General features: G+C 69.5%; 51 protein-coding genes and 5 pseudogenes (1 of these 56 running past the window's edge). 34 read left to right on the top strand and 22 right to left on the bottom strand.

The window, feature by feature from the left end; genetic code table 11:
* Positions 1-51, top strand: the end of a protein-coding gene (locus ACFU8W_RS41210) for an IS5 family transposase (RefSeq protein ID WP_384049154.1). The gene continues 792 nt to the left of window position 1, outside the view; only the last 51 of its 843 coding nucleotides appear in the window; its start codon lies beyond the left edge, outside the window; it ends in the stop codon at positions 49-51.
* 25 nt (positions 52-76) lie between these two features.
* Here ACFU8W_RS41210 and ACFU8W_RS41205 read toward each other — a convergent pair.
* The 3 genes and pseudogenes from ACFU8W_RS41205 to ACFU8W_RS41195 form a co-directional block, all read right to left on the bottom strand.
* Positions 77-208, bottom strand: a pseudogene (locus ACFU8W_RS41205) (IS6 family transposase); the annotation flags it as partial.
* A gap of 618 nt (positions 209-826) precedes the next feature.
* Positions 827-1627 carry an SAM-dependent methyltransferase gene (locus ACFU8W_RS41200; RefSeq protein ID WP_366138715.1) on the bottom strand — a complete coding sequence of 267 codons (801 nt, stop codon included), beginning with the start codon at positions 1625-1627 and terminating at the stop codon, positions 827-829.
* 677 nt (positions 1628-2304) lie between these two features.
* A complete protein-coding gene (locus ACFU8W_RS41195; protein WP_384049151.1) occupies positions 2305-2676 on the bottom strand; it encodes a hypothetical protein in 372 nt (123 codons plus the stop codon).
* A 540-nt stretch (positions 2677-3216) separates the two neighbouring features.
* Between ACFU8W_RS41195 and ACFU8W_RS41190 the strand changes: the two genes are divergently transcribed.
* Both ACFU8W_RS41190 and ACFU8W_RS41185 read left to right on the top strand, forming a co-directional pair.
* Positions 3217-3402, top strand: coding sequence for an AlpA family transcriptional regulator (locus tag ACFU8W_RS41190; RefSeq protein ID WP_158711215.1), 186 nt, complete (start codon positions 3217-3219; stop codon positions 3400-3402).
* Between the two features lie 254 nt (positions 3403-3656).
* Positions 3657-5168, top strand: coding sequence for an FUSC family protein (locus ACFU8W_RS41185; protein ID WP_384049176.1), 1512 nt, complete (start codon positions 3657-3659; stop codon positions 5166-5168).
* A gap of 222 nt (positions 5169-5390) precedes the next feature.
* Here ACFU8W_RS41185 and ACFU8W_RS41180 read toward each other — a convergent pair whose 3' ends face one another.
* Entirely contained in the window at positions 5391-6548 is a 1158-nt protein-coding gene (locus ACFU8W_RS41180; RefSeq protein ID WP_384049148.1) for a tyrosine-type recombinase/integrase, read from the bottom strand.
* Positions 6549-6632: 84 nt separating this feature from the next.
* Here ACFU8W_RS41180 and ACFU8W_RS41175 point away from each other — a divergent pair.
* Both ACFU8W_RS41175 and ACFU8W_RS41170 read left to right on the top strand, forming a co-directional pair.
* A pseudogene (locus ACFU8W_RS41175) lies at positions 6633-7787 on the top strand (FUSC family protein); the annotation flags it as partial.
* Positions 7788-7917: 130 nt separating this feature from the next.
* Complete coding sequence (locus ACFU8W_RS41170; RefSeq protein ID WP_384049145.1) at positions 7918-8973, top strand: lactonase family protein; 1056 nt, start codon at positions 7918-7920, stop codon at positions 8971-8973.
* A gap of 101 nt (positions 8974-9074) precedes the next feature.
* On the opposite strand, the gene ACFU8W_RS41165 is transcribed toward ACFU8W_RS41170, so the two are convergent.
* From ACFU8W_RS41165 to ACFU8W_RS41150, 4 genes are all read right to left on the bottom strand, one after another.
* Entirely contained in the window at positions 9075-9998 is a 924-nt protein-coding gene (locus ACFU8W_RS41165; RefSeq protein ID WP_384049142.1) for a sirohydrochlorin chelatase, read from the bottom strand.
* A gap of 119 nt (positions 9999-10117) precedes the next feature.
* Positions 10118-11149 (bottom strand): N-acetylglucosamine kinase, encoded by a 1032-nt coding sequence (locus ACFU8W_RS41160; RefSeq protein ID WP_384049139.1) that lies wholly within the window; start codon positions 11147-11149, stop codon positions 10118-10120.
* Positions 11146-11823: a uracil-DNA glycosylase gene (locus ACFU8W_RS41155; RefSeq protein ID WP_266988694.1), complete on the bottom strand. Its 678-nt coding sequence runs from the start codon at positions 11821-11823 to the stop codon at positions 11146-11148. Before ACFU8W_RS41155 ends, ACFU8W_RS41160 begins: the two co-directional genes overlap by 4 nt.
* 34 nt (positions 11824-11857) lie before the next feature.
* Positions 11858-12946 carry a WD40/YVTN/BNR-like repeat-containing protein gene (locus tag ACFU8W_RS41150; RefSeq protein WP_384049135.1) on the bottom strand — a complete coding sequence of 363 codons (1089 nt, stop codon included), beginning with the start codon at positions 12944-12946 and terminating at the stop codon, positions 11858-11860.
* Positions 12947-13218: 272 nt separating this feature from the next.
* Here ACFU8W_RS41150 and ACFU8W_RS41145 point away from each other — a divergent pair, with 272 nt between their 5' ends.
* On the top strand, positions 13219-13935 hold the full coding sequence (locus ACFU8W_RS41145; protein WP_384049132.1) for a cupin domain-containing protein: 717 nt from the start codon (positions 13219-13221) through the stop codon (positions 13933-13935).
* A gap of 283 nt (positions 13936-14218) precedes the next feature.
* Here ACFU8W_RS41145 and ACFU8W_RS41140 read toward each other — a convergent pair whose 3' ends face one another.
* Positions 14219-16894: a SpoIIE family protein phosphatase gene (locus ACFU8W_RS41140; protein WP_384049173.1), complete on the bottom strand. Its 2676-nt coding sequence runs from the start codon at positions 16892-16894 to the stop codon at positions 14219-14221.
* Between the two features lie 599 nt (positions 16895-17493).
* Complete coding sequence (locus tag ACFU8W_RS41135) at positions 17494-18552, bottom strand: LacI family DNA-binding transcriptional regulator (RefSeq protein WP_345511555.1); 1059 nt, start codon at positions 18550-18552, stop codon at positions 17494-17496.
* A gap of 213 nt (positions 18553-18765) precedes the next feature.
* On the opposite strand from ACFU8W_RS41135, the gene ACFU8W_RS41130 reads away from it, so the two are divergent.
* The 18 genes and pseudogenes from ACFU8W_RS41130 (at position 18766) to ACFU8W_RS41045 (ending at position 40229) form a co-directional block, all read left to right on the top strand.
* Positions 18766-20013 carry an extracellular solute-binding protein gene (locus tag ACFU8W_RS41130; protein WP_384049169.1) on the top strand — a complete coding sequence of 416 codons (1248 nt, stop codon included), beginning with the start codon at positions 18766-18768 and terminating at the stop codon, positions 20011-20013.
* 2 nt (positions 20014-20015) lie between these two features.
* Entirely contained in the window at positions 20016-20945 is a 930-nt protein-coding gene (locus ACFU8W_RS41125; RefSeq protein WP_384049128.1) for a carbohydrate ABC transporter permease, read from the top strand.
* A gap of 4 nt (positions 20946-20949) precedes the next feature.
* Positions 20950-21843, top strand: coding sequence for a carbohydrate ABC transporter permease (locus ACFU8W_RS41120; protein WP_327247824.1), 894 nt, complete (start codon positions 20950-20952; stop codon positions 21841-21843).
* Positions 21844-21895: 52 nt separating this feature from the next.
* Positions 21896-24286: a glycoside hydrolase family 3 N-terminal domain-containing protein gene (locus tag ACFU8W_RS41115; protein ID WP_384049125.1), complete on the top strand. Its 2391-nt coding sequence runs from the start codon at positions 21896-21898 to the stop codon at positions 24284-24286.
* 94 nt (positions 24287-24380) lie between these two features.
* On the top strand, positions 24381-25481 hold the full coding sequence (locus tag ACFU8W_RS41110; RefSeq protein ID WP_384049123.1) for an endo-1,4-beta-xylanase: 1101 nt from the start codon (positions 24381-24383) through the stop codon (positions 25479-25481).
* A gap of 210 nt (positions 25482-25691) precedes the next feature.
* The gene (locus ACFU8W_RS41105) at positions 25692-25871 is read left to right on the top strand and encodes a hypothetical protein (RefSeq protein WP_384049120.1); all 180 of its coding nucleotides are present in this window, start codon (positions 25692-25694) and stop codon (positions 25869-25871) included.
* A 78-nt stretch (positions 25872-25949) separates the two neighbouring features.
* Complete coding sequence (locus ACFU8W_RS41100; RefSeq protein WP_384049117.1) at positions 25950-29132, top strand: glycosyl hydrolase 115 family protein; 3183 nt, start codon at positions 25950-25952, stop codon at positions 29130-29132.
* A 31-nt stretch (positions 29133-29163) separates the two neighbouring features.
* Positions 29164-29544, top strand: a complete 381-nt coding sequence (locus tag ACFU8W_RS41095) for a hypothetical protein (RefSeq protein WP_384049114.1) — start codon at positions 29164-29166, stop codon at positions 29542-29544.
* 165 nt (positions 29545-29709) lie between these two features.
* Positions 29710-30807, top strand: coding sequence for an NADH:flavin oxidoreductase/NADH oxidase (locus ACFU8W_RS41090; RefSeq protein ID WP_384049112.1), 1098 nt, complete (start codon positions 29710-29712; stop codon positions 30805-30807).
* A 64-nt stretch (positions 30808-30871) separates the two neighbouring features.
* A pseudogene (locus tag ACFU8W_RS41085) lies at positions 30872-31256 on the top strand (glycoside hydrolase family 2); the annotation flags it as partial.
* 718 nt (positions 31257-31974) lie between these two features.
* Entirely contained in the window at positions 31975-33060 is a 1086-nt protein-coding gene (locus ACFU8W_RS41080; protein WP_384049109.1) for an ABC transporter substrate-binding protein, read from the top strand.
* A 108-nt stretch (positions 33061-33168) separates the two neighbouring features.
* On the top strand, positions 33169-34779 hold the full coding sequence (locus ACFU8W_RS41075) for a sugar ABC transporter ATP-binding protein (protein ID WP_384049106.1): 1611 nt from the start codon (positions 33169-33171) through the stop codon (positions 34777-34779).
* Positions 34776-35750 carry an ABC transporter permease gene (locus ACFU8W_RS41070; RefSeq protein WP_384049103.1) on the top strand — a complete coding sequence of 325 codons (975 nt, stop codon included), beginning with the start codon at positions 34776-34778 and terminating at the stop codon, positions 35748-35750. The genes ACFU8W_RS41075 and ACFU8W_RS41070 overlap by 4 nt, the downstream gene beginning before the upstream one ends.
* Positions 35747-36808, top strand: a complete 1062-nt coding sequence (locus tag ACFU8W_RS41065; RefSeq protein WP_384049101.1) for an ABC transporter permease — start codon at positions 35747-35749, stop codon at positions 36806-36808. Before ACFU8W_RS41070 ends, ACFU8W_RS41065 begins: the two co-directional genes overlap by 4 nt.
* A gap of 88 nt (positions 36809-36896) precedes the next feature.
* Entirely contained in the window at positions 36897-37934 is a 1038-nt protein-coding gene (locus tag ACFU8W_RS41060; protein WP_345511540.1) for a LacI family DNA-binding transcriptional regulator, read from the top strand.
* A gap of 64 nt (positions 37935-37998) precedes the next feature.
* On the top strand, positions 37999-39081 hold the full coding sequence (locus tag ACFU8W_RS41055; protein WP_384049097.1) for an aldose epimerase family protein: 1083 nt from the start codon (positions 37999-38001) through the stop codon (positions 39079-39081).
* A 171-nt stretch (positions 39082-39252) separates the two neighbouring features.
* Positions 39253-39669, top strand: coding sequence for an acyl-CoA thioesterase (locus tag ACFU8W_RS41050; RefSeq protein WP_384049094.1), 417 nt, complete (start codon positions 39253-39255; stop codon positions 39667-39669).
* 173 nt (positions 39670-39842) lie between these two features.
* Complete coding sequence (locus ACFU8W_RS41045; protein ID WP_384049091.1) at positions 39843-40229, top strand: ArsR/SmtB family transcription factor; 387 nt, start codon at positions 39843-39845, stop codon at positions 40227-40229.
* Between the two features lie 16 nt (positions 40230-40245).
* Here ACFU8W_RS41045 and ACFU8W_RS41040 read toward each other — a convergent pair whose 3' ends face one another.
* Positions 40246-41622: an FAD-dependent oxidoreductase gene (locus ACFU8W_RS41040; protein ID WP_384049088.1), complete on the bottom strand. Its 1377-nt coding sequence runs from the start codon at positions 41620-41622 to the stop codon at positions 40246-40248.
* Positions 41623-41700: 78 nt separating this feature from the next.
* Entirely contained in the window at positions 41701-42369 is a 669-nt protein-coding gene (locus tag ACFU8W_RS41035) for a DUF305 domain-containing protein (protein ID WP_384049086.1), read from the bottom strand.
* A 176-nt stretch (positions 42370-42545) separates the two neighbouring features.
* On the opposite strand from ACFU8W_RS41035, the gene ACFU8W_RS41030 reads away from it, so the two are divergent.
* Positions 42546-44036 carry an LVIVD repeat-containing protein gene (locus ACFU8W_RS41030; RefSeq protein WP_384049084.1) on the top strand — a complete coding sequence of 497 codons (1491 nt, stop codon included), beginning with the start codon at positions 42546-42548 and terminating at the stop codon, positions 44034-44036.
* A gap of 246 nt (positions 44037-44282) precedes the next feature.
* Here ACFU8W_RS41030 and ACFU8W_RS41025 read toward each other — a convergent pair whose 3' ends face one another.
* From ACFU8W_RS41025 to ACFU8W_RS40995, 7 genes are all read right to left on the bottom strand, one after another.
* Positions 44283-44492 carry a hypothetical protein gene (locus ACFU8W_RS41025; protein WP_384049166.1) on the bottom strand — a complete coding sequence of 70 codons (210 nt, stop codon included), beginning with the start codon at positions 44490-44492 and terminating at the stop codon, positions 44283-44285.
* A gap of 74 nt (positions 44493-44566) precedes the next feature.
* Positions 44567-44746, bottom strand: a complete 180-nt coding sequence (locus ACFU8W_RS41020) for a hypothetical protein (RefSeq protein WP_384049081.1) — start codon at positions 44744-44746, stop codon at positions 44567-44569.
* Positions 44747-44851: 105 nt separating this feature from the next.
* Positions 44852-45544, bottom strand: a complete 693-nt coding sequence (locus ACFU8W_RS41015; protein WP_384049078.1) for an HAD family hydrolase — start codon at positions 45542-45544, stop codon at positions 44852-44854.
* A gap of 19 nt (positions 45545-45563) precedes the next feature.
* A complete protein-coding gene (locus ACFU8W_RS41010) occupies positions 45564-46262 on the bottom strand; it encodes a phosphatase PAP2 family protein (RefSeq protein ID WP_384049075.1) in 699 nt (232 codons plus the stop codon).
* A gap of 33 nt (positions 46263-46295) precedes the next feature.
* Entirely contained in the window at positions 46296-47231 is a 936-nt protein-coding gene (locus tag ACFU8W_RS41005) for a M56 family metallopeptidase (RefSeq protein ID WP_345511525.1), read from the bottom strand.
* 86 nt (positions 47232-47317) lie between these two features.
* The gene (locus tag ACFU8W_RS41000) at positions 47318-47917 is read right to left on the bottom strand and encodes a DUF5134 domain-containing protein (RefSeq protein ID WP_384049072.1); all 600 of its coding nucleotides are present in this window, start codon (positions 47915-47917) and stop codon (positions 47318-47320) included.
* Positions 47918-48069: 152 nt separating this feature from the next.
* The gene (locus ACFU8W_RS40995) at positions 48070-48456 is read right to left on the bottom strand and encodes a VOC family protein (protein WP_384049069.1); all 387 of its coding nucleotides are present in this window, start codon (positions 48454-48456) and stop codon (positions 48070-48072) included.
* A 75-nt stretch (positions 48457-48531) separates the two neighbouring features.
* Here ACFU8W_RS40995 and ACFU8W_RS40990 point away from each other — a divergent pair, with 75 nt between their 5' ends.
* Entirely contained in the window at positions 48532-49089 is a 558-nt protein-coding gene (locus tag ACFU8W_RS40990) for a GNAT family N-acetyltransferase (protein WP_384049066.1), read from the top strand.
* Between the two features lie 12 nt (positions 49090-49101).
* On the opposite strand, the gene ACFU8W_RS40985 is transcribed toward ACFU8W_RS40990, so the two are convergent.
* Positions 49102-49752, bottom strand: coding sequence for a glycerophosphodiester phosphodiesterase (locus tag ACFU8W_RS40985; RefSeq protein WP_384049163.1), 651 nt, complete (start codon positions 49750-49752; stop codon positions 49102-49104).
* Positions 49753-49874: 122 nt separating this feature from the next.
* Complete coding sequence (locus ACFU8W_RS40980) at positions 49875-50000, bottom strand: hypothetical protein (RefSeq protein ID WP_384049063.1); 126 nt, start codon at positions 49998-50000, stop codon at positions 49875-49877.
* Between the two features lie 301 nt (positions 50001-50301).
* Here ACFU8W_RS40980 and ACFU8W_RS40975 point away from each other — a divergent pair, with 301 nt between their 5' ends.
* The 5 genes and pseudogenes from ACFU8W_RS40975 to ACFU8W_RS40955 all read left to right on the top strand — a co-directional run.
* Positions 50302-51699: a DUF6421 family protein gene (locus ACFU8W_RS40975; RefSeq protein ID WP_384049060.1), complete on the top strand. Its 1398-nt coding sequence runs from the start codon at positions 50302-50304 to the stop codon at positions 51697-51699.
* Positions 51700-51725: 26 nt separating this feature from the next.
* Positions 51726-52493, top strand: coding sequence for an SDR family NAD(P)-dependent oxidoreductase (locus tag ACFU8W_RS40970; protein WP_384049058.1), 768 nt, complete (start codon positions 51726-51728; stop codon positions 52491-52493).
* On the top strand, positions 52490-53551 hold the full coding sequence (locus tag ACFU8W_RS40965) for a threonine aldolase family protein (protein WP_384049160.1): 1062 nt from the start codon (positions 52490-52492) through the stop codon (positions 53549-53551). The genes ACFU8W_RS40970 and ACFU8W_RS40965 overlap by 4 nt, the downstream gene beginning before the upstream one ends.
* Before the next feature lie 78 nt (positions 53552-53629).
* Positions 53630-54229 carry a transglutaminase domain-containing protein gene (locus tag ACFU8W_RS40960; protein WP_384049054.1) on the top strand — a complete coding sequence of 200 codons (600 nt, stop codon included), beginning with the start codon at positions 53630-53632 and terminating at the stop codon, positions 54227-54229.
* A gap of 23 nt (positions 54230-54252) precedes the next feature.
* Positions 54253-54607 (top strand): annotated as a pseudogene (locus ACFU8W_RS40955) (cytoplasmic protein); the annotation flags it as partial.
* Between the two features lie 131 nt (positions 54608-54738).
* On the opposite strand, the gene ACFU8W_RS40950 reads toward ACFU8W_RS40955, so the two are convergent.
* A complete protein-coding gene (locus ACFU8W_RS40950; RefSeq protein ID WP_384049157.1) occupies positions 54739-55461 on the bottom strand; it encodes a lysophospholipid acyltransferase family protein in 723 nt (240 codons plus the stop codon).
* Positions 55462-55679: 218 nt separating this feature from the next.
* Between ACFU8W_RS40950 and ACFU8W_RS40945 the strand changes: the two genes are divergently transcribed.
* The 3 genes and pseudogenes from ACFU8W_RS40945 to ACFU8W_RS40935 form a co-directional block, all read left to right on the top strand.
* Entirely contained in the window at positions 55680-56006 is a 327-nt protein-coding gene (locus ACFU8W_RS40945) for a thioredoxin family protein (RefSeq protein WP_266988723.1), read from the top strand.
* Positions 56007-56202: 196 nt separating this feature from the next.
* Complete coding sequence (locus ACFU8W_RS40940) at positions 56203-56709, top strand: flavin reductase family protein (protein ID WP_384049050.1); 507 nt, start codon at positions 56203-56205, stop codon at positions 56707-56709.
* A 201-nt stretch (positions 56710-56910) separates the two neighbouring features.
* Positions 56911-56990, top strand: a pseudogene (locus ACFU8W_RS40935) (electron transfer flavoprotein subunit beta); the annotation flags it as partial.

Raw genomic sequence — 56990 nt, 5'->3', positions numbered from 1 at the left:
ACGACGCTGTACCGCTGGGACACCCGGCCCACCACCCGCCGCCTCAAGTGATGCCTACTGCCGGTCGGTCTTAGGCGGGGCCGAACGCGGCGCACCAGGCCCGAACCGTCTCGTAGGAGACCATGATGCCGCGTTCCAGGAGGAGCTCCTCGACCTCCCGGTAGGAGATCGGGAAACGGTGATACAGCCACACAGCGTGACCGATCACCTCGGGCGGAAACCGGTAACTCTGTACGACGGTGCCGTCCCGCTCTCCACCCGCAGCCTCTCCTCGCGACGATCTACACCAAGATCATCCCACGGCTCGGGCCGAACCTGACAACGCCCTCGGACCAGTTCCGTGGGGAGCAAGATCCTGCCTGGCCGGTACAGCGATGAAGGCGAGAAAGGGAAGTGGTTTCGTCGCCTGGTCCGGCGCTGCGAAGAGCGGAACTGGCGTCGACAGATCGTCTCGGAGTAACACACCGCGCCCACCCACAGCCTGCCCCGGGCCCCCACCCCCTCCGGGGGCCCGGGCGCCCCGCACCGGCGAGGGGCGTGATCGGCCTGCAGGTACCCCGCGGGGGCCGGCGCTGGCGGGCCGTAACCGGAGGACGTCCTGCTGCTCGACGCGTGGCCGGAGCTGCACCGGGCCCAGGCCATGCCCGTGGCGGCCCGGGCGCGGTGTTCAGCGGTGGGCAGGTGCTCGGGCCGCAGGTGGCGGGCGTACACCGCCTTCTCGGCGGGCGACGGGGCTCGTCATCGGCAGGTGCTTGCCCGTGCCGGTCCCCACGGCCCCGCCCGTGATCGCGCAGGGAGTATGGCGACCAGATGCCCTGCTCGACGGCTATCGCTTGGCGGCCACGAACCCCCACTGGTCGACCGGCTCGCCGACGGCAGGCTCTTCGGGGCGCCACAGGCTGATCGAGCCGAAGCCCGGCTCCACCAGCTCGAGTCCGTCCGCGAAGCTCCCTATGATCTCCCTGGGACGCGAGATGTACGGCATGGCACCGCCACTGGCGTACTCGTCGGACCCGGCCTGCGTCTCAGGAGTCGCGATGGTGTCGCACAGCATCAGGTAGCTGCCCGCGGGCAGCGCGTCCAAGTAGCTGCGCAGCAGCGCCGCGGCCTCGTCCGAGTCCGCGACGTGTCCCAGCGTCGAGAGCACCATCACCGCCACCGGCCGGTCGAGGTCCAGCGTCCGGCCGGCCTCGCGCAACACCGTCTTCGCGTCCGTCAGGTCCGCGTGCACATAGTCCGTCGCCCCTTCGGGCCGGCTGGTCAGCAGGGCGCGTGCATGGGCCAGGACGATCGGGTCGTTGTCCACGTACACGATGCGTGCCGTCGGCTCGACGTCCTGGGCGACCTCGTGCGTCGCGTTCGCCGTCGGCAGACCGGTGCCGAGGTCCAGGAACTGCCGCACCCCCGCCTCACCGGCCAGATAGCGCACCGCTCGCGCCTGGAACGCCCGGGAGGCGCGCGCTATCTCAATGATCTGTGGGTACAACTCCTCCATCGTCGCCCCGAGCCGGCGGTCCACCTCGTAATTGTCCTTGCCACCCAGCCAGTAGTTCCACACCCGGGCCGAATGCGGCGTGCCCGTGTCGATTCCGTCCACCGGCGTCCGCATGCCCTGCTCGTCAGTCATCAGCCCTCTTCACCTCGCACATCGGCTGCGCGGACGACCTCCCGTACCGCGCACGCCCATGCTTCCTCACCAGCAACATCCGCACCAGCCCGACAAGGAAGTAACTCCCTTACAGGGCCCGGAGAAAGAACCGGGCACAGACCCGGGAAGACGGGCGTGGTGGACTCGTTCCTGCCGCGAATCAGACTGTCGGGGATCACCAGGGTGGGGCCGGCGTCCACAACGGGGCGCGCCTGGGCCCCCGGGGCGGCCCAGCCGGCTGCGGGGCAGGCCGGAGGGCCGTGACGGGTCGGCCGTCTCGTCGTTGAGCATGCAGAACGCCTGCCCCGACGTCACGTACGCCGTCCGCGGCAAGGGCTGTCCACTGCCCTCAGGCGTACGTCCCTACGCCCACGTCGCTCTCGTGTCCAGCCAGCCGATAGACGATCAGATGCGTCTTCTCGCCGCCACGCGCGTCCTCGCGCGCCCGGAACCCCTTCTGAGCCAGGTGCGCGGTGAGGCGGCCAAGACCCTCACGATGGTGAACCCGAAACAAGCATCTGAAGCCTCTGGTGGAGACGGTTCTCTTGGTCGAAAACCCATCTACCAGGGGCTTCACCGCACTGTCAGCTCAACTGGACATCTTGGCCAAGAGGTTGAAAGACTTCGACGTACCGAGTTGCAAGTGCTGCGCCGAGTCAGACGTCGTTCATCAGAGCAGTCAGCTCGGCGTCAGTGGCCTCGGTCCTGAGCCGAACGTCGAAGTTATAGCCCTCGTCGCAGAAGATCAGATCGAGGTCCGCCGGAGCGAGCCTGCGGAAGACGACCGCCAACCACGCAGCGTCCTCTTGCCAGACGTCCAGGTACAGGCAGGTCCCATCCTGATGCAGATATGCCTCGCCCGGGCCGTTCTCCGTCTCGAAGTACCAGCAGCTGCTCCGTACCTCGCTTCGGTCCGTCGAGTCGACCTCGACATCTGACCACCGAGCCCGGATCGCCGCAGTTAGCGCTTCGCGGTCGACCCGCCATCCGCCCGCCTCACCGTCAATAAGTACCAAGAACTGCGCCATGACAGGTGTCTATCACCCGGCTCCGACACTCAGCCCGGAATCGTCAGACTGAGGTTGGAAAAGGCTCACTGCGTAGTGCGCGGCGAGGTGCGTCGGTGGACAGCCGGTGGACAGACGCCTTTGGACGGTGCAGCACGGCCCAACCCGATGCACCCATTCTGAACAGCGGAAACGTCACGAGGCGACACCACGCGGCAGCGGGCAACATGATCGCTCACGCTCTCGTAATGCGTAGGTCTCATTACTTGAAGACGTGCGCCGACTGCACTCCAGGGCAGGCCCTGACAGCGCTGAAAGCTAAGAATGCCCAGGTCAAGGCCCATCCAGTCAGCACGTCGATGATGTTCGCCGGGAGACCGCCCCGCGCGGACTCCTTTTACTTCACGGACACGTTGTGTCATAGGCCGGAAGGTGTGTGCGGCGGGGTTGCCATCCTCCTACTCGAAATCCTCGGCCACGCCAAAACGTATATCGGTCGGATCATTCTGCCGGTGGCAGAGAAGCTGTGAGCACTGTGACGTGATGGCAGATTGGGTGGCTATGCCTGCGGAATTTATGGACGCCAAGACGACGGCGGAGTACCTGAACATGTCGATCTCCTGGGTGTACCGCGACGCCCCCGCCCTCGGGCTCGTTCCGTACAAGTTTGGGCGTGGCCGCAACGCCAAGATCCAGTTCAAGGTCTCCGAGGTAACGGCCTGGGTTCGGCAGCAGAAGCTGCAGTGATCAGGGGGAGGTTCTGAGGCGGTGGCTGCCGTTCGCGCGGCGGCATCGCGTGAGGGGTTGGTCCATTGGCGCTGCTGCGGCCGGGCAAGGTGAAGTGATCCTGGGCCATTGGCCCAAAGGATTGGTCCTCAATTGAACCATCAGCCCCCCAGGTGCTGAGATGGGTCTGTCAATGGCGCTGCGGGTCCCCCGGGGATCTCTGCGGCGCCTTTCTCATGTCTGCGCTGGTCTATGTGCGAAAGGGACGGGGCAACTTGCTGAAGAGGGCGTTCATCGCACACGATCCGGGGCGGATCCGGCTGCGGTTCGCGTCCCGGGCTGTGCTCGGCATTGGGCTCGCCGTCGCGCTGTGCGGGGCGGCCGGATACTCGCTGACGGCGGCCATTGCCGGTGGCCTGGCCGCGCTGCTCGCGCTGTTCACAGTGACCGACCCGACGGTGCGCGGGCAGGCGATTACGACCGCGTTTCTCCCCGTCGTCGGTCTCCCGGTGCTCACGCTCGCCGCCGTGCTGCACGATGTGCCCGTCGCGCGCGATCTGGCGTTCCTCGCCGTCGTGGGTGCGGGGGTGTACGCACGGAGGTGGGGGCCTCGCGGGCACTCACTGGGCGTATTCGGCTTTATGGCCTATTTCTCTGCCCAGTTCCTGCACACCGTGCCCGGCCAGCTGCCCGAGCTGTACGTGGCCGTGCTGCTGTCGCTCATTGCGTCGTCGGTGGTGCGGTTCGCGGTGTGGTGCTATGAGCGGCGGCTCGCGGCACCCGTAGCAGTCGCCCTCACTACCGGGGCGGCGGGGCTTGGGCGGATCACGACGCGGCAGGCCGTGCAAGCGACGTTTGGGGCGGGGTTCGCGCTCGCGTTGGGGCAGGTGCTCTCCGATCAGCGTTGGTACTGGGCGGTCGGCGCCACCTGGTGGGTGTTCGTGGCCACAACCTCGCGAGGTGAGACCGTCGTGCGCGGGTTCAGGCGATTCTTGGGGACGGTGCTCGGGATCGGGCTGGGCTTCGCCGTGGCTGTGCCGCTGCACCATGAGCCGGTCGTGGCCGCCGTGGTCGTGGCGATGAGCGTGTTCGGGATCTTCTATACCGCCGCTGTCTCCTATACCTGGATGATGCTGGCCGTGACCGTGATGGCGAGCATGCTGTATGGGCTGCTCGGCGTGCTAGACGCTGGTCTGCTCATACTGCGGGTGGCTGAGACGGCGGCTGGGGCGTTCGGCGCTGTATTGGCGGTGCTGTTCGTGCTGCCGGTAACCACGCACTCCGTGACCGAGGCGTGGGTGGAGCGGGCACTGCGGTGCGTGCAGACGTGCACGGCGGAGGCCACTGCCCGGCTAGCCGGGAGCGAGGACGCTGCCCCAGCCCAGCGAGTTGTCGAACTGGAGGCGATCCTCGGCCGGGTGCGCTTGTCGCTTGCGCCGCTGGTGCATCCGCTCAACCCGATGAAGGCGCGCAAGCGACGGGCGCGGCATGTGCTCGCGCTGCTCGATGACTGCGCACGCGAGGTGCGCGGCCTGGCCTCCGTTGCTGCCGACCCGGAGGCCTCGCACGACATCCGGCTCGCCGCAGCCTGCTGGCGGGTGGAGGCCGCCGTCGAGGCCCTCACTGACGCGCCGACCGTCGGGCGGCCCCTCCGACTCGGCAACGCGACGGCCACGGAGCCGACGGGCGCCGAACCAGTGCTCGCCCACCTCCATGCGCTGGAGCGGGCCCTGCTCGAACTTGCCGTGCCCCTGCGGAGGGCCAGCCAAATTCCGGCCGGCGCCTGAGCCTGCGCGCGCGATGAGGTTGTCGAACATCACCCCGACCCAGCACTGCTCCTCGGCCTCCGACATCCGGGTCAGGGTGAGCGTGATGGTGCGATCGCTTGCGCGGTACGGAGACCGTTTTACTTCGCCGTGCCTGAGGACTTCGGTCGCGCCGTACACGACGTTGTCGCACGCGCGACACTCTTCGCCACCCAGCTCCTGCGCGGCAGTGCAGCGCGTAGATCAGATAGCCGTGTCGAGCAGCTTCGCGGCCCTGCCGATGGAGGACGGCATGAGGTGGCGGTAGCTGCGATACGTCACCTCGATGGACTTGTGGCCCATCCACTCCGCAACATCCGTGATCGGAATACCCATGGCCAGGCAATTGGAAGCGAAGAAGTGGCGCAGGCTGTACATGGTGTAGCCCGCAGTTATGCCAGCAGCGCACAAAACCTTTTGCCATTTGTGGCGGAACGCATTTCCGCTGTAGTACGGGCTGCCGCCGACACCAGCCCCCCCACGACCGCCATTGGTCAGTAGGTACCCCTGTGAATCCGCAGGGTGTGTTTCCGTGTATTGCATCAAGTACGCGCGTGTCTTCGCGGGCATCGGCGTCTCGCGGAACTCGCCCCAGTTCCGGTGTTTGAGTGGCGCCGGTACACGTTGGCGCCCATGGATCTGGTCGTTGATCCGGTAAACGTCCTGTGAGACGAGCCCGTTGACGTTCGTGGCGTGCGCCTCGCCGTTCCGTAGACCGCAGCCCGTCATCATCTCCATGACAAGGCGCAGGTCTTCGTCGTGTGCGTGGTGCCGGATGAGGTTGAGCTCCTCCAGCGTCGGGATCACGATGTCCTTGCGCTGATGGTCCGGTGGCGTAGCGTCCATGAACGGGTCGAGCGTCAGGGCGCCTCGACGTCGCGCAGAGTTGATGACCAGCCGCAGGACCTTGTACGCGTTCACCTGCGCCGCGCTGCCGACGTCGTCGAGCATCATGTCGCCGACGAAGTTGTCCACGGTGCTCGCGGTAAAGGTGCCGATCTTGCGCGACCCCAGGCGGGGCGCGATGTGCACCGTAAGCGCCCGCTCGTAGCTCTCGACGCTGTTGTCCTTGAGCCCACGAGCTCGGTGGCTGATCCAATTGGAGGCGAAGTCGTCAAGGCTCTGGGCGGCGATATTCTCGCCGTCGGAAGGGCCGGCCTTCTGCGCTCCCTTCTTCGACTGATACAGCTCCGTGAGCCTGGCTGTCGCCTTGTCCTGTGTCCCGTAGCCCGACTCCTCACGCTGCTTGCCGGCCGCGTCCCTGTAGCGGATCTTGTATGGGTGCGGGCACCGGGTCGGTGCCTTGCAGGTGCACTCCTTGAAGAACGTGCCCATGCCGCGTGCGAGGGCCCTGGCTGCCATGTACTGACTCCGTACTCGTGCTGACGTTTTGCTGACCCCGGGGGCGTCAGTATGGCGCTGACCTGCGGCCGCGCCTAACGAACAGCGTTCATGGCGTTCTTCATGGCGCAGTTCCTGCACGCCGTACCTGGCCAGCTGCCCGAGCTGTACGCCGCCGTCGCGCTCTCGATCATCACCGCATCGGCCGTCCGCTTCGGTGCCTGGTGCTACGAACGACGGCTGCCCACGCCCGTCGTACCCGCACTCCCGGGCAGTCGCGGGCTGGCCCGGACGACCACGCGTCAGGCGATCCAGGCAACCGCCGCCAGCGCCTTCGCGCTCGGCATCGGGCAGTTGCTGTCCGCCGACCGCTGGTACTGGGCCGTCGGCACCGTCTGGTGGGTCTTCGTGAACACCGCCTCGCGCGGCGAGACACTGGTCCGTGGCTTCCGCCGCGTCCTGGGCACAGTGGCCGGGATCGCCGCAGGGCTGCTGGTCGCCGTGCCGCTGCACGGCGACACGGTTCCCACCGCGGCCCTCGTCGCCGTCTGCGTCTTCGGCATTTTCTACACCGCCGCCGTCTCGTACAGCTGGATGGTCTTCTTCGTGACCGTGTTGGCCGGACTGCTGTACGGCCTGCTCGGCGTCCTGAACCCGGGGCTGCTCGTGCTCCGCCTCACGGAGACCGGGGCCGGAGCCCTCGGCTCGGCGCTCGCCGTCCTCCTCGTACTGCCCGTCACCCTCCACGCGACCACCGACGCCTGGATCCAGCGCACGCTGCGCTGCGTACACGCCTGCACCGCGGGGGCCGCCGCCCGCCTGGCCGGTTCCCCGACCGCCGACCCCGGTCCGCAGGTGACCGAACTGGAGGCGCTGCTCGGCCGGGTCAGGCTCTCGCTCGCCCCCCTGGTGCATCCGCTCAACCCGCTGCGGGCCCGTAAGGAGCGCGCCCGCCAGGTCCTCGCTCTGCTCGACCTGTGCGCCCGCGAGGTGCGTGGTCTCGCCGCGGCCGCCGCCGATCCCGACGCCTCGCACGATGCCCGTCTCGCAGCGGCCTGCCGCCGGGTCGAGGCCGCGGTGCTCGCTCTGGCGCAGCCGGGACCTCCCCGTACGGAACTGAACGCGCTGCCCGCACACGCGGCGCACCACCACCCCGGCGCCGAGGCGGCACTCGCGCATCTGCACGCCCTGGAGAGGGCACTCGCGGAACTCGCCGCGCCCCTGCGCACCTCACCCCGCGCCCCGCTCGTCCCGGCCTGACCTGCGACCTGCGGCAGCAGGCGGCGATGCGGCCCTGGTCTAGACCGCGCAGGGTGCACTGCTACCGTCGCCCCGGAAGATCTTGGCGGCCCGAACCGCCGTGATCAGTCGGCGGAGAGGGGCAGAAGCGGTGAGCAGCAACGGTGCGGGACGGGCATTCATAGGGTCGTTCACGTCGGCGGGCGGTCGGGGAGTCATCGTCGCCGCCCTGGACCGGCAGACCGGGGCGCTGACCGTCCTCGGCGCCACGGACGCCGTCCCCGATCCCTCGTATCTCGCCCTGGGCCCCGGCTCCACCACCCTCTACACGGTCAGCGAGACCGAGTCCGGCGCGGCCGCCGCCCTCGACGTCACCGGCGACGACCCGCGGCTGCTCGGCGGGATCCGGCCGGTGGGCGGCAGCGGACCCACCCACCTCGCACTGACCGGCGGACACCTGATCACCGCCAACTACGGCTCCGGCAGCGTCACCACCCTCCCCGTGCGCGCCGACGGAACGCTGGACGCCGCCACGTCCGTGCTCCGGCACGAGGGAAGCGGACCGCACCCGGCCCGCCAGCAGGCCCCGCACGCCCACCAGGTGCTCCCCGACCCGTCGGGCACCTGGGTGCTGAGCGTGGACCTCGGAACCGACTCCGTACGGATCTGCGCCCTCGAGACGAGCACCGGCACGCTGCGGCTGCACGGCGAGACGGTGCTGCGACCGGGAACGGGACCGCGCCACCTGGCCTTCCACCCCGCGGGCACCCACGCCTACGTCCTGAACGAACTCGAACCGACCGTCACCGTCTGCCGGTGGGACGCGGCCACTGGAACCCTCGCACCGGTCGGCGAAACGACCGTGGTGCCCGAGGACGTGGCCACCGACGCGGACGCGGTCGTCCACCCGTCCGAGCTCGTCGTCTCGCACGACGGCCGGTTCCTCTGGGCCGCCAACCGGGGACACGACAGCATCGCCGTCCTCACCCTCGACGAGACGGGCGAGAAGGCGTCCCTGGTCACGACCGTGAGCTGCGGTGGCCACTGGCCGCGCGACCTCGCCCTCGATCCCACCGGGCAGTGGCTGTACGCGGCCAATGAGCGGTCCGGGAACGTCAGTTGGTTCGCCGTCGACCCGAGCACCGGCATCCCGCGCCACGCGGGCTCGCTGACGGCTCCTGGCGCCTCCTGCGTGATCTTCGGCTGAGCCGACCCACCGTCCGGTCCCAGGGCGCAGGAGACAGCACACGGCGGGGCCCGTACCGGTCGAACGTCCGGTACGGGCCCCGCCGCTCCGTGCTGATCAGGTCAGTGGGCCTGGGCCCCCTGCGGCGTCACCGGGGCGATGCCGAGCGCCGTCGTGTACATCGACAGGACGAGCTTGCCGATCGCGGGGTACGCGCCGAGCGGCTCCGCCGTCGCGCAGCCCGCCTCCATCACGGCGGCTTCCAGCAACCCCTCGGTCACCTCGGGACCCACCAGATACGGCGCCACGGCCAGCTGCACCGAACCGGAGGCCTTCAGCTGGTCGGCGATGGACGCGACCGAACCCTCGACATCGAGAGCAGCGGCCATCACCGGCACCGCGAGGCGGGCGGCCAGCAGCATGCCGGTGATCCCGGCGGCCTGCACGGCCTCCTCGCCACCCACGGTGGCCAGCACGATCCCGTCCGCGGCCGTGGCCACAGTGAACAGCCTGGCGCGGTCGGCGCGGGCCAGACCGGCCTCGGAGAGGCGCACGTGCAGCGCCTCGGCGAGCAGCGGGTGCGGGCCGAGCACATCGGTCAGCTCGACCGGTGCACGGCTGTCCATGACAGCTTGGCGTATCCGCCGGAGCAGGGCGCTGTCCGGTCCCGCGAGCAGCGGCACCACAACGGCGGCCGGGCCCTCGGGCTCGGCGACCTCACGGCCCGCGGCCTTCGCCTGCTCGAAGCGTGCGATGCGCTCGGCGGCGGAATCCGCGAGTACGGAGACAAGCGTGGGGTACTCGGCATTGTCGCCGTCGAGGTAACCGATCCGGGCATGGAGACCGGGCAGCTCGGAACGGGCAATGCTGATCACCTCTTCGGCCAGACTGCGCGTGGCCGAAGAGGGGGTACCGGGAACGGCGAGAACGAGCGCGGCAGCGCCCTCGGGCGCGACCACGGGCTCCGGGCGGCGGTGCCGTCCGGACTGGCGAGGTCGCGGCATTCGTACAGGCAGGCCGGAAGCGGGCCCAGTGGGGGTGCTCATGGCGCCGCATGCTACTGGTTTTGGGTGCCCCACTGTTCGGGGAGGGCCCAGTCAGGCGTTATCTGTCCGCTTTTATCCGATCAATGGCTTACCGGACAACTGCCCTGCTCTGTCGCCCCTTATGGCCGCCCCCGCCCGGGCCCGTACGCGGGCACGCACAGCAGCGTCGGGTGGAGCGGCAACCGCAGATCACCGGTGGCCAGCGCCTCGGCGATGCGCAGCGAACCGGTCAGCGGATCACCCGAACCGGGGACCGTCCGCGCCTGCGGCAGTTGCCGGGCGAGCTCTTCACGCAGAGGTACGAGGAGTGGATCGCCCATCCGGAACAAGCCACCCGTCAGGGCCACTTCGCACGGCTCGTCGGTCGCCCCGCGCTCCGGGCACACCGCAGCGGCCGCCTCCGCGATATGGCCGGCGGCGTCCCGCAGAATGCCCGCGGCGACCGGATCGTCCCCGGCGCAGGCGGCGACCTCGGGGGCGAACGAGGCCAGCAGCGCCGGACGGTCGGTACGCGGATAGAGCAGGCCGGGCAGCTCCGGCGCCGGACCGAACACCGCCTCCAGCCGGGCCAGCAGCGCGACCGAACCGCCGCGCCGACCGTCATGGGCGCGCATCGCCGCATCGAGCCCGGCCCGCCCGATCCAGGCACCGCCGCCGCTGTCGCCGAGGAGGTGGCCCCAGCCGTCGGCCCGGTGCCAGCTCGTCAGATCCGTCCCCAGCGCGATCATGCCGGTGCCGCCCGCGACGACGGCTCCCGGCCGCTGCCCGACCGCTCCCGCGTACGCCGTCACCGCATCGGCGGCCAGCGCCAGCAGCTGCACCCCGAGCGCCCGCTCCAGCGCCGCGGGCAGCTCCGCGCGCAACTCGTCCCCGAGCGTCGCCATGCCGGCGGCGCCGATCGCCACGGCGACGACGGACGGGTCGGCGGCCGTCCGCGACCGCTCCCCGGCCTGCGCCCGCAGCTCGTCGACTGCGGGAAGGAGCTGCTCCAGCAGGTGTCCGGCATCGATCCCGGCCGGGCCGGTCCGCACCGGCTCGGCGCAGACCGCCGTCGCCACCGGCTTCTCTGCCCCGATCGCGCCGAGCGCCACCCGGAGCCCGGAACCGCCCGAGTCCACTCCGAGGACGTACGACCCCGCGGCGGCGGTCACGGAAGCTGCCAGTCGACCGGCCTGGCTCCCTGGCGTTCCAGCAGTTCATTGGCCCGGCTGAACGGCCGTGAGCCGAAGAACCCGCGGTCCGCGGACATGGGGGAGGGGTGCGAGGACTCGATCGCCGGGAGCTCACCGAGCAGCGGCCGCAGATTGCGGGCGTCGCGCCCCCACAGGACGGACACCAGCGGTGTGCCGCGCGCCACCAGCGCCCGGATCGCCTGCTCGGTCACTTCCTCCCAGCCCTTGCCGCGATGTGCCGCCGGCCGACGGGGCGCCGTGGTCAGCGCCCTGTTGAGCAGCAGTACCCCCTGGCGGGTCCAGGGCGTCAGATCGCCGTTGGACGGCCGGGGCAGTCCCAGGTCCGTGTGAAGCTCCCGGTAGATGTTCTCCAGGCTGCCCGGCAGCGGCCGGACCTCCGGCGCGACTGCGAAGCTCAGTCCCACCGCATGTCCCGGTGTGGGATACGGGTCCTGACCGACGATCAGGACCCGCACCTCGTCGAACGGCTGCTGGAACGCCCGGAGCACATTCTGCCCCGCAGGCAGATAGGTGCGCCCAGCGGCGATCTCCGCGCGCAGGAAGTCGCCCATCGCGGCGATGCGTTCGGCCACGGGTTCCAGGGCCTGCGCCCATCCCGGCTCGATGATTTCTTTCAACGGTCGTGCTGCCACGGGCCGCACTCTACTGCTCATACGACCGGGGTGATCAACCGCCGACGATTGCCGCCCGTACACAGAGGACGTCCGGCAGATGCGAGGCGAGCTGCTCCCAGCTGTCCCCGTCGTCCCGGCTCGCGTACACCTCGCCGTTCCGATTGCCGAAATAGACACCCGCCGGATCGGCGTCGTCCGTGCAGAGGGCGTCGCGCAGCACCGTGCCGTAATGCGTTTCCTCGGGCAGTCCGGCGGACAGCGGCTCCCAGCTGTTGCCCGCGTCGCTCGTACGGAACACCCGGCAGCGGTGCTCGGCCGGCACCCGGTCGGCATCGGCGTTGATCGGGAAGATGTACGCCGTCTCCGCCCGGTGCGGATGCGCGGCCGCGGCGAAGCCGAAGTCGGAAGGCAGCCCCCCGCCGATATCCGTCCAGTTGTCCCCGGAGTCGTCACTGCGGAACACACCCCAGTGGTTCTGGAGATAGAGCCGGTCCGGATCGACCGCATCCCGGGTGACCTTGTGGACGCACTGGCCGAACTCCGGGTCCGGATCCGGCAGGAAGACCGCCGACACCCCCTTGTTCGACGGAGCCCAGCTCGCTCCGCCGTCCTTGGTGCGGAACACCCCGGCCGTGGAGACCGCGACGGTCACCGCCTGCGCGTCCCTCGGGTCGGTCAGGATCGTGTGCAGCCCCTCGCCGCCCCCGCCCGGGACCCACTTCGAGCGCGTCGGATGCTCCCACAGCGGGCGCACCAGCTCGAACGACTCCCCGCGGTCCTCGGAGCGGAAGAGCGCGGCCGGCTCCGTCCCCGCGTACACGACATCCGGTGCCTCTGCCCCGGCCGGGTGCAGCTGCCAGACCCGCTCCAGCGACGCCCCGGTGAACTGGGGGAATTTCACTGCGGGTTGCTTCGGCTCGACCCACGTCGCGCCCAGGTCGTCGGAGTGGAACACCGAGGGTCCCCAGTGCGCGCTGTCCCCGCCGACCAGCAGCCGGGGGACCTGGCCGCGGGTGTCGATGGCGATGGAGTAGATCGCCTGTGCGTTGAAATGAGGGTCGCCGAACTCCCACGTGCCACCTCGTCTGCGGCCGATGAAGAGTCCTTTGCGGGTTCCCACAGTGAGCAGTACGTCGGACATCGCCGACACCTCCCGAAACGCCTTTGTCGCGGACACGGGTCAGTCTGCACCCGGCCACTGACAGTGGCTTGCAGAGAAGGCGTTTGCGCAGGTCGGACGGCGAGTGCCAGGCGGACGGCGATCCGGCACAGGGCCGCGGCCGACATCGTCGGGGCACCCTTGACCGCCGTCCGGGGCGGGCCGTAACTTCCCTCGTAGAAAGCGCTTGCCCAATTGGTGGGCCCTCGATGGGCTCCCGACGAACTGCCGACGGACCCGACCGAGGAGCGCGCATGGTGACCTTCGAAGGACTGCCCGGCGCCGTAGCCGTCTCCCACCTCAGGGTCTACGACTGGCCCACCGAGGATGGACTGCGCGGCGGTACGCCCCACCTCCATCTCACCTGTTCCGAGGGGTATGTGGTGGTCGGGGGCACGGGCTCGGTACAGACGCTCACCCTGTCCGGCTTCCGGCAGACGCCCCTGGCCGCCGGTTCACTGGTGTGGTTCACCCCCGGCACGATCCACCGGCTCGTCAACGACGAGGACCTGCGCATCGTCGTTCTCATGCAGAACAGCGGACTGCCCGAGGCGGGCGACGCCGTGCTCACCCTCCCGCCGCGCTTCCTGACGGACCCCGACACCTATCGCGCGGCCGTTGCTCTGCCCGTCCACGGCTCCGAGCCGGAACAGGAAGGCGCCGCCCGCGCCCGCCGCGACCTCGCCGTCCAGGGCTTTCTCGCGCTGCGCCGGGCCACGGAGGCGGGCGACACCGAGCCGCTCGCCGCCTTCCACCGGGCGGCCGCCGCGCTCGTGAGACATCGGACGGACGACTGGCGGGGGCGCTGGGAACAGGGCGCCGCCGCCGCATCCCGGGCAACCGGCGATCAGCTGGACGCCCTGGCGCAGGGTGACGGCGGCCATCTCGCGGCCGCCTGCGTGTATGCCCAGCAGCCTTCGGCGTACGGAAAGTTCGGGATGTGCGGCCGTCTCGATGTCTACAGCGGCTGAGCGTCGGTGGCTGCGGTGTCGCCGAGGGCCCGGGCGAAACCTGCCGGGAGGGGCACCAGGGCGTGTGTCGGAAGTCCCGCCTGCCCCGCGACGCCCGTCACGCACGCTCGCCGCGTTGTCGGGCTCGCCCGAGTACGTCCCGTACGAGGGCGACCCTCCGCCTTGCGATCGCACGCACCGGACGCCACCGGGCCCGCGCTGCGGGCGGACGGCGGGACTTCCGGCACACGCCCCGGCCGGGGTCGTGCCCCAGGGTGTGGCGACGGCGGTCCTGGTGGCGCGTTCAGATGTCCAGGGCCTCGTCGGTCCACTCGAACGTCGGCGCTCCAGTTGCGCCCGGTGTCTGTTCGGACCAGATGATCTTGCCCTCGGCTGTATAGCGGGTGCCCCAGCGATCGGCGAACTGGGCGACGAGATACAGGCCGCGGCCACCCTCGTCCGTCGTCGACGCATAGCGCAGATGCGGTGCGGTGCTGCTGGAGTCGGACACCTCGCAGATCAGGGCCCGGTCGTGCAGCATCCGGACCCGGATGGGAGGGTCGCCGTAGCGGATGGCGTTGGTGACCAGCTCGCTGAGGATCAGCTCGGTCGTGAAGGTCTCTTCCTCCAGGCCCTGGTCGATGAGCCACTGGGACACGTCCTTGCGGACCCCGGCGACGGCCGACGGGTCGGACTCGACGTCCCATTCGCCGACACGGGAGGGGTCGAGGGTGTGCGTAGCGGCCACCAGGAGGACGGCGTCGTCACCCGGAGGGGTGGGCAGGAGCGCGGAGACCAGGTCGTCGCAGGTCTCTTCCGGGGTCCGGTGCTGTCCGGCCAGCGCTCCGCGCATCGTGGCGAGTCCGGTGTCGAAGTCCCGCTCGCGCGACTGGACGAGGCCGTCGGTGTAGAGCACCAGACGGCTCCCTTCCGGCAGGGGCAACTCCACCGACTCGAAGGGCAGCCAGCCGGTGCCCAGGGGCAGGCCGGCGGGGACATCGGGGGACTGCACCGTGCCGTCGGACAGCACCAGGACGGGACCGGGATGGCCCGCCCGGGCAGCGGAGCAGGTGCCGGCCACCGGGTCGTAGACGGCGTACAGGCAGGTGGCCCCCGTGATCTCCGCGCGCCCGCCGTCGGCGTTCTCCGTCCGGTCGGTCCGCGCGACCAGTTCGTCGATGCGCGCGAGGAGCTCGTCGGCCGGAAGGTCCAGTGCGGAGAAGTTGTGGACCGCGGTGCGCAGGCGGCCCATCGTCGCGGCGGCGTGCAGACCGTGCCCGACGACGTCACCGACGACCAGCGCGACGCGGGCACCGGGCAGCGGAATGACGTCGAACCAGTCGCCGCCCACCCCCGCCTGAGCCGGCAGATAGCGGTAGGCGATGTCGAGCGCGTTCTGCTCGGGCAGGTCGCGGGGCAACAGGCTGCGCTGAAGCGTCACCGCCATCTCGTGCTCGCGGGTGTAGCGGCGGGCGTTGTCGACGCAGACGGCCGCCCGGGCGACCAGTTCTTCGGCGAATGTCAGATCGTCCTCGTCGAAGGGATCCGGATTCTCCGAGCGCCAGAAATTCGCCATGCCCAGGACCGCACCGCGTGCGTGCAGCGGAACGGAGAGCAGGGAGTGGACACCGTACTCGAGGATCCTCGCCGACCGTTCGGGGTCGGTCCCCTGCCAGCCAGGTTCGGAGGACAGGTCCGGCACCAGCATGGTGTGTCCATGGATCAGTCCCAGGGTTGCCGGGCTGGTGGGAACGAACCCGACGACCCGCCCGATCGGGTAGAAGGGGAGGTGGTCTGCGCGCACGCCCGCCGCGGCTGTACGCCGCATGTTCAGCACGGTGCCGCTCGGCACCGATGGTTCCTCACCGCGCAGGACGGGCTCGGCGAGGTCGACCGAGGCGAAGTCGGCGAAACGGGGAACCACCACTTCGGCCAGTTCCTCCGCGGTCCGGGTCACATCCAGTGTTGTACCGATGCGCACACCGGCCGTGTGCAGCAGGAGCAGCCGCTCCCTTACCTCGGCGGCCCGGTCGGCCAGTGCGGCCAGTTCTGTCGTGTCCCGCAGGGTCGCGACCGTCCCGGCAGGTCCGCCGTGTTCGTCGGTGGGCCGCAGGTTCACGGCCAGCAGCCGGTCGCCGGCCATGCGCACCTCGTCGGAGGCGGAGCGCCCCGAGGCGAGCAGTTCCGCGAGGGGAGGAGGCAGGCCGATGCCCGTCACCGGAAGTCCTTCGGCCTCCGCGGGCAGGCGGAGCAGTCGCCGGGCCTCGTCGTTGGCCAGCAGCAGTCGCCCGTCGCCGTCGATGATGAGGACGCCTTCGCGTACGGAGTGCAGCACCGCGTCGTGATGCTCGTACAGCCGCGTCATCTCGGCGGGGCCGAGGCCGTGCGTCTGCCGCCGCAGACGTCGGCTGATCAGTGCCGCACCGCCGGACGTGAGGGCAAATACGGACACCGCGGCGCCGACCAGCACCGGCAGTTCGCGGTCGGCCAGTTTGTTCACGTTGCTGACCCTGATGCCCACGGACACCAGGCCGGCGGTCGAGCCGTCGGCCCTCGGTATGGGCACCACCGAGTTCACGGCCGGCCCCCGGCTTCCCGTGAAGGTACGGGTGAAGCCATGCCCGAGGACCGCCTCCTTGTACGGGCCGATGATGTGCTTGCCGATCAGCGCGGGATCGGGGTGGGTGATGCGGATACCGTGTATGTCGGCCACGACGACGGTATCGACGTGGGTGGTTTTCCGGATTTTCTCGGTGAGTGGCTGCAGCACTGCGGTGGGATTCGGGCCGTCCAGCGCCGTCACGATGCCGGGGGAGTGGGCGAACGCCTCGGCCACGGCGTACGAACCTCTCTGGGCTTCGTGAACGGCGGCCCGCCGACCCTGCACCACGAGCGAGAGCGCCGCCGCGGCGACGAGCAGCACCACGAGGGCCAGCTCCAGCAGCAGCACTTCCGCGGCGACGCTGCGCACGCCGAGCAGGGTGCGGGGGTGCCCAGGTTTCGATTGCCGAAGCCTTGAAATATATCGCCCAAAGCCACCCATAGCTCCTGTTTACCCGCTATGTCCATACAAAATCTCGCGTGTGGAGTGCCGGTACGCGGTCAGGCTGCGGCCCTCATCATGGGGCGGCGCATGTCCGACGAAGGGGAACTCGGCCGACCCGACCCGCCGCCCGTCAGTTCCGCCGTCCGCATGCTGACCCACCCCCCCGATACCCCTGGATCGGACAGGGCGGCTCCACCTTCGCCTTCGTCACCGACAAGGCTCGAAAGCGCCTGCGCCCAGGCACGCCACGTCGCAGGGCAGGACATGGAGATCTCAGGCGCTGCGCAGACGTGCGCCAGGTCCTCCATGCCGCGTCCCGCCGCGGAGGGTCGGCTGTCGGACCCGGGTGATCTCGCTCGCTGTCCGCGAATCGCGTCGCCCGGACCCGGACGACCCTCGGCGAGGCCGTGGGCTGCGGTCGGCCCACGGTGATGCCCACGTTGCCGAGCCGATCGTCCCCAACGGGATCAAGACCGGGCGGCATCTCGACCTCAGTCACGCGCACTGGTGACAACCGCGGGTCGAGACGGGTGTCAGTGGCCCGGTTCCGCCGTGCTGCTGCGCACCACCAGGTTGGTGGCGAGGTCGACCCGGGTGGTCGCGGGCTGCCGGCCCCGGCCGAGATCGAGAACCAGCCGGGCCGCCGTCTCGGCCATCTCGATGAGCGGCTGCCGCACCGTGGTGAGCGGTGGCCCGATCCACCGGGTGAGCGGCAGATCGTCGAAGCCGACGACGCTGAGGTCCTCCGGTATGCGCAGGCCCAGCTCGCGGGCGGCTTCGTAGACGCCGAGTGCCTGCAGATCGTTGCCGGCGAACACCGCGGTGGGCGGCTCCGGCAGCCGCAGGAGTTCCAGCGCCGCGGTGTAGCCGTCCTCGTGCGAGAACTCGCCCTCCCGGACCAGGTCGGGATCGACGGGCAGACCTGCTGTCTCCATCGCGGCCCGGTAGCCGTCGACGCGGGCGCGGCTGCACATCATGCGGGACGGGCCGCTGATGACGCCGATCCGACGGTGTCCGAGACCGGTCAGGTGGCGGGTGGCGGCCAGTCCGCCCTGCCAGTTCGTCGTTCCGACCGACGGCACGTCGTCACCCGGGTCGCCCGCGGGGTCGACCACTGCGAACGGAATGTTTCGGCTGGTCAGCTGGGCGCGCTGGGCTGCGGTCAGATCAGAGAGCACCAGGATCACACCGACCGGACGGCGCGCCAGCACGCCGTCCACCCAGGTCTGGCCCGGGGTCAGCCGTCCCGCGCTCTCGGAGAGAACCAGGCTCAGTCCCTCCTCCCGGGCCACGTTCTCGACGCCCCGGACGACCTCCATGGCCCAGCTGCTGTCGAGCTCGTGGAAGACCAGATCGATCAGCTGGGACTGTGCCGTGGAACCCCGCCTGCGGCGGTAGCCGTGGAGCAGCAGCAACTCCTCCACCCTGGTGCGCGTACCGGGTGCAACGTCGGCGCGGCCGTTCAGCACTTTCGAAACTGTCGGAGCCGACACTCCGGCCGCGCGGGCGATTTCCGCCAGCGTGGCAGTGCTCTCCGACTGCTCGTCGGCAGACGCCTTCTCCTGTGGGGACTGGACCTTCGCAGGGCTCATGCGGGAATCGTAGCTTCCCGTGGCTCCGATCGGGGAAGGGGCCAGGGCTCGGAAAATCCTTCCGGCAACCTCTTGACGTGCCCGAAACGCGACCGTACCGTTCCGGCAACATTCGAAAGCAAGCCCGAAACATTCGACAGAGGTGCGGTCATGCGGTCGGGAATTTTCACTCAGGGCACATGTGCGGCGAGATGGACCGCAGCAGGCGCCGCCATGGTCATGGCCGGGCTGCTGGCAGGTTGCGGATCCGGCAGCGGCAGCGGCAGCGACGGGGGAACCATCACCGCCTATGTCTACGGTGACGACGCGGTCAAGGTCCAGCAAGCTGCGGTAACGGAGTTCAACAAGACCTCCGAGGTCAAGGTCAAGCTTGTCTCGGTCCCCGGCACCGACTACGTGAACAAGCTCCGCAGCTCGATGGGCTCGCCGAGCGCCCCGGACATCTTCTTCAACTGGGGCGGCGGTTCGATCAAGCCCTACGTCGATGCCAAGCAGCTGGTCGACCTCACGTCGACCGTCAACGGCGACGCCGAGCTCAAGGACGGATTCCTTCCGTCGATCATGACGGCGGGCGGCCTCGACGGGAAGATCTACGGGGTGCCGATGCGCGGCATGCAGCCCGTGATGCTCTTCTACAACAAGACGCTCTTCGCCGAGAACAAGCTCGAGGCCCCCAAGACCTGGGAGGACCTGCAGAAGGCCATCACCACCTTCAAGGCCAAGGGCATCACGCCCTTCGCCCTCGGCGGCTCCGACAAGTGGCCCGAGCTGATGTGGATGGAGTACCTGCTCGACCGGATCGGCGGACCCGAGGTCTTCAAGAAGATCCAGAACGGCGACAGCTCCGGCTGGGGCGACCCGGCGGTGCTGAAGGCGGCCCAGACCGTCAAGGACCTCGTCGACCAGGGTGCCTTCGGCAAGAACTTCAACTCCGTCGACTACGGCAACGGTGGCGCGCCCACGCTTCTCAACAAGGGCAAGGCCGCCATGCACCTCATGGGTTCGTGGGAGTACTCGACCCAGCTGGGCAAGGCGCCCGAGTTCGCCAAGAAGGACCTCGGCTGGACCGCCTTCCCGACCGTGGCCGGCGGGGTCGGCGACGCGGCGGACGTGGTGGGCAACCCCACCAACTACTGGTCGATCAACGCGCGCACCAAGCACAAGGACGCCGCGATCGCCTTCCTCAAGACGATGGCCTCGCAGAAGTACGCCAAGGCGCTGGTCGACAACGGAGACATCCCCACCACCTCCAACGCGGCCTCGATGCTGAGCACGTCGCCCAACCCGCAGTTCGCCAACGACCAGTACAGCCTGGTCCAGAAGGCGCCCAGCTTCACGCTCTCGTGGGACCAGGCACTGGAGTCCCAGTACGCCACCCCGCTGCTCACGGAGCTCAGCAAGCTGTTCGCCGGCAAGTCCAGCCATGAGCAGTTCGTCGCAGCGATGAAGGCCGTCAAGTAAGAATGTCCGCTCACACTCCGCACCCGAAGATGCGCGGAGGCAGGAAGACGGCCGTCGGCAACGTCGGCCGTCCACCCGTCAGCTGGGCCCTGCCCGGCATCCTCTTCTTCGCCGTCTTCGCGATCGTCCCGCTGGCGATCGCCGTGTATCTCTCCTTCTGCAACTGGGACGGGCTGAACTCCCCGACCTCGGCCGGCCTGGACAACTGGACCCGGCTGTTCAAGGACCCGGAGTTCCGGCAGGCCGCCTGGCTGAGCCTCCTGCTGACCACCATCAGCTGGGTCTTCCAGACCCCCGTGGCACTGCTGCTCGGGGTCTGGGCGGCAGGTCGCCAGCGCAGCCGGGCCGTGCTCTCCGCGGTCTTCTTCGTCCCGCTGCTGCTCTCCACCACCGCCATCGCCATGCTCTTCCACGCCCTGCTGGACCCCAACTTCGGCGTGATCAAGGAGATCGGGCCGTGGTTCGGGATCGATCCGAACGTCATGGGATCGTCCACCGGCGCCCTGCTCACCGTGGCGTTCGTCGGCGGCTGGCAGTTCATGCCGTTCCACACCCTGATCTATCAGGGCGGTACCCGGCAGATCCCCCAGGTGCTCTATCAGGCGGCCGAGATGGACGGCGCCGGCATGTTCCGGCAGTTCTTCCACATCACGCTGCCGCAGCTGCGCAACACCATCACGACCTCGTCGGTCCTGATGATCGTCGGCTCGCTGACGTACTTCGACACCGTGCTGATCATGACCAAGGGCGGTCCCGGCACGGACACCACGGTCCTGCCGTATCTGATGTACCGGACCGGCTTCCAGACCTACGACCTCGGCTACGCCGCGGCGATCGCCACGGCCCTGGTCGTGGTGGCCACCGCCCTGTCGCTGGTCCTGGTCCGCTTCAGCGGATTCGGGAACATGCGGTCCACCCGGGAAGGTATGTGACGAGATGTCAGTCGACACCCGCCACGCGGCGCCGACCGTGTCGCCCGCGTTCCGAACCCGCCTGGCCACAGCCCGCCGCCGGAAGCGGTGGGGCAACCCGCTGGCCGGTCTGGGCTCGCTGGTCTGGCTCGTCCTCGTGGTCGTACCGCTCTACACGCTGATCTCCTCGTCCCTGATGCACCAGGACGAGGCGCTCAACGGCGACCCGCTGGCCTTCCCGACCAACCCGACGCTCGACAACTACAAGACCGTGCTGGACAGCGGCTTCTCCACGATGCTCGGCAACACGGTGATCGTCGCCGCCTCCACCGTGGCCATCGTGCTGGTGCTCGCGGTGCCCGTCGCCTATGTGGCTGTGCGCACCCGCAGCCGGCTCTCGTCGCTCGCCTTCCGGACCTTCCTGCTCGGCGTCGCGATCCCGGCGCAGGCGGTGATCGTGCCGCTGTACCTGCTCATCGGCAAGATGGGGCTCTACGACAGCCTGCCCGCGATCATCCTGCCGACGGCAGCCTTCGCGATGCCGGTGGCGGTACTGATTCTCAGCGGCACCATGCGCGATGTCTCCGAGGAGATGTACGAGGCGATGGCGCTCGACGGCGCCACGCCCCTGCGGATGCTCTGGCAGCTGGCGGTACCGATGTCGAAGGGCGGCATCAGCACGGTGGCGATCTACACGGCGCTCCAGGCATGGAACGGCTTCCTGTTCCCGCTGATCCTGACGCAGTCGGAGGAGAACCGCGTACTGACCCTCGGTCTCTTCAACTTCCAGACCCAGTTCGGAGTCAACATCCCGGCCGTGCTGGCCGCGATCGTCCTCTCCGTCGTGCCGATCTTCGCCGTGTACCTCGTGGCACGGAAGGCGCTGATCAACGGACTGATGGGGGTGGGCGGCAAGTAGCACACCGACGCCGCCCCGCACCACCGCACTCATGAGAGGAACCCCTGCCCCCATGGCAATCCACCCTGTCCCGCACGCACTCCGAGCCGATCCGGCCACCGCCGTCGACGGCCCCTGGCGCGACCCTTCCCTCACCCCGGAGGAGCGGGTGGCCGACCTCGTCGCCCGGATGACCCTGGAGGAGAAGGCCGCACAGCTGTACGGAGTCTGGGTGGGCGCCGACGCCGATGGCGACGGGGTCGCACCGCACCAGAACGACATGGTCGACCCGGTCGACTGGGACGAGCTCACCACCCGCGGGCTCGGCCAACTGACCAGACCGTTCGGCACCGCCCCGGTGGACCCCGGCGTCGGCGCCGTCTCACTGGCCCGTGCCCAGAAGCGGATCGTGGAGGCCGGACGGTTCGGCATCCCGGCGCTCGCCCACGAGGAGTGCCTCGCCGGCTTCACCGCCTGGGGCGCCACCGCCTACCCTGTCCCGCTGTCCTGGGGAGCTGCCTGGAACCCGGATCTGGTCACCGAGATGGCCCACCGCATCGGCCGTGACATGCGGTCGGTGGGCGTCCACCAGGGACTGGCACCCGTCCTCGACGTGGTGCGCGACCTGCGCTGGGGCCGGGTGGAGGAGACCATCGGCGAGGACCCGTACCTGGTCGGCACCATCGGCACCGCGTACGTTCGCGGCCTGGAGTCCGCCGGCATCGTCGCCACGCTCAAGCACTTCGCCGGATACGCCGCGTCGGCCGGCGCCCGCAACCTTTCGCCGGTCCGGGCCGGTGCGCGGGAGATGACCGACGTCACCCTTCCGCCCTTCGAGATGGCGCTGCGCGAGGGAGGCGCCCGTTCGGTGATGTCCTCGTACACCGAGATCGACGGCGTCCCCACGGCGGCCGATCCGGTGCTGCTCACCGAACTGCTCAGGGACACCTGGGGGTTCAACGGAACCGTTGTCGCCGACTACTTCGGCATCGGCTTCCTGGAAACCCTGCACAAGGTCGCCGCGGACCGCTCCGACGCCGCCCGCCTCGCGCTCACCGCCGGGGTCGACGTCGAGCTGCCCACCGTCCGCAGCTATGGCGATGCGCTCGTCGCGGCCGTGCAGGAGGGCACCGTGGCCGAGGAACTGGTCGACCGGGCACTGCATCGTGTGCTGCTGCAGAAGTGCGAACTCGGTCTGCTCGACCCGGAATGGTCGCCGCTGCCGGCCGTGCTGGCCGGGGCGGACCCCGAGCAGGCGCGTGAGACCGTGGACCTCGACCCGCCGGAGAACCGGGCACTCGCCCGGCAACTGGCCGAGCAGGCCATCGTGCTGCTCGCCAACCCCGACGATGCGCTGCCCCTGCGCGGCGACGGCCGGATCGCGGTTGTCGGGCCGCGCGCCGACGACGCCCTTGCCATGCTCGGCTGCTACTCCTTCCCCAGCCATGTCGGTGTCTCGCACCCCGAGGTGCCGATGGGCATCGACATTCCGACCGTCCTGGAAGCCCTGCGCGCGGAGTTCCCCGGTGCGGACATCGGTTCGGCGGCCGGCTGCGACGTGGACGGCACGGACACCTCCGGCATCGAGGCGGCGGCCGAGCTCGCCCGCCACGCCGATGTGTGCGTCGCCGTGCTGGGCGACCGGGCCGGGCTGTTCGGCCGCGGGACCACCGGCGAGGGCTGCGACGCCGCCGACCTCGCCCTGCCCGGTGTGCAGGGCGAGTTGCTCGACGCGCTGCTGGCCACCGGAACCCCCGTGATCCTGGTGCTGTTGACCGGCCGACCGTACGCGCTGGGCCGCTGGGCCGACCGGACGGCTGCCACCGTGCAGGCGTTCTTCCCCGGCGAGGAGGGCGGTCCGGCGCTGGCCGGTGTGCTCTCCGGCCGGGTGAACCCCTCCGGCCGGCTGCCGGTCAGTGTGCCGCAGGGTCCCGGCGGTCAGCCGTGGACCTATCTGCAACCGCCGCTGGGGCTGGCGAGCGGGGTCAGCAACCTGGACCCGACTCCGCTCCACCCCTTCGGACACGGTCTGTCGTACACGTCGTTCGAGTGGGAGGCCGGTGCCGCGGCCCCGGCCGAGATCCCCACCGACGGCTCCGCCGACATCGAACTCACCGTCCGCAACAGCGGGGACCGCGAAGGCGCCGAAGTGGTGCAGCTCTACGTGCACGACCCGGTCGCCCAGACCACCCGCCCGGAATCGCGGCTGATCGGGTACGCCCGAGTGCAGCTCGCCGCCGGGCAGGCCCGCCGCGTGCGGTTCCACTTCCATGCCGATCTGGTGGCCTTCACCGGTATCGGCGGCCGACGGATCGTCGAACCCGGCGATCTCGAACTGCGGCTCGCGACATCCAGCGCGGCCGACGACGTCAAGCAGACCGTACGGCTGCGACTCACCGGTCCCGAGCGCACGGTCGATCACCGGCGCCGGCTCGTCTGCGACACGTCGATCGAACTGACCTGAATCTGCTTTTGCTTGAGGGCTCGGGCCTCCCTGCTCCATCTGCGGGGAGGATCCCGAAACTTTCGACGCGGTACTTCCATCGAAGGGAAATGTCATGCACAAGGCAAATCGGGCTGCCGTCGTCGGCACCGCCGCCGCAGCCCTGCTGGTTTCCACGTTCACCGTCGCCGCCAGCGCCACCCCCGAGAACGCCGCCCAGCACGCCAAGCCGAAGAGCGACGTCGCGGCCAAGACCCTTGGCGCTCTGGGCAAGCGTGCCGACCTGCGGATCGGAACGGCGGTCGACATGTCGGCGCTCGCATCCGACGCGCCCTACCGGGCCAAGGCCGCAGGGGGGTTCTCCTCCGTCACCCCGGAGAACGTCATGAAGTGGGAGGCCGTCGAGCCCCGGCGCGGCACGTACGACTGGGCCGCCGCCGACAAGCTGGTCGACTTCGCCGAGGAGAACGGTCAGCTGGTCCGGGGGCACACCCTGGTCTGGCACAGCCAGCTGCCCGCCTGGCTGAACAACGGCGACTTCACGGCCGATGAGCTGCGGGACATCCTGCACCGGCACATCACCGACCAGGTGACCCACTTCAAGGGCAAGATCTGGCAGTGGGACGTCGTCAACGAGGCGTTCAACGACGACGGCACCATGCGGAACAGCATCTGGCTGCAGAAGCTCGGCCCCGGCTACATCGCCGACGCCTTCCGCTGGGCCCACCAGGCCGACCCCAAGGCCAAGCTCTTCATCAACGACTACAACATCGAGGGCGTCAACGCGAAAAGCACCGCCCTCTACAACCTCGTTGCGCAGCTCCGCAAGGAGCACGTGCCGGTTCACGGTGTCGGCATCCAGGGGCACCTGGACGTCCAGTACAGCGCCCCGCACGACATTGCCACCAACATGAAGCGCTTCGACGACCTCGGTCTGGAGACCGCGATCACCGAGGCCGACGTCCGCATCCCCATGCCCGTCGACAACACAAAGCTGGAGGCGCAGGCGGAGGCCTACGACGTCCTGCTGCGCGGCTGCCTGCTCACCGAGCACTGCACCGACTTCACGGTGTGGGGTTTCACCGACAAGTACTCCTGGGTTCCCGGCGTCTTCAAGGGGGAGGGCGCGGCGAACATCCTCGACGAGAACTTCAAGGCCAAGGCCGCGTACAACGCGATGAGCGCGGACCTCGCGCTGGCCGCAGGCAGGGGCTGAAACCCCACATGATCAACAGTGCAGAGGAGGCAGCGCAGTGACGGACGGCCTCCGGATCCATCGCCGTCTCCGCGGTCGTCACCCGGGACATCGTCCCGGCGGTCGTGCGCCGCGCCAAGGAACTGCCGCCGGCGACGGGGCTGCTCATCGCCCGCGTGTGCACGGTCGTCCTCATCACCGTGAGCATGCTCCGACCGGACCGTCGTCATCGTGACCCCGCTGGTGACCTCGCTGGTGGTGTACGTGGTGGTCGGCCTGCTCGGCCAGGAGCCCGACGCGACGGCCGACGCGATCGTGGCCGCCGTGTCGCCCGCCCCCGACGGTGACAGCGACGCCGAGCCGGCGGTTACCGCGGTGCCGCGGGCCGCCGTGCCCGGCACCTCCGACTGACCCACCCCTACCCGACAACTCGTCAAGGTGCACACCCGGTCAATTTGTCATTGGTGTGAACAAAATTGGGAGAGCAGTATGGACAGGCACTTCCCGCAACACACGAGCCGCAGAGCGATTCTGGGGCTCGGACTGGGGCTCACCGCCCTGACGGCAACACCTCTCGGCTCACTGCTCGGTCTCTCGTCGGAGGCCTCGGCCACCGCACCGGGCGCGGCCGGGCTGCCGACGGACCCCGGAGCATACATTTCCTTCGCCCCCCGCTCCGGCAGCTTTCCGCTGGTCAGGGGCGGCGCGGCGGCCCCGATCCTGGTCAGCGACCGAGACTACGCGGGGGTCGTCCGGGTGGCCGAAGACCTCCAGGCCGACATCGAGCGCGTCACCGGCGTCCGCCCCGTTCTCTCACGGGGTGCGACACCGAAGGGCCGCGAGATCGTCATCGTCGGAACCATCGGCCGCAGCCCGCTGATCGACGGACTGATCGCCGCGGGCAAGATCGACGTCTCCGGCATCAAGGGCAAGTGGGAGACCAGCCTCCAGACCGTCGTCGAGAAGCCGTTGCCCGATGTGGACCGGGCCTTCGTGATCGCGGGCAGCGACCAGCGCGGCACGATCTACGGTGCGTACGACGTCTCCCGGGGGATCGGCGTATCGCCCTGGTACTGGTGGGACGATGTCGTCCCCGTGCAACGGGACGGGCTGTACGTCCTGCCCGGCCGCCACACCCAGGGCACCCCGGCCGTGAAGTACCGCGGGTTCTTCATCAACGACGAGAACCCGGCGCTCGGCACGTGGGCACCGGCATTCTTCGGCCCTGGCAAGGCCCCCGGCTTCGAGGGCGGCTTCAACGCCGACTTCTACGCCAAGATCTTCGAAGTGATGCTTCGCCTGAAGGCCAACTACCTCTGGCCGGCTGTGTGGGGCCGTGCGTTCGCCGAGGATGATCCGAGGAACCAGGCCACCGCGAAGGCGTACGGCGTCGTCATGGGCACCTCTCACGAGGCACCGATGATGCGCGGTATCGAGGAGTGGAACCGGCACGCGGTCGCCGCCGTCCGCGACAGCGCGGGCAACATCACCACCCCCGGTCACGACCCCTACGGCGGCACCGGCGAGTGGTCCTTCCGCCGCAACGCCGAGGCGATCAAGGCGTACTGGGCCGACGGCATCCGCCGGATGAAGGACGAGGACTTCGAGGGCGTCGTCACCCTCGGCATGCGCGGCAACGGCGACGTCAGCCTGCCCGACGGCGACGGCATCGAGCTGATGACCGAGATCATCGCCACCCAGCGGCAGATCCTGGCCGAGGTCTCCGGCAAGGACGTCACCACGATTCCGCAGGTGTGGACCCTCTACAAGGAGGTCCAGCGGTACTGGGACCGCGGCCTGCGGGTGCCCGACGACGTCACCGTCGTCCTCACCGACGACAACTGGGCCAACATCCGTAAGCTCCCCGACCTCAAGAACGATGCCCGCGAAGGCGGTTACGGCCTCTACTACCACTTCGACTACGTCGGAGTGGGCCGCAACTACAAGTGGGTGGACACGACGTCGCTGCCGAACATGTGGGACCAGCTCCACCAGTCCGTCGCCTATGGGAACCACGGCCTCTGGGTCACCAACGTCGGCGACCTCAAGGGCAACGAACTGCCCACGCAGTTCTTCCTGGAGTACGCCTGGAACCCCGACCGCTGGACTCTCGACCGGCTGCAGGAGTGGGAGGAGCAGTACGCCCGCCAGAACTTCGGGGAGCAGCAGGCCGAGGAGGTGGCCGAGGTGCTCCGTACCTATGCCCGGCTGCAGTCCCGCCGCAAGCCGGAGCTGCTCAACCGGAAGATCACCCTGGACCCGGCCAAGGACCCGGCCAAGGACCCGTCTGCGATCAGCTACGACGACCAGGCCACCCCGTTCAGCCTCACCGACTACCGGGAGCTGGAGCGCGTCACCGAGGAGTGGCAGCGCCTCGGGGCCGAGGCCGAGCGAATCGGCCGCAGGCTCCCCGCCTCCACCCAGGACGCCTGGTACGAACTGGTCGGCTACGAGGTGCAGGCCACCGCCAACCTGTACGCCCTGCGTGAGGCCGAGTTCAAGAACCTGCACTACGCGGCCCAGGGCCGGGCCCTCACCAACGATCTGGCGGCCGCCGCCGAGGCCCGGCTCGCCGACGACCTGGCGCTGGCGGACCGCTTCAACACGAAGGTCGCCGACGGGAAGTGGCAGGGGTTCCAGAGCCAGCCGCACATCGACTACGGCGATGTGGCCCGCTACGGGCCGAACGCCCCCTGGCAGCAGCCCGAGCTCGACAACGTCGCCATCAAGGACGTGCTGTTCCCGGCGGTCAAGCGCATCGACCTCCCGGCCGGCGCCGAGATGGGCGTGGCCGTCGACGGCTCGGACACGTGGTGGCCCGAGGAGAGCTCCCCGGCCGTGCTGCCGGCCTTCAGCCCGTACCAGAGCCAGGCCGCGCAGTACATCGAGGTGTTCAACCGGGGCGCCGCCCCGTTCGACTACCGGATCCGGACAGGGGCCTCCTGGCTCGTCGCCGACCGCGTCAGGGGCCGCGTCGACAAGCAGGACCGGATCACTTTCAGCGTCGACTGGTCACGGGCGCCCAAGGGCGTCACGGAGGTGCCGATCACGGTCAGCGGTCCGGACGGCCGCGAGGTCGTCGTCCAGGCCGTGATCGACCACCCCAAGGAGCGGCCCTCGCAGCTCGAGGGATTCGTCGAGGCCAACGGGTACGTCTCCATCGAGGCGGACCATTACTCCCGTTCCGTCGGCGGCAACGGGATCACCTGGCAGCGTATTCCCGGCATCGGACGGACCGGCGCCGGCATGGAGCCCTTCCCGGTCACCGCCACCCGCCAGAGCCCGGGCGGCAGCAGCCCGCGGCTGGAGTACCGGGTCAGCCTGTTCACCACCGGGCCGGTCACCGTGCACGCGTACCTGTCGCCGCGCAACAACACGCTTGCGTCCGACGGCCTCACCTATGCCGTCTCCTTCGACGACGACGTGCCGCAGAGCGTGAATGTCACGGCGGTGACGGGATCCGACGACGGCACGATGAACGTCCAGTGGGCGCGCAACACCTCCGACAACGTCAACCGCACCCGTACGGTGCACCACATCGGCCGGGCCGGTGTGCATGTGCTGAAATTCTGGATGGTCGACCCGACGGTGGTGCTGCAGAACCTGGTGGTCGACACCGGCGGCCTCAAGCCCAGCTACCTGGGCCCGCCGGAGAGCCTCCGGCTGAAGTGAGTCGTGGGACGGGCAAGGGGAGAGCAGAGCGATGAAGAGTGAGATCGAGGACACCGACGGACAGGGTGCGATCCTGGGCGTGACCCCCGTTGGGGCGGGGGTCGAGGTCCGGGTGGCCGGTCCGTCGGGGGAGTTCTCACTGGTCTGCACCCCTGCCCGGGCCCGGGAGCTGGCTGCGGCTCTCGCTCGTGCGGCGGACGAGACGGAGAGCGCGCAGTCGGCTGCGCCCGTGACGGTCAAGGCGGGGGAACTGCGTCGCGGCGATGTGCGGGACGGCGACCGGGTCATGACCGTGGAGGCGGTCAGGGTCGACGGGGCCACGGCTCACGTCACCTGGAAGTCCGGCGCCGGACGCAGCTGGACGCAGGGTTACGACGCCGATGCGGGGATCACGCTTCGGCGCCGCGCCTGAATCCTGAAGGACTGATCCACGCATGCATGAGGCCCCTCCCGAAACCGGGAGGGGCCTCATGCATGCGTGTTTCGTTGTACGAGAACCTTCGTAATTTGACGAACCTCGTACTACGAGATGTATCGTACTAACGATCCTGCCGTTCCCGGCGAAACGGAGTCTGCCGTGAGTGTCCTTTTCGAGCCCTACACCCTGCGATCGCTTGTCATACCCAACCGGGTATGGATGGCGCCCATGTGCCAGTACAGCGCGGAGCCCGTGGGGCCGGAGACCGGCGTCGCGACCGACTGGCACTTCGCCCACCTCGCGGCGCGCGCGATCGGCGGCACCGGTCTCATCCTCACCGAGGCGACGGCCGTCAGCCCCGAAGGGCGGATCAGCCCCGCCGACCTCGGGATCTGGAACGACACCCAGGTGGCCGCCCTCCGGCGGATCACCGCCTTCATCAAGAGCCAGGGTTCCGTCGCCGGTATTCAGCTCTCCCACGCCGGCCGCAAGGCATCGACGGCTGCCCCCTGGCTGGGCGGAGGGCCCGTGGGTCCGGACGAGCACGGCTGGCAGCCCGTCGCCCCCAGCCCGCTCCCGTTCGACGAGGGCCACCCCGTACCGCACGAGCTGACCGTGGACGAGATCCACGGCGTCGTCGAGCAGTTCCGCGAGGCCGCCCGCCGCGCCCGCGAGGCCGGCTTCGACGTCGCCGAGGTGCACGGAGCCCACGGATATCTCGTCGGGCAGTTCCTGTCCCCGTACAGCAACAGGCGCTCGGACGAGTACGGCGGCAGCTTCGAGAACCGCGTACGGTTCGCTCTCCAGGTCGTCGACGCCGTCCGCGACGTATGGCCCGAGGACCTGCCCGTCTTCTTCCGGATCTCGGCGACCGACTGGCTCACGGAGAACGACGAGGACGACCGTGAGGGCTGGACCGTCGACGAGACGGTACGGCTGGCCAAGGAGTTGCAGGCGCACGGCGTCGATCTGCTGGACGTCTCCAGCGGCGGCAACGCTCCGCATGCCCGCATCACGACGGGGCCCGGGTACCAGGTCCCCTTCGCCGCCCGGGTGCGCGAGGAGACCTCGCTGCCCGTCGCCGCCGTCGGTCTGATCACCGAGCCGCAGCAGGCGGAGAAGATCGTGGCCGACGGGCAGGCGGACGCCGTGCTCCTCGGGCGGGAGCTGCTGCGGAGCCCGTCATGGGCGCAGCATGCGGCGCGCGAGCTGGCGGGTGAGGTCCACAGGCCCGATCAGTACCTCCGCGCAGTCTGAGGTTCGGTCAGGGCTGTCGTGCGCGGAGGAGGTCGCGAAGCAACGCGATCTCGGCCCCGTGGTACGGCAGTTCCTGATTGACCCACGAGACCGCTTCTCGGAGAAGGTGCGGCAGATCAACGAGCAGGTCATCGCCGCAGTCGCGGTTGCCGGTGACCGCGAGCAGGTGAAGGGTGGAGCCGACCGGCGCCTCGACGAGGGCAAGGCGCCACGGCGAGCGACCAGGGCCCCGGCCTCGGTGCGCTCACTCTCACCGAAGGCGCCTCATGGACGCCGGGCGTGGACGGCTCCGCACTGAAGTTCAAAGGCCGGGCACAGTACGCCGAGACAGCCGGTCCCGTCGTCGATACCACCCGGAACTGCACCGTTTCGGCCTGGGCGACGCCGGACGAACGCCCGGCAATTTCGCGACCGTGGTCAGCCGCGACGCGCGGCGCACCGAGAACCCGTCCTGCCTCCCGTCCCGGCCGGTCCCGCCGATGAGGTGAGCGCCCTCCACGACAGCGAGCCGCCCTGACGACCGTGGCCGGCCCGGCACCGACGGTGTTCCGTCGAGGCCGGGCCGGCCGTCGTCGGGAGCGGTCCGTCACATCACCGAGCCGGCATTTGCCAGAGGTGGTCGTCGGTGCCGTTCTCGCTGAACTGGACGACGCGGGCGCTGTCGGCAGTGAACATGTCGTCGACGCCGAGGGCCTTGCCGGAGTGGCGGTCGCGATGCGGGGCCTCCTCCCGGCCGCCCAGCTCGGGGCGGACCCCCGGGTGAGAGCCCGGACGTCAACTGCATCGCAGCGTTGGAAACTTGGCGTCCGGCCGTACGGCAGCACGCTGTTCGAGGGCTGTCCAGAGATGTCACACCGTCGATTCGCGCTCCACAGGCCGGACTTGGGAGTCATCGGCGTGGTCGCCGACAAATTTGGAAACGCATCGACAACTCTCTTGCCGCCCGTGTCGCACCGCCTATATAACGTTGTAAACCGAGCCGCCGACAGGCCGCGCAGACTCTCACGACCGCGGGTTCAGCAGCACGTGTGCAGCAGTGTGTGCAGCTCGAAGCGGGGTCGTGAGGAATGCGTGACATCAGCCGCCGTGCGGTGGATTCATCGTCCAGCCATGCCCCGACCGCACGCCTTCCGGTGTGCCGACATCCTGCCAAGGAGCGTCCCGCGCATGATGATCCAGCGTCGATCCCGCACCCTCGCCGCGGCCTGCCTGCTCGCCGCCACCGCCACGCTGGCCGCCTCCGGCTGCTCCAAGTCGGAGACCACGAACAACGCCGGCGGCGACAGCAGCCAGGGCGCCCAGGCCGCCAAGACCCCCGAGGCCGGCTCGGGACCCGGCTGCTCGCTGCAGACCTACGGCGCACCGAAGCTGGACCTGAAGGACGCGGTGGTCGGCTTCTCCCAGTCGGAGAAGGAGGCCAACCCGTTCCGTATCGCGGAGACCCAGTCCATCAAGGACGAGGCCGCCAAGGTCGGTGTGAAGAAGCTGCTCACCACGAACGCGCAGTCGCAGCTCTCCAAGCAGATCAGCGACATCCAGGACATGCTGTCCCAGGGCGCCCAGTTCCTCATCGTCGCGCCGCTGAACTCCGACGGTCTGGAGCCGGCGTTCAAGGCGGCCGCGGCGAAGAAGGTTCCGGTCCTCACCATCGACCGCAAGGTCAACTCCACCGCCTGCAAGGACTATGTGGCGTTCCTCGGCTCCGACTTCGTGGAGCAGGGCAAGCGCGCCGCGGACGCCATGATCAAGACGACCGGCGGCAAGGGCAAGGTCGCCATCCTGCTCGGCGCGTCGGGCAACAACGTCACCACCGACCGCACTACGGGCTTCGTCGACCGGATCAAGGAGAAGGCCCCCGATCTGAAGATCGTCGCCCAGCAGACCGGTGAGTTCGCCCGGGACAAGGGGCAGCAGGTGATGGAGCAGCTGATCCAGTCCAAGCCCGACATCACCGCGGTCTACGCGGAGAACGACGAGATGGGACTCGGCGCCGTCACCGCGCTGAAGGCGGCCGGGAAGAAGCCCGGCAAGGACGTCAAGGTCGTGTCGATCGACGGTACCCGCAACGCGGTGCAGGCACTGGCCGACGGCGAGTACAACGCGGTCATCGAGTCGAACCCGCGCTTCGGGCCGCTGGCCTTCGCCACAGCGGAGAAGTTCTACGGCGGCGAGGAGATCCCCGAGAACGTGATCATCTCCGACCGCGCCTACGACGAGACCAACGCCAAGGCCTCGCTCGGCGGAGCGTACTGAGCCGTCGGACTTCCGTACCGACCCTTCAGGTTCACCGCCGCCGTGGCGCTCCCACTCGCCACGGCGGCCCCGGGCCCACACCCCTGGAACAGCGGAAGGCCAAGACTCATGGCACCACCCGAAGCAGCACCGCAGGCACCGGGGGCGACCGCCCCGGCCGTGGCCGACAGCGTTCTCGAAGCCCGCTCGGTGAGCAAGCGGTTCCCGGGCGTCGTCGCTCTCGACGACGTCTCCTTCTCCCTGCGCGCGGGGGAGACCCACGCACTGGTGGGGGAGAACGGCGCCGGCAAGTCCACCCTGATCAAGGTGCTGACCGGCGTGTACCGCCCCGACGAGGGCGAGCTGCGGATGTCCGGTCAACAGGTCCGGTTCGCCCGGCCGTTCGAGGCCCAGCAGGCCGGGATCTCCACGATCTACCAGGAGGTGAACCTCGTCCCGCTGATGAGCGTGGCGCGCAACATCTTCCTCGGTCGCGAACCGAAGAACCGCCTCGGCCTCATCGACTTCGGCCGGATGCACCGCGAAGCGGCCGACCTGCTGGACGGATTCGGCGTGCGCGTGGATCCCCGTCGCCCCCTGCACACGCTCGGCGTCGGCACCCAGCAGATGGTCGCGCTGGCCCGCGCCGTCTCCGTCAATGCCCGGGTCGTCGTCATGGACGAACCCACCTCCTCGCTCGAACCGCGCGAGGTCGAGACCCTCTTCCGGGTCATCGAGAACCTGCGCGGCCAGGGAATCGCCGTCCTCTACGTCAGCCACCGCATGGACGAGCTCTACCGGATCTGCGACCGCGTCACCGTGCTCCGCGACGGCCGCCACATCCACACCGGCGACCTCGGCGATCTCGACCGGATGCAGCTCGTCTCGATGATGCTCGGCCGCGATCTCGCCGAAGTCCGCCGCAACGGCACGACCGGCTTCACCGCCGAGGGACACGACGCGGCCCGCACCCCCGTACTCACCGCGACCGGACTCTCCCGCCATCACCAACTCCAGGACATATCCCTGTCGTTGTACGCCGGTGAAGTGCTCGGTCTCGGCGGTCTCCTCGGCTCCGGCCGCAGCGAGACGGCGAAGGCCCTGGCCGGTGCGCTGAGTATGGACGCGGGCGAACTCACTGTCGGCGGGCGCCGCCTGCGCAGGGTCACCTCGGCCGGTGCGATCCGCGCGGGCATCAGTCTGCTTCCCGAGGACCGCAAGGCCGAGGGGATCGTCCCCGGTCTGTCCGTACGCGAGAACATCGTGCTCGCTGCCATGCCCCGCCTCTCCCGCGCCGGTGTCGTCTCCCGCAGCAAGCAGGACCGCATCGTCGACATCTTCATGAAGCGGCTGCGGATCAAGGCGGCGAGCCCCGAGCAGAAGGTCGGCGAGCTCTCCGGCGGCAACCAGCAGAAGGTGCTGCTGGCCCGCTGGCTCTGTCTGGAGCCCAAGGTCCTCCTTCTCGACGAACCGACGCGCGGTATCGATGTCGGCGCCAAGGCCGAGGTCCAGAGCCTCATCGACGACCTCGCCCGCGAGGGACTGGCCGTCCTCCTCATCTCCTCCGACATCGAGGAACTCATCGAGGGCGCCGACCGGATCGTCGTCCTGCGCGGCGGATCGGTCGCGGGCGAACTGGCGGGCGACGACGTCGGTGAGAGCCAACTGCTCGAAGTGCTCGCCGACCATTCACCGGCGCCCCGAGGGAACGGCCCGGCCGCTGAGGAGGACCCCCGATGACCACCCAGGCCACACTCCCTTCGCCCGCCCGCCCACTCGCCCGGCTGCGCAACCCCGCCTGGTACCAGGAGTACGGCGTGTACGCGGCCGTCGCCGTGCTGCTGGTCTTCAACGCCCTGTTCACCGAACACTTCATGACCGCGGACAACCTCCGTACGCAGTTGGTCCAGGTCGCCCCCGTCGTCATCGTCGCCCTGGGCATGGCCCTCGTCATCGGCACCGAAGGCGTCGACCTGTCCGTCGGCTCGACCATGGCGCTCGCCGCGGCCCTTCTCCCGCTCTACCTCGGATACGGGCTCGTGCCCGCGCTCCTCGTCGCGCTGCTTGCCGGCGTGGTCGTCGGAGCCGTCAACGGCACCCTCGTCTCACTGATCGGGCTGCAGCCGATCGTCGCCACGCTCGCCCTGTTCGTCGGCGGCCGGGGCCTCGCCCTCGTCATGGCCGACGGCCGGCTGAAGCAGATCGTCAACCCCGACCTGCTCTCGCTCGGCACCGGATCCTTCCTCGGCATCCCGCTGGTCGTACTGATCGCCGCGGTGCTCGCCGTTGCCGTCGCGTTCCTCGTGCAGCGCACCACCTTCGGCCGGCAGATCGTGGCCGTCGGGGGCAACCGGTCCGCCGCCGCCCTCGCCGGGCTGCCTGTCCGGCGCGTACTGATCGGCGTGTACGTGCTCTGCGGAGTGCTGGCCGCTCTCGCCGGCATTCTCGCCACCGCCAGGCTCACCGCCAGCGACCCCTCCTCGCTCGGCACTCTCATGGAACTCTCCGCCATCACGGCGGTCGTGGTCGGTGGCACCCCGCTGAACGGCGGCTCCATCCGCGTGCTCGGCACCGTCGCCGGCGCCCTGCTGATGCAGCTGCTGCGGGCCACCCTCGTCAAGCACGACCTGCCTGACTCCACCGCACAGATCGCCCAGGCGGCCATCATCCTCGCCGCCGTCTACGTCGCCCGGGAGCGTCGGTCCCGATGAACGAAACCACCTCAGCCCCCGCATCCCCGGCACAGGCGCCGCGGAAGTCCGCCACCCCGGCCGGTGGCGGCGCGCCCCGCCCGGCGTCCGGCGCCGAGCCCACAGCCGGGCAGCGACTCGCCGAGCTCGGGCAGCGCCAGGGCGTCCTGGCCGTCCTGCTCACCGTCGTGATCGTCGCCTCATTCGTCTACCCCACATTCGCCACCTTGGACAACGCCCGTGGGGTGACCGTGCAGGCGTCCTTCCTCGCCGTGGTCGCCCTCGGCATGACCATGGTCATCATCACCGGCGGTATCGACCTGTCCGTCGGATCCGTCTTCGCCCTCGGCGGAGTGCTCGCCGCCTGGGCCTCGCAGTGGGGCCTCCTGCCCGCACTGCTGGTACCGCTCGTCGTGTGCGCGGCGATCGGCCTGCTCAACGGACTCCTGATCGCCCGCGCCGGGATGGCACCGTTCATCGTCACACTCGCCACCCTGCTCGCCGCCCGGGGCATCCTCCTCGCCTTCACCGACGAGGGCGCCACCACCTACCTCGTGCCCAAGGGCTCCGCCTTCGCCGAACTCGGGCAGGGCAGCATCTGGGGATTCGGGTACCCGATCCTGATCGCCCTGGTCCTGTTCGGGGGCGGCGGACTTCTTCTGCAGCGCACCTCGTTCGGACAGACGCTCTTCGCCGTCGGCGGCAGCAGCGACGCGGCCACCCTGATGGGTCTCCCCGTCGTCCGGACGAAGATCCTCGTGTATACGCTCAGCGGCCTGCTCGCCGGACTCGCCGGGGCACTCAACGCTGCCAGACTGTCCTCCGGCGTCACGATCATCGGCGTGGGCATGGAACTCGACGCCATCTCCGCCGTCGTCATCGGCGGCACGCTCCTCATCGGCGGCGCCGGATCGATCAGCGGCACGCTCTGGGGCGTCCTGCTGCTCGCCGTCATCCAGAATCTGATCAACCAGATCGGCTCGCTGAACTCCTCCTACCAGTCGGTGGTCAGCGGCGGGTTCCTTATCGTTGTCGTCGTGGCACAGCGCTATCTGGCGCGCAGCCGCAGAACCACCTGAACCTGCCGGGCCCGGGTCCGCCGGTCCCGGTCCGAAGCAAGCCGATCCCATGCGCGACACCGCGCGCCGAGTCGAGTCAGGGAGTGCCGTGGGCGTCAGCCTCAAGGACGTTGCGCAACGGGCGGGCGTGTCCATCAAGACCGTGTCGAACGTGGTGAACAACTATCAGCACGTCACACCCAAGATGCGCGCCAAGGTGCAGCAGGCCATCGACGAGCTCGGCTACCGGCCGAACCTCACCGCACGCCATCTGCGCAAGGGGCGCACCGGCATCATCGCCCTTGCCGTGCCCGAGTTCGGCAACCCGTACTTCGCCGAACTGGCCGGCGCGGTCGTCGACGCGGCCGCCCGGCACGACTACACGGTGCTCGTCGACCACACCGGCGGACTCCGGGAGAAGGAACTCCTGGTCAGCCAGGGCTTTCGGTCCCATGTCATCGACGGTCTCATCCTCAGCCCCATCCATCTGGAGACCGAGGACCTGATGGCGCGCAGCGAGACCGCGCCACTGGTCCTGCTCGGCGAGCGGGAGTACGAGGCGCCCTACGACCACATCGCCATCGACAATGTGGCGGCCTCCCGCGAAGCCGTACGCCATCTCATCGACCTCGGGCACCGCCGGATCGCGTTCCTCGGCTCCCGCACCGGACGCGAACGGCAGCCCGCCCATCTGCGGCTCCGTGGCTGGCGCGAGGAACTCGTCGCCGCGGGCCTCGAACCCGATGAGTCACTGGTCGTGGTCACCGACGGGTACGGACGCGAGGACGGGGCCGTCGCCATGGCGGCCCTCCTCGACCGCGGTGAACGGCCCGACGCCGTCTTCGCGTACAACGACCTCATCGCCATCGGCGCCATGCGTACGCTCTTCGAACGCGGACTGAGAATCCCCGAGGACGTCGCCGTCGTCGGCTTCGACGACATCGAGGAGAGCCTCTACGGAGCCGCCACGCTCACCACCATCGCCCCGGACAAGGAAGCCATCGCCCGGCTCGCCGTCGACAGCCTCGTCGAACGGCTCTCCGGCAGTCCGGTGCCCGAACCCCGGCGGCCCCGTCCCGGCTACCGTCTGGTCGTCCGCGAATCGACCGCGCCCCGGCCGCCCGCCGAACAGCCGGACATGCCTTAGAGGAGCTCAGGGGTATGCCCCGCGCACGTCCTGTCCGGCCCTCCGCACCCCCCAAGGATCTCCGATGCCCACCCCCACCGTGCACCACCAGCCGTTCGGCGCCGCCCACCCCCGTACCGACGTCGAGGTCTGGACACTCGACTCCGGCACGGGCGTCCGGGCCGAGATCCTCACCTACGGCGGCATCCTGCACAGCCTGACCGTGCCGGACACCGCGGGAGCCGCCGGACCGGTCGTCCGGTCCCTGGCAGGCCTTGACGACTACACCGGGAAGAACCCTTTCTTCGGCGCTCTCATCGGCCGCTTCGCCAACCGCATCGCCCATGGCGCTTTCACCCTGGACGGGACCACCCACCACATCCCCGCCACCGATCGCGGCCACGCCCTGCACGGAGGCCCCGACGGCTTCCACACCAGACTCTGGCAGGCCACCGGGCACATCACCGAGGACGCCGCGGTCCTCCGGCTCACCCTGCACAGCCCCGACGGCGACATGGGGTTCCCCGGAGCGCTCGACGTCACCGTGACATACACCCTCGACACCCGGGGCACCCTGGCACTCGACTACCGGGCGGTCACCGACCGCCCCACGGTCGTCAACCTCACCAACCACGCCTACTTCAATCTCACCGCCGACGACGACATCCTCGGTCACACACTGCAGGTGGACGCCGACCGCTATCTCCCCGTCGACGAGGACGGCATCCCGCAGGGCCCCGCCGCCGACGTTCGCGGCACGCCCTTCGACCTCACCGCTCCGCGCACCCTCGGGGAGCGGATCGCGCTGCCGGACGAACAGCTGCGCACGGCGGGCGGCTTCGACCACTGCTGGATCGTGCGCGAGCCCGTACCCGCGGAAGACCTCCGGCGGGCCGCCCGGCTCACCGCCCCCGACGCGGCACGGATCATGGAAGTCTGGACCACCGAGCCCGGCATCCAGGTCTACACCGCCAACCAGCTCGACGGCTCGCTCAGCGGACCCGCCGGCCGACGCCACGACCGGCACAGCTCCATCTGCCTGGAGACCCAGCACCTGCCCGACTCCCCGAACCGCCCGGACCACCCCAGCACGGTGCTGCGCCCCGGCGAGGCCGCGCACAGCCGCACCGAGTTCAGGTTCCCGCACCTTGCCAGGTCCCGGCCCTGACAAGCGGTCCGGTCGGCGGATGTCGCACCTTTGCGGACCGGACCGCTCCACCACGTCGGCCCGGCTGGTTCGGCCGACGCCGCTCGTGTACGTGCGGCGTGTGCACGGAAGTTGGCGTGAAAGTGCGCCGGGTGGGGGAATGGCGGATTGTGCGGTGATGTTGCGGCGACCATGACCTTCTTCGTTGACGTGACCGTGCGCGGCTATGAGCTCGACACACAGGGGCATCTGAACCAGGCCGTCTATCTGCAGTACGCCGAGCACGCCCGGTGGGAGCTGCTGCGAGCTGCAGGGCTGCCGCAGGAGAAGCTGCTGGCCGGCGGGGTGGGACCGGTCGCGTTGGAAGCCATGGTGAAGTTCCGGCGGGAGCTGCGCGGCGGCGAGCGCGTCCGGGTGACGTGCCGGTTCGTGTACGGCGAGGGGAAGACCTTCGAGGTCGTGCAGAGGATTCTCAAGGAGGACGGCACGGTCGCGGCGGAGGTGACGGGCGTGGCAGGCATGCTCGACCTGACGGCCCGCAAACTGATCGCCGACCCGGCCGGGCATCTCGCCTCGCTGGCCGAGAGGCCGGACCTGCTCAGCGGCTGACCGGCTTCCGGAACGGAACCGCGTTCGCGCCGTCGTGGATCTCGTGTCAGGGGGGACGGCCACACCGGGTGCTGTACAGGGCGGAAGCTGTCGTGATGCGTCAGCCATACGGCAAAGTACGATGGGTCTCGTATCATGAGGTGCCCGTCCGAAACGACGTAAGGGGAGTCACCGTGACCGCCACCAGCGCCGCCGCCGTTCGTGTCACCGCGGACCCGGGCGTCGGGGCCCGTGTGCTCGCCCACCCCGCACGCGAGGAGATCCGTATCGAGGCGGTGCTCCACGCGCTCTCCGACCCGATGCGGCTGCAGGTGGTCCGTGAGCTGGCCGCCGCCGAGGACGAGCTCACGTGCTCCCGTATCGAACTGCCGGTGTCCAAGTCCACGACCACGCACCACTTCCGGGTGCTGCGCGAGAGCGGCATCGTCAGTCAGACCTACCGGGGCACCGCCAAGATGAACGGGCTCCGCCGCGACGATCTGGACACGCTCTTCCCGGGACTGCTCGACGCGATTCTCGCCGCCGCGAACCAGCAGGCGGACCGGCTCGGCGAAGACTGACGCCACCCGGAGCGGTTCAGCGACGGTCGCCGTGTGCGGCCTCCAGGAGCCCCGTCCAGTCCGGGATCTTCACCGGCCCTCGGCCGAGCGACTGCCCGAGGGCCGCCTCAGCCCGCTCGATCGACAGCCACCCGTCCCATTCCACCGGCCGTAGCCCCCACGCCCGCATCGCGGCCACCGGATCGGGGGCCGAGGGCCGCCCCTCGAGCAGCGGCGCATCGTCCAGCAGTGACGCGACCGTCTCCTTGGCGCATGGCCGGTTCGAGCCGATCACTCCGGTCGGCCCCCGCTTGATCCACCCCGCGACATACTCCCCGGGTGACGGCACGCCGTCCCGCAGCACCCGCCCCGCCAGGTGGGGCACGGTACCGCGGGCCGGATCGAAGGGCAGACCGGGCAGCGGCAGCCCGCGATAGCCGACGGCCCGCAGGACGAGCTGGGCGTCGATCTCCTCGTACACACCGGTGTCCTGTATGCCTCCGCTGCCGTCCGGCGCGGTACGTGCGAACCGGACCCCGGCGACCCGCCCGTTCCGTTCGAGGAGCTCGACGGGCCGCAGAAAGAACCGCAGGTGGATCGTGCGCATCGGGTCGGGCCCGGTGGCAGGGGCATCGGCCCACCCGCGCAGCACCTCGATATTGCGCCGCACCACCGCCGGCAGCGGCACCGGTGAATCCGCCGGCGCCCCGACGGGGGCGTACGCCGGATCGCGGGCAAGCTCCGCCCCGTCCACCACGACCCGCGCCCCGGGCAGCCCACCCAGCTCACGCAGCTCCTTGGTGGTGAACCTGGCCTGCGACGGTCCCCGCCTGCCCGCCATGTGCACCTCGCGCACCCGGCTGCCGGCCAGCGCGCCGAGCGCCGGGTGGGGCACGTCGGTGGGCCGCAGCTCCTCGGCGCCGCGCGAGAGGATCCGCGCCACGTCGACCGCCACATTGCCGACCCCGATCACCACGGCTGAACGGGCCTGCAACGCAAAGCTGTCGGCAGCCGCATCGGGGTGTGCGCTGTACCAGGAGACGAACTCGGTCGCCGAGTGGCTGCCGGGCAGATCCTCGCCGGGAATGCCGAGCCCGCGGTCGGTCGCCGCCCCGACGCAGTAGACCACCGCTTGGTAGAGCTCGCTCAGCCGCTCGGGTGGCAGCCCGTCCCCGCCCACCTGGACATGGCCGAGGAAGGTGATCCGCTCGTGCTCCAGGACGGTCCGCAGACTGTTCTGGAGCGACTTGATCTTCTCGTGGTCGGGGGCGACGCCGTACCGCACGAGGCCGTACGGGCAGGGCAGCCGGTCCAGCACGTCCACCCGGACATCGGGCACCCGGGACTGCTCGACCAGAGACTGAGCGGTGTAGACCCCGCTGGGGCCGGAGCCGACGACGGCGACACGGAGCACGGTGCACCTCTTCCCGGAGGGTGACTCCAGCATCCCACCGGTCGGCGGGGCAGGGGAGAGGTGCGGCCGCGCGGCGCGTCAGGAGGACAGTGCGCGCATCCGGTCGATCTCGACCGTCTGCTGGGCGATCACATCGCCCGCCATCTCCTCGACCTGAACGTTGTTCCCCTCCGAGAGGGCCTCGGTCGCCATCGTGATCGCTCCCTGGTGGTGGGTGATCATCAGCTGCAGGAACAGCTTGTCGAAGGCCTTGCCCTCGGCCGCCCGCAACTGCTTCAGCTGCGTCTCCGTCGCCATGCCGGGCATCCCGGCGTGGTCGTGACCGCCCGTGTTCTTCTCGCCGCCGTTATGTGTGAGCCATCCCTCCATGGCACCGATCTCCGGCTTCTGCGCCGCGGAGATGCGCTCGGCAATGCGCTTGACCGAGGCGGACGAGGAACGGGACGGCACCAGGGCGGTCAACTCCAGTGCCTGGGCGTGGTGCTGGATCATCATCTGCACATAGCGGAAATCGGCCGAGTTGGGGGTGTCGGTCCCGGCGGCCTTCGCGGCCTCCTCGACGGACAGGGTCTGCGCGGGCTCTCCGGGCTTCCCCGGTGCCACGACCGAAGGGCCGCCTCCTGCACGCGCGTTGGCGTCATGGCCGCCTCCGCCCGCATCGCACGCGGCGAGGGAGAGTACGGCGGTCGCCACGGCAGCGACGACTACGAATCTGTGCACATGCGCGACCTGACGGAATATCAACAAGGCTTCCTCCAATGCCACATGGGGTCGTATTGGATCATTTGGCGCACATCCGCGACCTCAGGGGTCGATAACTTTCATTACGTTCCTGTTGCCATCTGTTGAGATGCCCATGGGAAGGACGATACTGCCGGGGTCAGTCAACCGTTCAACCACGCTTTGGTACAGGGGAGGACGCAGTGACTTCGTTGCACACCACCCGAGTGCGGCGCAGACGTCTGGGTGTGGCGGCAGCCGCCGCCGGACTCTTCGCCACTCTGCTGACGGCCGGACCGGCGGTCGCAACGCCCGACCCCGGTGATTCACCCGCGGCCCGCACCGGGCTCTCCGCAAGCCAGGAGGCCGCCGCCACGGCCGCCATCGAGGACGGCGAGATACCCGGCGTGGACGAGATCGTCCACAGCGACAACATCACCCCGCTGGCCAACGTCCCGAAGGACGCACTCAAGGGTCTCAACACGGACCTGGCCTTCCAGGGGAAGTACGCATTCGCCGGAAATTACGACGGCTTCCGGATCTACGACATCAGCAACCCGAGTTCTCCGCAGACCGTCGCCCAGGTGCTCTGCCCCGGATCCCAGAACGACGTCTCGGTCTCCGGGAACCTGCTGTTCCTGTCCACCGACTCCTCGCGCAACGACAACTCGTGTGCCAGCACCACCCAGCCCGCCACGGAGAAGTCCTCCTGGGAGGGCATGAAGATCTTCGACATCAGCGACAAGCGCAACCCGAAGTACGTCGCCGCCGTCGAGACCGCCTGCGGCTCGCACACCCACACGCTGGTTCCGAAGGGCAGCAGCGTATACATATACGTCTCCTCGTACTCGCCGAACGAGGCGTTCCCGGACTGCCAGCCGCCGCACGACGGGATCTCCGTCATCAAGGTGCCACGCAAGGCGCCCGAGAAGGCCGCGGTCGTGAACTTCCCGGTGCTCTTCCCGGACGGCGGCAACCCGGGCGCGCCCACCAACCCCGGTGTCTCGAAGACGACCGGCTGCCACGACATCACGGTGCTGCCGTCGAAGGACCTGGCCGCCGGTGCCTGCATGGGGGACGGCCTGCTGTTCTCCATCGAGGACCCGGAGAACCCGAAGATCATCGACCGGGTTCAGGACAATGTGAACTTCGCGTTCTGGCACTCGGCGACGTTCAACCAGAAGGCGGACAAGGTCGTCTTCACCGATGAGCTCGGCGGCGGCGGCGCGGCCACCTGCAACAAGGAGATCGGGCCGAAGCGCGGCGCCGACGGCATCTACGACATCGTCGGCAAGGGCGACCACCGCAAGCTGGTCTTCCGCAGCTACTTCAAGATCGACCGCCCGCAGGCCGCCACTGAGGTCTGCGTCGCCCACAACGGTTCGATCATCCCGGTCAAGGGCCGCGACCTGATGGTCCAGGCCTGGTACCAGGGCGGAGTCTCGGTATGGGACTTCACCGACTCCTCGGCGCCCAAGGAGATCGCGTTCTTCGAGCGCGGTCCCGTGAACCTGAACGCCGTCACCACGGCCGGCCCCTGGTCGGCGTACTACTACAACGGATACATCTACTCCAACGACATCGCCAAGGGCTTCGACGTCCTGAAGCTCGACGACCGGCGGACCGACCCGGCGAAGCGCGTACGGATGCCGGAGCTCAATGTGCAGACGCAGCCGGATTACTTCGACAACTGATCCGGCTGTGCGGGTCTCGCCGGACCCGTGCGCTCACGCCGCGCCCCGCCGGGCGGATCCTCGCCCGGCGGGGCGCGGCAGCGGGGCGTGGTGCAGGGCCTCATGGACCGCTGCGCTGAACCCCTGCGTTGACCGGTTCATGCCGCCCCTCATCGGCGCAACCCCCGACCGATACCCGACGGGCCAGGTCGTGCGGGGTGGCTGCCTGGTTCCGGCAGCGCGGGGGATCGCCGGAATCGGCCGTTCCTACGCGGTTTCGTACTGGTGGGCCCGGCCACCCCGCCACTCGACCGAGTCGGGGCTGTCGAGAATCCGCTCGGGATCGTCGAGCCCGGCAGCCTCCAGGAACACGATCACGTCGTGATCCGAGTGGGCGAGCTCCAGGATCTGGACACGCCCGTCACGCTGCGTGGTGACACGTCGCCCGCCGAAAATCACGATCGGGGCAGGAGTCAGGGTGCGACGCGCGGGAGGGCGCCGCACAGGGAATGGCCGATTCGGACGGGGAGCGGCATACCGCCCCATACCGCTTAGGCGGCAGACTTCGTGCTCCCGCCGGTCACTGCGGCCCACTCCACGAGGAGTCGCTGGTACTCCTCCTCGTCGTCCGGGGACAGGCATCCGTCGGAACGCTGCCACAGGTCGCGAATCTCTTCGTTCACCACTGCGGCGGAACGCACGGAATCGGCTGAGCGCGGATAACGGGACATGCCTCCAGGCTGCGGATAACGGGACATGCCTCCAGGCTAAGGCCCTGGTGTGACAATCGGACCCATTGGGCGTCAGGGACATCTCTCACATGTCCCTCCTCGGGATCACGGAATGAGCCCGAGCGCCCGTAGCCCGCCCGGCCGTTCCTCCACCGGCAGATGCTCGACGAAGCGCACGTCACACCCCAGTGCTGCCGCTCCGCCATCCGCGTGTCGATCGTCACCCACCATCACCACATCTTTCGGATCCTGGCCGATAAGTGTGCAGGCGGTGTGAAAAAGATGTGGGTCCGGCTTCTGGATCCCGTGCTCGTACGACAGGACATAGGCGTCGACCAAGGCGTCGAGACCATGGGCGCGGAAGATCGGCCGCAGGTCCCAGCCGACGTTGCTGACCACGCCGACCCGGATCCCGCCCGCACGCAGCGCCCCCAGCACCTCCGCCGCGTCCGGGTACGGCCGCCACGCCGTCGGCGACATGTGCCGGTCGTAGAGCGCCTCGTACAGCCCCGGATCCGGCAGGGCGACCTGGCGGGCCAGCCCCGTGTACACCTCACGGTGCCGTTCCGCACTCTCGTCGCGCGTGGCCCACGCCGCGGCAAGCCGGTCGGGAACGCGCTGCGGCACCGGGCCGCCCGGCAACGCCCCGGCGGCCGTCAGGTCCGCCACGTACCGCTCGAAGTCGGCATCGCTCACGGTCATGTCCCGCTCGGCGAGGACCGCCGAAAGCCAGGACCGGACGGGTTCGATGCAGAAGAGGGTCCCGGAGAAGTCGAAGAGCACACCCTTGATCACCATGGGTCCGATCCTTGCCGGTTCAGGAGCGTTGCGGCAAGGTAACCCGTTGCCGTCCCTCGTACCGGGCGAACCCGGCGATCGAGAACGCGACCACCGTCGCACCCAGCAGCCAGCCCCCCAGCACATCGGTCATCCAGTGCACCCCCAGATAGAGCCGGGTCACGCCCACGCCGATCACCGAGACCCACGCCACCGCGAGTGCGACGTGCCACACCCGACGCCGCACGCCGTGCCGGTGCAGCAGCCACAGCAGCAGACCACAGCTCACCACCGCCGTCATGGCGTGACCGGACGGGAACGCCGCGTAGTGGGCGGAGTCCACGGGGTTCGGCCACTGAGGGCGCTCCCGGCCGACCGCGGACTTCAGCCCCTGCTGCAGCAGGGTGGCGAACAGACTCGTCGCCGCCACCCACCCCGCGAGCATCCGGGCTCCGCGCCACCACAGCATCACCACGGCGACCGCGATCAGGACGCGCATCGTCCAGGGGTCCCACACCCAGTCGGTCAGAATCCGGTTGATGTGCACGAGGCCCGGCTCCGCCACCGCCCGCCGGTGCAGCGCGTCGGCGACCGTACGGTCCAGCGACATCAGAGGGGACCAGCGCAGGGCGACCAGGACCAGGAGCATCAGGGCGAGGCATCCGCACACGATGCCGGCTCCGAGAACAGGCGAGCGGCTCGGCGGGGAGGGGGGAGGGGGCGGGACCGGGGAGTGCATGGGGTGATCCTTGCGGACGGACCACGCCACCGGCTATCCCAGCGCGCTGAGTCCCGGCACGAATGCCACCAGAAGCGGCACCACCGGCACCAGGGCAGCCGCCGCGGTCAGCCGCAGCCGACGCCCCGCGGTGAGCCGCTCGACGGGGGACAGCAGCCGGTTCACGCGCAGTGGCAGCTCCGCGTCCGGTGTCGGGCAGGGACCGAACACGCCCCGCTCCTCGTTCAGTTCGACCAGGGCGAGAGCGATCGTCAGCCGCCCGAAGCGCCGTGACGCCACATCGTCCGCTGCCAGTTCGACGAGCCGGTGCATCTCGTCGCGGAAAGCGGCGAACACCGGCACCTGGGGGAACCCGTTCGCCAGCGCTGCGGAGCAGTGCAGCAGCCAGTCGTGCCGCGCCTGCGCGTGCCCCTGCTCATGGGCCAGCACCGCATCCAGCTGACGGCCCTTCAGTCGTCCAAGGGCCGCAGTGGTGATGACCAGTTGAGGTGCTGCTCCGGGCAGCCACCAGGCGTCGGGGCGCTCACCCTCCAGCACCACGAGCCGGCCGGTCCCGGGCTCCTCGCCGGGCATCAACGGGGAACGGACCAGCAGTTCGGCCCGGCGCCGCCTGCGCCGCACCTGCGCCCGGCGGATCTCCCGCGTCAGCATCGCCGCGCTCCAGATACCACCCAGCGCCAGGAGAACGGCCATGACGGCGGACCACGGCCCGTACGCGGCCAGCGCGTACGCCTCCACCACGTCGTGCGGTGCGGGTGCGAACACCTGCCCGCGCACCGCCTGCCAGGCTGCGGCCGCGCTGAACGTCATGGAGAGTCCGAAGGACAGCAGTACCCCGGCCACCACGCACTGCCACACCCACAGCGCCACCACGGGCTCGCGCTCGGGCCACTCGGCCCGCGCCATCAGCCGCGGGGTCACGACGGCGGCCAGTGCACCGAGCAGCAGCAGCACGAGGGAGACCAACATGACGTCAGCCTATGAGTGGTGTGGTACCCGCGGGTATGGCTGCGCTCGGCAAGTGATGTACGCCACGGTCGATCGCACTCCCTGTCTCACAGCGTGAGCAGCATCGCGAACATGGCGATCCCCATCGTCAACCGGCAGGCCAGTGCCAGCTCCGGGCGTGCGCCCCAGCCGCCTCCGATCGGCCCCTCGGCCGGACCCGCGGCGGCGACCGGAATCAGCCGCGTCCCGGACCGCAACACATAGGCCGCGTAATAGACGAGCAGCATCCCCGTCAGCAGCGGCACGCCACCGGCGACCTGCGTCATCTGATGTCCACCGTGCGCACCGCCCGCACCGCCCGCACCGTGCGCTGCCGCGCCACTGCCCGGCGCCATCACCAACGCCATGTAGACCATGGCCAGTGAGCCGACCAGATGGTGCAGATGGTGCCCCCTGCGGCGGGTGAACCAGAGGCCGCGCAATGCGGCCGCGCCGAAGAGCACCACATACACAGCCCATCCCCACACGGGCGGCGGGAAGACCGTGGCGGGCGCCGCCATCGCGGCCATGCCGAAGCCCATGACCGCCTCGGCGCGCGCCGTTCTGCGCTCCTCCTCCGTCCCGCTGCGCATCCGCAGCAGGCAGTACGCGCCCGTGACCCCGCACAGCGCCATCAGCAGCCAGCCGGACATCGCCGGTCCGTGCACAGCGCACCTCCCCAGGACGTACGACGTCGGTGTCGACTAGTCGATGCCCCGGCCCGGCAGGTCGTACGCGGCGCACTGATGTACGAGGGGAGCGCGTGGAAGAAACCCTCAGAGGGGTGTGGTCACTTGCGCGCCGTCGCGGGCCGCTGCCCTCAGGGCCGGAATCGCAGCGGATGGTCCTCCGGCACTTCGACGACCGCGATCCGCACGCCGTCCGGATCGGAGATCCACATCTCCACGAGCCCCCACGGCTCGCGCACCGGTGGCCGTTCCACCTCGACGCCCCGGGCCGACAGTTCCTCATACGCCGCCCGGACGTCCGCGACCTGCAGCCACAGCCGCAGCCCGGGTGAGGGCGGCGCGACGGAACGCCCGGAGACCTCCAGGAAGCCGCCGCCCAGGAAGTACACCGTCCCGCGCTCGGGGCCGGTTCCGAACTCCCGGTACACCGGTAGCCCGAGGGACTCTCCGTAGAACGTCCGTGACCGCTCGGGGTCGGTAGGGCTCAACAGGACCCGACTGCTCAGCACATGAACCATGGTCGAGACATTAGGTGCGGACCGGCGAGCTACTCTGCTGCGGCACGGCCCAGCAGAGAAACGGAGAGCCTCACCATGGACACTGCCCCGCCCCGCGACCCGGGACAGCTGACCTTCCGCGACGCGGCGGACGCCGATGTGCCCGCGCTCGTGACGCTGATCGAGTCGGCGTACCGGGGCGACTCGAGCCGCGCGGGGTGGACCACCGAGGCGGACATCCTGCAGGGGCAGCGGACCGACCCCGACGGGGTCCGCGCGGTGGTCGAGGCACCCGGCAGCCGACTGCTCGTGGTGGAGCGGGACAGCGAGCTGATCGCCTGCTGCCAGCTCGAACACCGCGGGGAAGCCGCCTACTTCGGGATGTTCGCGGTCCGCCCCGAGCTGCAGGGCGGCGGCCTCGGCAAGCTGATCATCGCCGAGGCCGAACGCACCGTCCGGGAGAGCTGGGGCGCCGCCGAGATGCACATGACCGTGATCTCGGTGCGTGAGGAACTGATCGCCTGGTACGAGCGCCGCGGCTACCGCCGTACGGGAGAACTGAGCCCGTTCCCGTACGGCGACGAGCGCTTCGGCGTCCCCCAGCGCGACGATCTCGCCTTCGAACTGCTGATCAAGGACCTGAAGGAGGGCTAGCCCTCCCTGTACCTACGCGGTGAAGCGGCCGGCGCGGCGGATCTCCGGGAAGTCGGTGGTCGCGCCGTCCAGCCCCAGGGCGCGCACCAGACGCAGATGATCCTGGGTGTTCACCACCCAGCCGATGACCTTCACCCCCTCGGCGTGGGCCTGCTCGACGACCTCCAGCGTGAGACGGCGGATGTTCAGCGCGAGCGTTGCCGCGCCCACCGCCTTCGCCCGGTCCACCACATCGCTCTTCCACCGGCTGGCGATGAGCACGGTCCGTACCCCCGGCACCAGTTGAGCGATCTCGGCGACCGCCTCGTCGTGGAACGACGACACCTCGACCCGGTCGACGAGATCGCGCCGCCGCATCACCTCGGCCAGCGCCCGGGCTGCGGCCGCATCCTTGATCTCCGCCTGCAAGGGGGAGCGCACGGCGTCGAGCACCTGCTCGAAGACGGGCACCCGTTCGCCCTGCCCGGCATCGAGTTCCCGCAGCTCGGCAAGGGTCTTCTCGGCGATCGGGCCCGTGCCGTCGGTCGTCCGGTCCACCTCGGCGTCGTGCATGACGGCGAGTGCGCCGTCCTTGCTCAGATGAAGGTCAAGTTCGATGACGTCCATGCCGGCCTGCTCGGCGTGGACGAACGACCGCAGGGTGTTCTCCGGCTCGACACCCATCACCCCGCGATGACCGATGGTGAGAAAAGTCAAGGCAATCTCGCTTCCGTCGACGGCGTCTCCCCGCGTGCTGCTCCTGCCCACGCGGCACTTCGGCACTCGGCTTACGGCAACTCGGCAGCCTAGTGGTCCGGACCCGGGAGAGCGCCGGTGACGCGAGGGTGAATGGCGCCGTGTCCCGGGACTTCGGCGACACCGGGCAGGAATCCGGTGATGACGGTTGCGACAAGGACGGCACGGATAGTCACGCGGTGGTCTCCGGAGGGGTAGGGGGAGGCGGCTGACACCCGTCCTACCGGTAGCGCCGGTGCCCGGCGAGCTGTGTCACCCGTACGTGGGCGCGCCCTGCACGGCCGGAACGCCCGGATGTGTGGTCGGCGGTCCGGTGTCCCCCGGAACCGACGGAAGGAGTCGCGCAAGCGGAATGTGACAGGAAGAATCACGGTCACAGTGGGGGTCGGCAGGATAATTTTCTGAGGCTCACTTGTCTCGAAGAACCACACATGGATACGGTTGCTTGACGCGAGGTTCTCCCGTGGAGGAAGTGTGATGACGGAAATTCTTGTGCACGACGCCGAGGTCGGCGCGATAGCTACTGCCCAGCGGGTGGTCGAGCAGCCTGCCTGGCCCGCGCTCAGGGATGCCGTGGAGGAGATCCGGCCCTGGCAGGCGAAGGACGGTTCGATCGACTTCGACGCCGAAGGCGCCCCCTCGCCTGCCACCGTCCTGGTGATGCTGGAACGCGTGATCGCCGCGATCGAAGAGCTTTCCCCGCTGCTCCCGCACGATGCCGCGTACCACCGCGCCCTCGTCGTGGACCTGCGCCGCTGGGCGGCGGACGGCTTCGGTGTGCCGGACTTCCTGGACTCGCTGCTCGCCTTCCAGCCCGCCAAGAACCGCACCGACGGTCTGCAGCACCTGGTCGTCTTCGCGATGTACACGCAGAACGGCAACCCGGACCGCAATCTCGAAGCGGTCGTCCTGCGGATGGTCTGGCCCGAATGGCTCGCCGAGCTCGAAGCCACGCGCTACGACAACCCGCTCTTCTGCGGCATCACCTTCGAGGACTTCACCTCCGGTTACGACACCAACTCCGCGGTGCTCTTCCCGGAGACGATCGCCGTGCGCGAGGCCCCCGAGCGCTTCAGCTGGGGCGGCATCTTCTGCGACCGTGAGGCCGCCCGCTTCCGCCGCGTCACCGAGGCCTCCGTCGAGCTCCTCGGCGTGGAGCTGCCCGAGGACATCCGCGAGATGGTCGGCGACCAGCAGCGCTGCGAGCAGGCATTCGTGCTCTGGGACATGGTCCACGACCGCACCCACAGCCACGGTGACCTGCCGTTCGACCCGTTCATGATCAAGCAGCGGCAGCCGTTCTGGATGTACGGACTGGAGGAGCTGCGCTGCGACCTCACCGCCTTCAAGGAGGCCGTGAAGCTGGAGGCCGACGGCTTCCCGCAGGGCCGTGACGTGCAGTACGCCGTGCTGTTCGACCGGATGTTCCGCTTCCCGGTCACCGGCGAGCGGGTCCGCAACTACGACGGTCTCGGCGGCCAGCTGCTGTTCGCGTACCTCCACAAGCACGATGTGATCCGCTGGACCGACAACACCCTGAAGATCGACTGGGACAGGGCTCCGCAGGTCACCAACCAGCTCTGCGGCGAGATCGAGAAGCTCTACCGCGACGGCATCGACCGCCCCAAGCTGGTCCACTGGTTCGCCGCGTACGACCTGGTCTCGACCTACCTGGCCCCGCACCCCGGCTCCCGCTGGGCCAAGGGTCCGGACGCCCTGGACCTCTCGCAGCCGCCTCGCAAGCTCGTGGACGACGTGCTTCCGGACGAGTTTCCGCTGAGCATGTTCTATGAGGCGCTCGCCAAGAAGCTGAAGAATGTGATTGCCTCCACCAGGGGGATCACCGCGGCGGACGCCGAGCAGGCAGCCGCGTGAGCGCTCGTTCCAAGGAGGCGGTGACCATGAACGCAAACAGCACGGGCAATGGGAACGGCGCGCTGGAAGGCGCGGTGATCGCCGTTGCCGGAGCCGCCGGACCGGCCGGCCGGGCGACGCTGCTCAGGCTCGCCGAGGCCGGCGCGATCGTCGTCGCCTCGGACGCGGATGCCACCCGCCTGGCGGAGGCCGTCGACGCCGCACGGTACGCCCACGGCGGCGCCACCGTCACCGGCGACACCGTCGATCTGCTCGACCTCGCCGCCGCCCGGGAATGGGCGGACAAGACCGAGAGGGAGTTCGGCCGGATCGACGGCCTGGTCCACCTGGTCGGCGGCTGGCGCGGTAGCGCCACCTTCGCCGAGACCGACCTCGCCGACTGGGATCTCCTGGAGAAGCTGCTGATCCGCACGGTTCAGCACACCTCGCTGGCCTTCCAGGGAGGGCTCCAGCGCAGCGACCGCGGCCGCTACCTGCTGATCAGCGCGGCCGGTGCGAGCAAGCCCACCGAGGGCAACGCCGCCTATGCCGCGTCGAAGGCGGCCGCCGAGGCCTGGACCCTCGCGCTCGCGGACGCCTTCCGCAAGGCGGGGGGCGAGGAAGGGCCGAAGACAGCGGCTGCGATCCTGATCGTCAAGGCACTGGTGCACGACGCGATGCGCGCCGAGCGCCCGAATGCGAAGTTCGCGGGCTTCACCGACGTCAAGGAGCTGGCCGAGGCCATCGCCGGCGTCTGGTCCAAGCCCGCCTCCGAAGTGAACGGAAAGCGTCTGTGGCTGACCCCGCAACCATAAGGACCGACGCGCGACGTCACCACGATCCGCAGATACGTGGATTCGCCAGTGACAACTACGCGGGCGCCCACCCGGAGATCCTCGCGGCCATCGCCCTCGCCAACGGCGGTCACCAGATCGCCTACGGCGAGGACGACTACACCGAGAACCTCCAGCAGATCGTCAAGGGGCACTTCGGCCCGACCGCCGAGGCGTTCCCGGTCTTCAACGGCACCGGGGCGAATGTCGTCTCGCTGCAGGCGATGACCGATCGCTGGGGCGCGGTCATCTGCGCCGAGTCCGCGCACATCAACGTGGACGAGGGCGGCGCCCCGGAGCGCGTGGGCGGCCTCAAGCTGCTCACCGTGCCGACCCCGGACGGCAAGCTCACCCCCGAGCTCATCGACCGGCAGGCGTACGGCTGGGACGACGAGCACCGCGCCATGCCCCAGGTCGTGTCGATCACTCAGAACACCGAGCTCGGCACCGTCTACACGCCCGATGAGATCCGCGCCATCTGTGAGCACTCCCACGAGCGCGGCATGAAGGTTCACCTCGACGGGGCGCGGATCGCCAACGCCGCGGCGTCGCTGGGCGTCCCTGTGCGTACCTTCACCAGCGAGGTCGGCGTCGACGTCCTCTCGTTCGGCGGCACCAAGAACGGGGCCCTCTTCGGTGAGGCCGTCGTCGTCCTGAACCCCGATGCCGTACGGGCCATGAAGCATCTGCGGAAGCTGTCGATGCAGCTGGCATCGAAGATGCGTTTCGTGTCGGTGCAGCTGGAGGCGCTGCTCGCCGGTGACCTGTGGCTGCGCAACGCCCGGCACGCCAACGCCATGGCCCAGCGGCTCGCGGAGGGTGTCCGGGCGGTGGACGGCGTGGAGATCCTCTACCCGGTCCAGGCGAACGCCGTCTTCGCGCGTCTGCCGCACGACGTGAGCGAGCGGCTCCAGAAGCGCTTCCGTTTCTACTTCTGGGACGAGACCGCCGGCGATGTGCGCTGGATGTGCTCCTTCGACACCACGGAGGACGACGTGGACGCGTTCGTCCTCGCGCTGAAGGAAGAGATGGCCAAGTAGCATCACGCTTCGCATGAATATGCGGCCGACCGGAAAGCCATTGCTTTCCGGTCGGCCGCTTCCGTACGCTCTGCACGCATGGAGCTGACGCAGCAAACCCCAGACCTGGCCGCCTATCTCGCCGCCGATGTGGCCATCGACCACGAGCATCCGCTCGTACGGCAGACCGTCGATCGCCTTCGCGTCGATGGCGCCGACGCATACTCATACGCGCTCGCGGCCTATGAGTTCGTCCGCGACGCCATTCCGCACTCCGCCGACTCGGGTGATCCCAGGGTCAGCTGGCGCGCCTCGGACGTCCTCGCCACCCGTAACGGCATCTGTCATTCCAAGTCCCACGCGCTGGCGGCCCTGCTGCGCGCGGCAGGCATCCCGACGGCCCTCTGCTACCAGGGCTTCGACGACGAGAACGGAGATCCGGACGTCCTGCACGGGCTGATCGCCGTGCGCCTGCCGGGCCGGGATCGCTGGGACCGCCAGGACCCGCGCGGCAACAAGCAGGGTGTCGACGCCCAGTTCTCGCTCGACGAGGAACGGCTGGCCTGGCCCATCGGGCCGGAGTCCAATGGAGTGGACTATCCAGTACTCTATGCGGCACCGCATCCGGCGGTTCTGCGCGCCCTGCAGACCGCCGAGGACCGCACGCACCTGTGGCGGACGCTTCCGACCGCGCTCTGACCCGTCCAGAGGCAGGGTGGCAGATGACCCTGACGCTCACCGTTTCCGACGACGTGCGCACCCTTGCGCCCGGCTTCACCCACCTCGCCGTCGAGGCGCGCGGGCTGGTCGACGGGACGAGCAGTGAGGACAGTTCGGCCCTGCTGGACGATGCCGTCCGACGGCTCGTCGAACGGAGCGACGGCAGGGCCCGCACGAGGCCCCCACGTCGCCGCCCGGCAGGACGCGTACGCGGCCTTCGGCGCCGAGCCGTCCCGTACCCGCAACTCCGCCGAGGCGCTCGCCGGGCGCGCCGTCACCGAGGCCGGACTGCCGCGGATCAATCTGCTGGCCGACGCCTACGACGCGATCAGCGTCGCCCATCCGGTCCCGGTCGGCCGATGACGATCCGCGGGCTCGAAGCCGCGGGCGCCGAACTCGCCGAGACGCTGCAGAGGGTGAGCCCCGGAGCGCGGATCACCGTTCGCGCCCCGGAGTGACGTTTCAGCCGTGGTGGTGAACGGGCCCGGTCAGCGGGCCTCGCGCACCTCGGCGGGCGTCGGAGCCGTACCGCCGAGGTGCGCGGGCACCCACCAGGTGTCGCTCGCGTCCCTCGGCCGCACCGGGTAGGCGCGCTGCGCCGCTTCGAGGAGCTCCTGCACCCCTTCCCGCAGACGTCGGGTGATCGCACCCGCGTACTGGTCGGTGGGGGCCTCCACCGGCGCACCCACCCGGATCGTCACCGGGGTGTGGCTGCGCTTGAAGTTGCGCGGCCGCCCCTTGGTCCAGATCCGTTGCGTGCCCCACAGGGCCATCGGGATCAGCGGGACGCCGGCCTCCTGGGCCAGTCGGGCCGCGCCCGACTTGAAGCTCTTCAGCGTGAACGACTGCGAAATGGTCGCCTCGGGGAAGACGCCGATGATCTCGCCGGAGCGCAGTGAGGCGAGCGCGTGGGCATACGCGTCCTCGCCCTGCTTCCGGTCGACCGGGATGTGCTTCATGCCGCGCATCAGCGGACCGGAGACCTTGTGCCGGAAGACCGATTCCTTCGCCATGAAGCGGACCAGCCGCTTCTGCGGCAGCGCCGCGAGCCCGGTGAAGATGAAGTCGAGATAGCTGATGTGGTTGCTGACCAGTACCGCACCGCCGGTCTTCGGGATGTGCTCCGAACCCTGAGTGTCGATCTTCAGGTCCAGCGCCTTGAACATGGTGCGAGCGGCGCCGATGACCGGCCGATAGACGAGTTCTGCCATCTGGAGAAGACCCTTCTTCAGCGCCTGGGGAGGGTTCTCCCGGCGGAAGTTACGCAGCCGTAGGTTTTCGGCATTGCGCCGATCGTGCCCCATGTCCGCCGCGGTGGCCAGTCTCGGCGGGCGCGGGGCGCGAGATTCTCGTCACGTGGAGTCGGCGGGAATGACTTTGCGCCCGACGGTGCTGACCCCTTGCGAGGGGCTCTGACAGGAGGCGGACGGTGGACGGGCAGGCACGTGCGAACAGGCTGGATGCGGCCCAACTCGGCGCGGAATTGGGGGAGCGGGCCACCCTCGTGCAGTTCTCGAGCGCCTTCTGCCAGCCCTGCCGGGCCACCCGCCGCACCCTCGGCGAGGTGGCCGGAATGGTCGACGGTGTCGCCCACGTCGAAATCGACGCCGAGGCGCATCTCACTCTCGTACGCGAGCTCGACATCAGCCGCACGCCGACGGTGCTGGTTCTCGATGCGACCGGCCGGATCGTCCGCCGAGCGGTCGGGCAGCCCCGAACCGTCGATGTTGTCGCCGCGCTGGGGCACGCGATGTAACGGACCGTGATGCATCTCCCACATTGCGGAACCCTCTTGACTGCACCCACCACGCATCGTCAGTCTGACGCTATGCCGCCGGAACTCCTTCTCTACGGCCGGGTCCACGTGGACCTCGCCCGCAACGCGAGTGCGCGCTGTCCGGGTGCCTGAGCACCCACGGCCCCGTACGCCTCCCTCGCAGAAGGACATCTCCATGACGGCTTCGCCCGAGCTCTCCAACGCCCGCACGGCTTCCCCCGATCTCCTGCGCTCCGTCTTCCGGCAGCATGCCGCCGGTGTTGCGGTGATCACTGCCGCCGGTGACCGGCCGGTCGGCTTCACCGCGACCTCCCTGAACTCCGTCGCCGCCGAGCCGCCGCTCATCTCCTTCGGCGTGGGGACCTCGTCCTCCAGCTGGCCGGTCGTGGCGGAGGCGGAGCACATCGGCGTTCACATACTGGGTGAGCACCAGCAGGACCTGGCCGCCACATTCGCGCGCAGCGGCGCCGACCGGTTCGGTCCGTCCACCTATTGGCGCAGTGGGCCGGAAGGTGTCCCGCTGCTCGACGGGGTGCTTGCGTGGCTGGTCTGCCGCGTGGTGGCGCGGATCCCGGCGGGGGACCACCGGATCGTGATAGCGGAGGCCGTCGTCGGCGATCCGGCCGGGGGCGGCCGCCCGCTTCTCTATCACCAGGGTCGCTTCACGGCGTTGCGGGACTGAGAGATCCCAGGTGGCGCATGGGCGCCGGGCGTCGGCTAGGTCACAGTGCAAAGCGCTTGCTTATGGGTAACGTACTGGGTGTACTGACGAGTAATATTTCGCTCGGAGCATCGGTCGCCCCGACCGGAATCCGTCCCATCAGGCGCCTATGCTGCGTGCATCAAGGCAGCCCAGAAATGACGATGCAGTAGGAGAGCCGGCGTGAGCTTGAGGATCGTTGTCTGTGTGAAGTATGTGCCCGATGCCACTGGTGACCGGCACTTCGCTGATGACCTGACGCT

The sequence above is a fragment of the Streptomyces sp. NPDC057565 genome (genome assembly GCF_042801455.1).
Classification (GTDB): Bacteria; Actinomycetota; Actinomycetes; order Streptomycetales; family Streptomycetaceae; genus Streptomyces; species Streptomyces yanii.
Note: the sequence above shows the minus strand (reverse complement) of the source record. Positions and strands in the feature narration are given on the sequence as shown.

What these genes read in the sequence shown, in the direction of transcription:
- ACFU8W_RS41195 (WP_384049151.1), bottom strand. Translation starts at nt 2,676, where the DNA reads ATGGCGCAGTTCTTGGTACTTATTGACGGTGAGGCGGGCGGATGGCGG.
- ACFU8W_RS40940 (WP_384049050.1), top strand. Translation starts at nt 56,203, where the DNA reads ATGACGGCTTCGCCCGAGCTCTCCAACGCCCGCACGGCTTCCCCCGAT.
- ACFU8W_RS41020 (WP_384049081.1), bottom strand. Translation starts at nt 44,746, where the DNA reads ATGTCCCGTTATCCGCGCTCAGCCGATTCCGTGCGTTCCGCCGCAGTG.
- ACFU8W_RS41200 (WP_366138715.1), bottom strand. Translation starts at nt 1,627, where the DNA reads ATGACTGACGAGCAGGGCATGCGGACGCCGGTGGACGGAATCGACACG.
- ACFU8W_RS40960 (WP_384049054.1), top strand. Translation starts at nt 53,630, where the DNA reads ATGGAGCTGACGCAGCAAACCCCAGACCTGGCCGCCTATCTCGCCGCC.
- ACFU8W_RS41065 (WP_384049101.1), top strand. Translation starts at nt 35,747, where the DNA reads ATGAACGAAACCACCTCAGCCCCCGCATCCCCGGCACAGGCGCCGCGG.
- ACFU8W_RS40985 (WP_384049163.1), bottom strand. Translation starts at nt 49,752, where the DNA reads ATGGGTGTCGAGCCGGAGAACACCCTGCGGTCGTTCGTCCACGCCGAG.
- ACFU8W_RS41120 (WP_327247824.1), top strand. Translation starts at nt 20,950, where the DNA reads ATGTCAGTCGACACCCGCCACGCGGCGCCGACCGTGTCGCCCGCGTTC.
- ACFU8W_RS41165 (WP_384049142.1), bottom strand. Translation starts at nt 9,998, where the DNA reads ATGAGCACCCCCACTGGGCCCGCTTCCGGCCTGCCTGTACGAATGCCG.
- ACFU8W_RS41190 (WP_158711215.1), top strand. Translation starts at nt 3,217, where the DNA reads ATGCCTGCGGAATTTATGGACGCCAAGACGACGGCGGAGTACCTGAAC.
- ACFU8W_RS40990 (WP_384049066.1), top strand. Translation starts at nt 48,532, where the DNA reads ATGGACACTGCCCCGCCCCGCGACCCGGGACAGCTGACCTTCCGCGAC.
- ACFU8W_RS41130 (WP_384049169.1), top strand. Translation starts at nt 18,766, where the DNA reads ATGGTCATGGCCGGGCTGCTGGCAGGTTGCGGATCCGGCAGCGGCAGC.
- ACFU8W_RS40950 (WP_384049157.1), bottom strand. Translation starts at nt 55,461, where the DNA reads ATGGCAGAACTCGTCTATCGGCCGGTCATCGGCGCCGCTCGCACCATG.
- ACFU8W_RS41075 (WP_384049106.1), top strand. Translation starts at nt 33,169, where the DNA reads ATGGCACCACCCGAAGCAGCACCGCAGGCACCGGGGGCGACCGCCCCG.
- ACFU8W_RS41055 (WP_384049097.1), top strand. Translation starts at nt 37,999, where the DNA reads ATGCCCACCCCCACCGTGCACCACCAGCCGTTCGGCGCCGCCCACCCC.
- ACFU8W_RS41115 (WP_384049125.1), top strand. Translation starts at nt 21,896, where the DNA reads ATGGCAATCCACCCTGTCCCGCACGCACTCCGAGCCGATCCGGCCACC.
- ACFU8W_RS41080 (WP_384049109.1), top strand. Translation starts at nt 31,975, where the DNA reads ATGATGATCCAGCGTCGATCCCGCACCCTCGCCGCGGCCTGCCTGCTC.
- ACFU8W_RS41135 (WP_345511555.1), bottom strand. Translation starts at nt 18,552, where the DNA reads ATGAGCCCTGCGAAGGTCCAGTCCCCACAGGAGAAGGCGTCTGCCGAC.
- ACFU8W_RS41110 (WP_384049123.1), top strand. Translation starts at nt 24,381, where the DNA reads ATGCACAAGGCAAATCGGGCTGCCGTCGTCGGCACCGCCGCCGCAGCC.
- ACFU8W_RS41015 (WP_384049078.1), bottom strand. Translation starts at nt 45,544, where the DNA reads ATGGTGATCAAGGGTGTGCTCTTCGACTTCTCCGGGACCCTCTTCTGC.
- ACFU8W_RS41095 (WP_384049114.1), top strand. Translation starts at nt 29,164, where the DNA reads ATGAAGAGTGAGATCGAGGACACCGACGGACAGGGTGCGATCCTGGGC.
- ACFU8W_RS40975 (WP_384049060.1), top strand. Translation starts at nt 50,302, where the DNA reads ATGACGGAAATTCTTGTGCACGACGCCGAGGTCGGCGCGATAGCTACT.
- ACFU8W_RS41125 (WP_384049128.1), top strand. Translation starts at nt 20,016, where the DNA reads ATGTCCGCTCACACTCCGCACCCGAAGATGCGCGGAGGCAGGAAGACG.
- ACFU8W_RS40970 (WP_384049058.1), top strand. Translation starts at nt 51,726, where the DNA reads ATGAACGCAAACAGCACGGGCAATGGGAACGGCGCGCTGGAAGGCGCG.
- ACFU8W_RS41100 (WP_384049117.1), top strand. Translation starts at nt 25,950, where the DNA reads ATGGACAGGCACTTCCCGCAACACACGAGCCGCAGAGCGATTCTGGGG.
- ACFU8W_RS41010 (WP_384049075.1), bottom strand. Translation starts at nt 46,262, where the DNA reads ATGCACTCCCCGGTCCCGCCCCCTCCCCCCTCCCCGCCGAGCCGCTCG.
- ACFU8W_RS41145 (WP_384049132.1), top strand. Translation starts at nt 13,219, where the DNA reads ATGGTGACCTTCGAAGGACTGCCCGGCGCCGTAGCCGTCTCCCACCTC.
- ACFU8W_RS41180 (WP_384049148.1), bottom strand. Translation starts at nt 6,548, where the DNA reads ATGGCAGCCAGGGCCCTCGCACGCGGCATGGGCACGTTCTTCAAGGAG.
- ACFU8W_RS41150 (WP_384049135.1), bottom strand. Translation starts at nt 12,946, where the DNA reads ATGTCCGACGTACTGCTCACTGTGGGAACCCGCAAAGGACTCTTCATC.
- ACFU8W_RS41005 (WP_345511525.1), bottom strand. Translation starts at nt 47,231, where the DNA reads ATGTTGGTCTCCCTCGTGCTGCTGCTGCTCGGTGCACTGGCCGCCGTC.
- ACFU8W_RS41050 (WP_384049094.1), top strand. Translation starts at nt 39,253, where the DNA reads ATGACCTTCTTCGTTGACGTGACCGTGCGCGGCTATGAGCTCGACACA.
- ACFU8W_RS40995 (WP_384049069.1), bottom strand. Translation starts at nt 48,456, where the DNA reads ATGGTTCATGTGCTGAGCAGTCGGGTCCTGTTGAGCCCTACCGACCCC.
- ACFU8W_RS41070 (WP_384049103.1), top strand. Translation starts at nt 34,776, where the DNA reads ATGACCACCCAGGCCACACTCCCTTCGCCCGCCCGCCCACTCGCCCGG.